Source organism: Pseudomonas fluorescens, from assembly GCF_001307155.1.
GTDB lineage: Bacteria > Pseudomonadota > Gammaproteobacteria > Pseudomonadales > Pseudomonadaceae > Aquipseudomonas > Aquipseudomonas helvetica.
In genome coordinates this window covers 2,379,156-2,427,500 of the sequence record NZ_CP012830.1, presented here as the reverse complement: position 1 = coordinate 2,427,500, position 48,345 = coordinate 2,379,156, and the positions used below count along the sequence as shown (strand labels likewise).

Annotated in this window: 45 protein-coding genes (2 of these 45 running past the window's edge); 30 read left to right on the top strand and 15 right to left on the bottom strand. The window is 59.3% G+C overall.

All coding sequences use genetic code 11. The features are described from left to right. Both AO353_RS11105 and AO353_RS11100 read right to left on the bottom strand, forming a co-directional pair. Positions 1 to 1,210 carry the 5' portion of a CaiB/BaiF CoA transferase family protein gene (locus AO353_RS11105; RefSeq protein WP_054594979.1) on the bottom strand. It extends 11 nt beyond the left edge of the window, so the window shows 1,210 of its 1,221 coding nt (coding positions 1–1,210); its start codon is at positions 1,208 to 1,210; the stop codon falls past the left edge of the window. Positions 1,211 to 1,223: 13 nt separating this feature from the next. Next, positions 1,224 to 2,405, bottom strand: a complete 1,182-nt coding sequence (locus AO353_RS11100) for an acyl-CoA dehydrogenase (RefSeq protein WP_054594978.1) — start codon at positions 2,403 to 2,405, stop codon at positions 1,224 to 1,226. 157 nt (positions 2,406 to 2,562) lie between these two features. On the opposite strand from AO353_RS11100, the gene AO353_RS11095 reads away from it, so the two are divergent. The 20 genes from AO353_RS11095 to AO353_RS11000 all read left to right on the top strand — a co-directional run bounded on the left by AO353_RS11095 (position 2,563) and on the right by AO353_RS11000 (position 23,430). Further along, on the top strand, positions 2,563 to 3,483 hold the full coding sequence (locus AO353_RS11095) for a LysR family transcriptional regulator (protein WP_054594977.1): 921 nt from the start codon (positions 2,563 to 2,565) through the stop codon (positions 3,481 to 3,483). Between the two features lie 430 nt (positions 3,484 to 3,913). After that, the gene (locus AO353_RS11090; protein ID WP_054594976.1) at positions 3,914 to 5,035 is read left to right on the top strand and encodes a Re/Si-specific NAD(P)(+) transhydrogenase subunit alpha; all 1,122 of its coding nucleotides are present in this window, start codon (positions 3,914 to 3,916) and stop codon (positions 5,033 to 5,035) included. 15 nt (positions 5,036 to 5,050) lie between these two features. Beyond that, a complete protein-coding gene (locus AO353_RS11085; protein ID WP_003187010.1) occupies positions 5,051 to 5,374 on the top strand; it encodes an NAD(P) transhydrogenase subunit alpha in 324 nt (107 codons plus the stop codon). Beyond that, entirely contained in the window at positions 5,374 to 6,810 is a 1,437-nt protein-coding gene (locus tag AO353_RS11080) for an NAD(P)(+) transhydrogenase (Re/Si-specific) subunit beta (protein WP_054594975.1), read from the top strand. The genes AO353_RS11085 and AO353_RS11080 overlap by 1 nt, the downstream gene beginning before the upstream one ends. Before the next feature lie 180 nt (positions 6,811 to 6,990). Next, positions 6,991 to 8,484 (top strand): acetyl-CoA hydrolase/transferase family protein, encoded by a 1,494-nt coding sequence (locus AO353_RS11075; RefSeq protein WP_054594974.1) that lies wholly within the window; start codon positions 6,991 to 6,993, stop codon positions 8,482 to 8,484. Positions 8,485 to 8,803: 319 nt separating this feature from the next. Then, a complete protein-coding gene (locus tag AO353_RS11070) occupies positions 8,804 to 9,019 on the top strand; it encodes a DUF1127 domain-containing protein (RefSeq protein WP_054594973.1) in 216 nt (71 codons plus the stop codon). Between the two features lie 270 nt (positions 9,020 to 9,289). Then, complete coding sequence (locus AO353_RS11065) at positions 9,290 to 9,499, top strand: DUF1127 domain-containing protein (protein WP_054594972.1); 210 nt, start codon at positions 9,290 to 9,292, stop codon at positions 9,497 to 9,499. A 180-nt stretch (positions 9,500 to 9,679) separates the two neighbouring features. Beyond that, positions 9,680 to 9,997: a DUF2388 domain-containing protein gene (locus AO353_RS11060; protein WP_019694507.1), complete on the top strand. Its 318-nt coding sequence runs from the start codon at positions 9,680 to 9,682 to the stop codon at positions 9,995 to 9,997. Between the two features lie 106 nt (positions 9,998 to 10,103). Beyond that, a complete protein-coding gene (locus AO353_RS11055; protein ID WP_054594971.1) occupies positions 10,104 to 10,412 on the top strand; it encodes a DUF2388 domain-containing protein in 309 nt (102 codons plus the stop codon). 26 nt (positions 10,413 to 10,438) lie between these two features. Further along, complete coding sequence (locus AO353_RS11050) at positions 10,439 to 10,759, top strand: DUF2388 domain-containing protein (RefSeq protein WP_054594970.1); 321 nt, start codon at positions 10,439 to 10,441, stop codon at positions 10,757 to 10,759. After that, positions 10,756 to 12,717, top strand: a complete 1,962-nt coding sequence (locus AO353_RS11045; RefSeq protein WP_054594969.1) for a DUF4105 domain-containing protein — start codon at positions 10,756 to 10,758, stop codon at positions 12,715 to 12,717. Before AO353_RS11050 ends, AO353_RS11045 begins: the two co-directional genes overlap by 4 nt. 407 nt (positions 12,718 to 13,124) lie before the next feature. Continuing rightward, entirely contained in the window at positions 13,125 to 14,432 is a 1,308-nt protein-coding gene (locus AO353_RS11040; protein WP_054594968.1) for a CitMHS family transporter, read from the top strand. A gap of 70 nt (positions 14,433 to 14,502) precedes the next feature. Beyond that, positions 14,503 to 15,270, top strand: coding sequence for a TerC family protein (locus AO353_RS11035; RefSeq protein ID WP_054594967.1), 768 nt, complete (start codon positions 14,503 to 14,505; stop codon positions 15,268 to 15,270). Between the two features lie 212 nt (positions 15,271 to 15,482). After that, positions 15,483 to 17,141, top strand: a complete 1,659-nt coding sequence (locus tag AO353_RS11030; RefSeq protein ID WP_054594966.1) for a Na/Pi cotransporter family protein — start codon at positions 15,483 to 15,485, stop codon at positions 17,139 to 17,141. A 59-nt stretch (positions 17,142 to 17,200) separates the two neighbouring features. Then, entirely contained in the window at positions 17,201 to 18,577 is a 1,377-nt protein-coding gene (locus AO353_RS11025) for a M16 family metallopeptidase (RefSeq protein WP_054594965.1), read from the top strand. A gap of 231 nt (positions 18,578 to 18,808) precedes the next feature. Beyond that, positions 18,809 to 19,852 (top strand): DUF5924 family protein, encoded by a 1,044-nt coding sequence (locus AO353_RS11020; protein WP_054594964.1) that lies wholly within the window; start codon positions 18,809 to 18,811, stop codon positions 19,850 to 19,852. A gap of 54 nt (positions 19,853 to 19,906) precedes the next feature. Then, on the top strand, positions 19,907 to 21,052 hold the full coding sequence (locus tag AO353_RS11015; protein WP_054594963.1) for an ABC transporter permease: 1,146 nt from the start codon (positions 19,907 to 19,909) through the stop codon (positions 21,050 to 21,052). Beyond that, entirely contained in the window at positions 21,049 to 21,852 is an 804-nt protein-coding gene (locus AO353_RS11010; RefSeq protein WP_054594962.1) for an ABC transporter ATP-binding protein, read from the top strand. Before AO353_RS11015 ends, AO353_RS11010 begins: the two co-directional genes overlap by 4 nt. A gap of 1 nt (position 21,853) precedes the next feature. After that, positions 21,854 to 22,792, top strand: coding sequence for an MlaD family protein (locus AO353_RS11005; protein ID WP_054594961.1), 939 nt, complete (start codon positions 21,854 to 21,856; stop codon positions 22,790 to 22,792). Continuing rightward, the gene (locus AO353_RS11000) at positions 22,789 to 23,430 is read left to right on the top strand and encodes an ABC-type transport auxiliary lipoprotein family protein (RefSeq protein WP_054594960.1); all 642 of its coding nucleotides are present in this window, start codon (positions 22,789 to 22,791) and stop codon (positions 23,428 to 23,430) included. Before AO353_RS11005 ends, AO353_RS11000 begins: the two co-directional genes overlap by 4 nt. Before the next feature lie 135 nt (positions 23,431 to 23,565). Here AO353_RS11000 and AO353_RS10995 read toward each other — a convergent pair whose 3' ends face one another. The 4 genes from AO353_RS10995 to AO353_RS10985 all read right to left on the bottom strand — a co-directional run bounded on the left by AO353_RS10995 (position 23,566) and on the right by AO353_RS10985 (position 27,542). Continuing rightward, positions 23,566 to 24,795, bottom strand: a complete 1,230-nt coding sequence (locus AO353_RS10995; protein WP_054594959.1) for a nucleoside recognition domain-containing protein — start codon at positions 24,793 to 24,795, stop codon at positions 23,566 to 23,568. A 126-nt stretch (positions 24,796 to 24,921) separates the two neighbouring features. Then, positions 24,922 to 26,253, bottom strand: a complete 1,332-nt coding sequence (gene gltP, locus AO353_RS10990) for a glutamate/aspartate:proton symporter GltP (protein WP_054594958.1) — start codon at positions 26,251 to 26,253, stop codon at positions 24,922 to 24,924. Positions 26,254 to 27,016: 763 nt separating this feature from the next. Continuing rightward, the gene (locus AO353_RS29700) at positions 27,017 to 27,181 is read right to left on the bottom strand and encodes a DUF1328 domain-containing protein (RefSeq protein WP_019694493.1); all 165 of its coding nucleotides are present in this window, start codon (positions 27,179 to 27,181) and stop codon (positions 27,017 to 27,019) included. Positions 27,182 to 27,254: 73 nt separating this feature from the next. Further along, positions 27,255 to 27,542 (bottom strand): hypothetical protein, encoded by a 288-nt coding sequence (locus AO353_RS10985; RefSeq protein WP_054594957.1) that lies wholly within the window; start codon positions 27,540 to 27,542, stop codon positions 27,255 to 27,257. A gap of 443 nt (positions 27,543 to 27,985) precedes the next feature. Between AO353_RS10985 and algB the strand changes: the two genes are divergently transcribed. Together algB and AO353_RS10975 are read left to right on the top strand one after the other, a co-directional pair. Next, entirely contained in the window at positions 27,986 to 29,332 is a 1,347-nt protein-coding gene (gene algB / locus AO353_RS10980; protein WP_054594956.1) for a sigma-54-dependent response regulator transcription factor AlgB, read from the top strand. A 10-nt stretch (positions 29,333 to 29,342) separates the two neighbouring features. Next, the gene (locus AO353_RS10975) at positions 29,343 to 31,133 is read left to right on the top strand and encodes an ATP-binding protein (RefSeq protein WP_054594955.1); all 1,791 of its coding nucleotides are present in this window, start codon (positions 29,343 to 29,345) and stop codon (positions 31,131 to 31,133) included. 7 nt (positions 31,134 to 31,140) lie between these two features. On the opposite strand, the gene AO353_RS10970 is transcribed toward AO353_RS10975, so the two are convergent. The 7 genes from AO353_RS10970 to AO353_RS10940 form a co-directional block, all read right to left on the bottom strand. Further along, positions 31,141 to 32,754, bottom strand: a complete 1,614-nt coding sequence (locus tag AO353_RS10970) for an EAL domain-containing protein (RefSeq protein ID WP_054598211.1) — start codon at positions 32,752 to 32,754, stop codon at positions 31,141 to 31,143. Between the two features lie 76 nt (positions 32,755 to 32,830). Continuing rightward, positions 32,831 to 33,610 carry an N-acetylmuramoyl-L-alanine amidase gene (locus AO353_RS10965; protein WP_054594954.1) on the bottom strand — a complete coding sequence of 260 codons (780 nt, stop codon included), beginning with the start codon at positions 33,608 to 33,610 and terminating at the stop codon, positions 32,831 to 32,833. A 99-nt stretch (positions 33,611 to 33,709) separates the two neighbouring features. Beyond that, the gene (locus AO353_RS10960; protein WP_054594953.1) at positions 33,710 to 35,857 is read right to left on the bottom strand and encodes a diguanylate cyclase; all 2,148 of its coding nucleotides are present in this window, start codon (positions 35,855 to 35,857) and stop codon (positions 33,710 to 33,712) included. Beyond that, on the bottom strand, positions 35,854 to 36,732 hold the full coding sequence (locus AO353_RS10955) for an endonuclease/exonuclease/phosphatase family protein (protein ID WP_054594952.1): 879 nt from the start codon (positions 36,730 to 36,732) through the stop codon (positions 35,854 to 35,856). Before AO353_RS10955 ends, AO353_RS10960 begins: the two co-directional genes overlap by 4 nt. 12 nt (positions 36,733 to 36,744) lie before the next feature. Further along, positions 36,745 to 37,374: a thiol:disulfide interchange protein DsbA/DsbL gene (locus tag AO353_RS10950; RefSeq protein WP_054594951.1), complete on the bottom strand. Its 630-nt coding sequence runs from the start codon at positions 37,372 to 37,374 to the stop codon at positions 36,745 to 36,747. Positions 37,375 to 37,574: 200 nt separating this feature from the next. Next, positions 37,575 to 38,180, bottom strand: coding sequence for a c-type cytochrome (locus tag AO353_RS10945; protein WP_054594950.1), 606 nt, complete (start codon positions 38,178 to 38,180; stop codon positions 37,575 to 37,577). Between the two features lie 46 nt (positions 38,181 to 38,226). Beyond that, a complete protein-coding gene (locus tag AO353_RS10940; RefSeq protein WP_054594949.1) occupies positions 38,227 to 38,517 on the bottom strand; it encodes a c-type cytochrome in 291 nt (96 codons plus the stop codon). Positions 38,518 to 38,708: 191 nt separating this feature from the next. Here AO353_RS10940 and yihA point away from each other — a divergent pair, with 191 nt between their 5' ends. Further along, positions 38,709 to 39,353: a ribosome biogenesis GTP-binding protein YihA/YsxC gene (gene yihA / locus AO353_RS10935; protein WP_054594948.1), complete on the top strand. Its 645-nt coding sequence runs from the start codon at positions 38,709 to 38,711 to the stop codon at positions 39,351 to 39,353. Positions 39,354 to 39,791: 438 nt separating this feature from the next. Here the strand turns inward: yihA and polA are convergent, their stop codons facing one another. Continuing rightward, a complete protein-coding gene (polA, locus tag AO353_RS10930; protein WP_054594947.1) occupies positions 39,792 to 42,563 on the bottom strand; it encodes a DNA polymerase I in 2,772 nt (923 codons plus the stop codon). A gap of 74 nt (positions 42,564 to 42,637) precedes the next feature. Between polA and AO353_RS10925 the strand changes: the two genes are divergently transcribed. Together AO353_RS10925 and AO353_RS10920 are read left to right on the top strand one after the other, a co-directional pair. After that, positions 42,638 to 42,928 carry a DUF2782 domain-containing protein gene (locus tag AO353_RS10925; RefSeq protein WP_054594946.1) on the top strand — a complete coding sequence of 97 codons (291 nt, stop codon included), beginning with the start codon at positions 42,638 to 42,640 and terminating at the stop codon, positions 42,926 to 42,928. 60 nt (positions 42,929 to 42,988) lie between these two features. Beyond that, entirely contained in the window at positions 42,989 to 43,939 is a 951-nt protein-coding gene (locus AO353_RS10920; protein WP_054594945.1) for a homoserine kinase, read from the top strand. Between the two features lie 49 nt (positions 43,940 to 43,988). Here the strand turns inward: AO353_RS10920 and AO353_RS10915 are convergent, their stop codons facing one another. Then, complete coding sequence (locus AO353_RS10915; RefSeq protein ID WP_081013722.1) at positions 43,989 to 44,918, bottom strand: zinc ABC transporter substrate-binding protein; 930 nt, start codon at positions 44,916 to 44,918, stop codon at positions 43,989 to 43,991. A 57-nt stretch (positions 44,919 to 44,975) separates the two neighbouring features. Here AO353_RS10915 and AO353_RS10910 point away from each other — a divergent pair, with 57 nt between their 5' ends. The 5 genes from AO353_RS10910 to AO353_RS10890 form a co-directional block, all read left to right on the top strand. Next, on the top strand, positions 44,976 to 45,458 hold the full coding sequence (locus AO353_RS10910) for a Fur family transcriptional regulator (RefSeq protein ID WP_054594943.1): 483 nt from the start codon (positions 44,976 to 44,978) through the stop codon (positions 45,456 to 45,458). Next, on the top strand, positions 45,458 to 46,243 hold the full coding sequence (gene znuC / locus AO353_RS10905) for a zinc ABC transporter ATP-binding protein ZnuC (protein WP_054594942.1): 786 nt from the start codon (positions 45,458 to 45,460) through the stop codon (positions 46,241 to 46,243). The genes AO353_RS10910 and znuC overlap by 1 nt, the downstream gene beginning before the upstream one ends. Then, positions 46,236 to 47,024, top strand: coding sequence for a zinc ABC transporter permease subunit ZnuB (znuB, locus tag AO353_RS10900; RefSeq protein WP_054594941.1), 789 nt, complete (start codon positions 46,236 to 46,238; stop codon positions 47,022 to 47,024). The genes znuC and znuB overlap by 8 nt, the downstream gene beginning before the upstream one ends. Positions 47,025 to 47,061: 37 nt before the next feature. Then, the gene (locus AO353_RS10895; RefSeq protein WP_054594940.1) at positions 47,062 to 47,775 is read left to right on the top strand and encodes a PA5502 family lipoprotein; all 714 of its coding nucleotides are present in this window, start codon (positions 47,062 to 47,064) and stop codon (positions 47,773 to 47,775) included. A 208-nt stretch (positions 47,776 to 47,983) separates the two neighbouring features. After that, positions 47,984 to 48,345: the 5' portion of a methionine ABC transporter ATP-binding protein gene (locus AO353_RS10890; RefSeq protein WP_054594939.1), read on the top strand. The gene runs 646 nt beyond the window's last position; only the first 362 of its 1,008 coding nucleotides appear in the window; the start codon lies at positions 47,984 to 47,986; its stop codon lies beyond the right edge, outside the window.

Sequence of the window (48,345 nt, the reverse complement as noted above, 5' to 3'; positions counted from 1 at the left end):
CAGCTTCTTTAAAAGCAGCAACGGCGGCAGCCTCAAGACCCAGCACTCGCTGCAAAACCTCAAGCGTGTGCTCGCCTAATAGAGGAGGGGCGCTACGGTACTCCACCGGCGTCTCGGACAAGCGAATGGGACTGGCAACCTGCGGCACCAACCCAGCCAGCGCATGAGGAAGCTCGATCGCCAAACCGCGCGCCTTAACCTGCGGATCGGCAAATACCTGCGACAGATCGTTGATCGGCCCGCACGGCACACCCGCCTGCTCCAGCTGCGCCACCCACTCGGCAGTGGTCTTGAAGACCGTAGCCTGACGAATCAGCGGAATCAGCACCGCACGATTCGCAACACGGAGCTTGTTCGTCGCGAACCGTGGATCATCCGCCCACTGCGGCTGACCAGCCACTTCGGCGAACTTGCGGAACTGCCCATCATTCCCCACCGTCAGGATGAAATCACCATCCGCGGTCGGGAAGTCCTGATAGGGAACGATGTTCGGGTGAGCATTACCCAAGCGCTTGGGAGCTATGCCGGTAGTCAGGTAATTCATCGCCTGGTTAGCAAGGCACGCCACCTGAACGTCCAACAACGCCATGTCGATGTGTTGACCACCACCCTCATGCTCCCGATGCGCCAATGCCGCCAGGATCGCCACTGTCGAGTAGAGCCCTGTCAAAATGTCTGTCAGCGCTACACCGACCTTCACCGGCCCGGCACCCTCATCACCTTCAGGGCGCCCGGTCAGGCTCATCAAGCCGCCGAGCCCCTGGATCATGAAATCGTAGCCCGCACGCTTGGCATAAGGTCCGGTCTGGCCAAAGCCGGTGATCGAGCAATAGATCAGATCAGGATTGATCGCCTTGAGGGTTTCGTAGTCCAGCCCATAAGCGGCCAGACCACCGACCTTGAAATTCTCGATCAGGATGTCGGACTGTGCTGCCAGCTCACGAACCAGACGCTGACCTTCGGCCTGAGTAAAGTCGATAGTCACTGACTGCTTGTTGCGATTAGCCGACAAGTAATAAGCGGCCTCGCTGGTGTTCTCGCCGTAAGCATCCTTAAGGAACGGCGGCCCCCAAGCGCGAGTGTCATCGCCATTGCCCGGGCGCTCGACCTTTATAACCTCGGCGCCGAGATCCGCGAGGATCTGGCCGGCCCAAGGTCCGGCCAGTACTCGTGATAAATCCAGTACCCGCAAATGCGATAACGCACCCATGGCCGCTCTCCTATTAATAGAACGCCTGGAGACCGGTCTGCGCACGACCCAGGATCAGCGCGTGAACGTCGTGAGTCCCTTCATAGGTGTTCACTACCTCAAGGTTGACCAAATGACGCGCAACACCAAATTCGTCGGAGATACCGTTTCCGCCCAACATATCGCGAGCCATTCGGGCGATGTCCAACGACTTGCCGCAAGAGTTGCGCTTCATCATCGAAGTGATTTCGACGGCAGCCGTGCCTTCATCCTTCATACGCCCCAGACGCAGGCAACCTTGCAGAGCCATGGTAATTTCAGTCTGCATGTCCGCCAGCTTCTTCTGGATCAACTGGGTAGCAGCCAAAGGCCGGCCAAACTGCTGACGATCCAGGGTGTACTGGCGAGCGGTGTGCCAGCAGAATTCGGCTGCGCCCAAAGCGCCCCAGGCGATGCCATAACGGGCAGAGTTCAGGCAAGTAAAAGGGCCTTTCAAACCGCGGACATCCGGGAAGATGTTCTCTTCTGGAACGAATACGTTGTCCATCACGATCTCACCGGTAATGGAGGCACGCAGACCGACCTTGCCGTGGATCGCCGGAGCGCTCAGGCCTTTCCAGCCTTTCTCCAGGACGAAGCCACGGATATCGCCGGCGTCATCCTTGCCCCACACCACAAATACGTCAGCGATCGGGCTGTTGGTGATCCACATCTTGCTGCCGGTCAGGCTATAGCCGCCTTCCACTTTGCGTGCACGAGTGATCATCGAGCCCGGATCGGAACCATGGTTCGGCTCTGTCAGACCAAAGCAACCAATCCACTCACCGGTAGCCAGTTTCGGCAGGTATTTCTGTTTCTGCGCTTCAGTACCAAACTCGTTGATCGGCACCATGACCAACGAAGATTGCACGCTCATCATTGAGCGATAGCCAGAGTCGATGCGCTCGACTTCACGAGCGATCAGCCCATAGCTGACATAGTTCAGGCCGCTGCCGCCGTACTGCTCAGGAATAGTCGCCCCCAGCAGACCGATCTCGCCCATTTCGCGGAAGATCGCCGGATCGGTTTTCTCATGACGGAATGCTTCAAGAATGCGTGGAGCCAGCTTGTCCTGAGCAAACTGAGCAGCGCTGTCGCGCACCATGCGCTCTTCTTCGGTGAGCTGTTGATCCAGCAGTAGGGGATCGATCCAGTTGAAGCTAGCTTTACCAGCCATGAGAGAGTCCTCGCGAAGTAGGTCAAATATCGTGGACTGATCCTAGGCGCCGCTGGCGCATTGGGCAAACGAGGATTTTGCATACTGTTGTGCTATTTCCTCACTCCGTAATAGCCTTAGACGCCACCCATGCCAACTATTAGTGAGGTTGCCGTACATGCGCAGGAAGATACCCAGCACAGCCGCACTGATCAGCTTCGAAGCGGCAGCCCGTCATGAGAGCTTTACCAAGGCCGCTCAAGAGTTATCGCTGACTCAAGGAGCGATATGCCGACAGATCGCCAGCCTGGAGGAGTTCCTCAGCGTCGAACTGTTCCGACGCTCACGACGCGGCGTTAAGCTGACCGAAGCAGGGCTTTCCTACAGCCGGCGCGTAGCAACGCAATTGGATGCTGTTGAACGGGATACGCTGTCAGTGATGGGCCAGCAGGGCGCCAACGTCATCGAACTGGCGGTCGTGCCGACCTTTGGTACTCAATGGCTGCTGCCGCGACTCAAGGACTTTCAGCAGCAACATCCGGAAGTCACGGTCAATCTGACCAACCGCACACGACCCTTTCTGTTTGCCGACACCGATTTTGACGCCGCGATCTACTTTGGCGACGCCGATTGGTCCGGGACCGAATCCCACAGGCTGATGGGCGAGAATCCGATGCCGGTGTGCAGCCCGAGATTACTTGGCGATCACACACACCTGAGTGCCGAAATGATTGCCGACCTGCCGCTACTGCAGCAGACCACACGCCCTTACGCCTGGCGCCAGTGGTTCGACTCACAGCACCTGAATGTCCCCCGCGACATGACAGGTCCGCGTTACGAGCTATTCTCCATGCTGGCTCAGGCGGCAATGCATGACATGGGTATAGCGCTGATCCCACCGTTCCTGATTCAGCGTGAGCTGGCGGAGAAACGACTGGTGATTGCCAACCCTCAGGCCCTGTCGAGCATCAAGGCCTATTACCTGATGATTCCTGACCGCAAGGTCGAATCAGCCTCTTTACGCGCATTTCGCGATTGGCTGGTTAACCAGGCACATAGCTACAACCTAGAAGGGCAGGGCTTATTCGCCACTAGTTGACCTCGTAGTCAGCAAAACTGAAGCACTACAGATATAAGTATTTGTCGCATTTAAGCAGACTGTACTTTCAGGAGGCACAATCGTCCCACAAGCGCCTAACGGCGCGGCTTTGCGGCCCTGATTCAAAGCAATGCCGCGTCATTCACAGCACCGATATGTAATTTCCTGGATTTCGACAGAAATCCTTACAAGGCACGGCCTACAAGGGATTTAGGCGGACACTTGCGACATTCGGTCACAGGGTGACTTGTAGTTAATTTTCCGTCACCCGTCATAATCCCTTGAAGGGCGCAAAGTTCGCCTGCAAAATGCCGCGCCCCGCCCGAAATACGGCGGGGGCGTGCTGATCGGCCGCCCCAGCCGCACCCTCCGCAGTGCGCTGGCCTTCCAAGAATGATCGAAAGCAATAAGATCAAGCAGGAGATTTGACGTGCACATTGGTGTTCCTCTCGAAACCCAGACCGGTGAAACGCGGGTTGCTGCAACCCCGGAAACCATCAAGAAGCTGATCGGCCAGGGTCATAAGGTCACTGTGCAAAGCGGCGCCGGCATTAATGCCAGCGTTGTCGACAGTGCTTATGAAGCGGCAGGCGCAATGATTGGCAGTGCCAACGAGGCATTTGGCGCAGAGCTGATTCTCAAGGTCGTCGCCCCCAGCGACAGCGAACTGGCCCTGATCAAACGCGGCACCGTGCTGGTGGGCATGCTCAACCCGTTCAGCAATGAAACCATTGCCAAGCTGGCCGAGTGCGGGATTACCGCGTTCTCCCTGGAAGCCGCGCCGCGCACTTCCCGAGCGCAAAGTCTCGATGTGCTGTCCTCGCAAGCCAACATTGCCGGCTATAAAGCCGTATTGCTGGCCGCCCATTACTATCCGCGCTTCATGCCGATGTTGATGACCGCCGCTGGCACCGTGAAGGCCGCTCGCGTGCTGATCCTTGGCGCCGGCGTGGCGGGACTGCAGGCGATCGCCACCGCCAAGCGTCTGGGTGCGGTGATCGAAGCGTCCGATGTGCGCCCGGCGGTGAAGGAACAGATCGAATCCCTTGGCGCCAAGTTCGTCGACGTCCCGTACGAGACCGATGAAGAACGTGAGTGTGCCGTCGGTGTCGGCGGTTACGCACGCCCTATGCCGGCCAGCTGGATGCAGCGTCAGGCCCTGGCCGTGCACGAACGCGCCAAGCAGGCCGATATCGTCATCACCACCGCACTGATTCCCGGCCGCAAGGCACCTGTGCTGCTGAGCGCTGAAACCGTGGCGCAGATGAAACCCGGTTCGGTGGTCATCGACCTGGCCGCGGCACAAGGCGGCAACTGCCCGCTGACCGTGGCCGACCAGGTGGTGGTCGCGCACGGCGTGACCATTGCCGGCCCGACCAACCTGGCCGCGCAGGTCGGTGCAGACGCCTCGGCGCTGTACGCGCGCAATCTGCTGGACTTCCTGAAGCTGGTCTTCACACCCGAAGGCCAATTCCAGATCAACCTAGAAGACGACATCGTCGCCGCGTGCCTGATGTGCCGCGACGGCCAAGTCATCCGCAAAAACGCCTAAGCAGGGATTCAGACGATGGAAGAGCTTATCTCCCCCGGTATCTACAACCTGATCATCTTCGTGCTGGCGATTTATGTCGGTTATCACGTGGTCTGGAACGTTACACCCGCACTGCACACGCCGTTGATGGCAGTGACCAACGCCATTTCGGCAATCGTGATCGTCGGCGCCATGCTGGCGGCGGCGCTGACCGTGACGCCGCTGGGCAAAACCATGGGCACCCTCGCTGTGGCGCTGGCTGCGGTCAATGTGTTCGGTGGTTTCCTGGTGACCCGCAGAATGCTTGAGATGTTTAAGAAAAAAGCCCCGAAAGCCGTAAAAGAAGAGGCGCCCAAGTAATGAGCATGAACCTTGTCACGACGCTCTACTTGATCGCGTCGATCTGCTTCATCCAGGCCCTGAAGGGCTTGTCGCACCCGACCTCGTCGCGACGCGGCAATGTGTACGGGATGCTCGGCATGGCCTTGGCCATCGTCACCACCGTCGGGCTGGTGTTCAAGCTGGGCTCCGAGCTGGCCACCGCCGGTATCGGTTACGTGATCGTCGGCCTGCTGATCGGCGGTACTGCCGGTTCGATCATGGCCAAACGCGTTGAAATGACCAAGATGCCAGAGCTGGTCGCGTTCATGCACAGCATGATCGGTATGGCAGCGGTGTTTATCGCCATCGCCGCCGTGGTCGAGCCGCAGTCGCTGGGCATCGTCAAACAACTGGGCGATTCGATCCCCGCCGGCAACCGTCTGGAGTTGTTCCTCGGCGCCGCCATCGGTGCAATCACCTTCTCCGGTTCGGTGATCGCGTTCGGCAAGCTGTCGGGCAAGTACAAGTTCCGCCTGTTCCAGGGCGCACCAGTACAGTTTGGCGGTCAGCATAAAATCAACCTGCTGTTGGGCCTGGCAACGCTGGGCCTGGGCGTCACCTTCATGATGACCGGCAACCTCGGCGCCTTCGCCCTGATGCTGGCCCTGGCCTTCGTGCTGGGCGTAATGATCATTATCCCGATCGGCGGTGCCGACATGCCCGTCGTAGTGTCGATGCTCAACAGCTATTCCGGCTGGGCAGCGGCAGGTATCGGCTTCTCGCTGAACAACTCGATGCTGATCATTGCCGGCTCCCTGGTCGGTTCGTCCGGTGCGATCCTCTCGTACATCATGTGCAAGGCGATGAACCGTTCGTTCTTCAACGTATTGCTCGGTGGTTTCGGCAACAGCGCAGACGCGGCCGGCCCAGCCGGTTCGAAAGAAGCCCGCCCGGTGAAATCCGGTTCGGCAGACGACGCCACCTTCCTGCTGACCAACGCCGACACCGTGATCATCGTTCCAGGCTACGGCCTGGCGGTAGCACGGGCGCAGCACGCGCTTAAAGAGCTGACCGAGAAGCTGACCCACCGTGGGGTGACCGTGAAGTATGCGATCCACCCGGTGGCCGGTCGGATGCCCGGCCACATGAACGTGCTGCTGGCCGAGGCCGAAGTGCCTTACGACCAGGTGTTCGAGATGGAAGACATCAACTCCGAGTTCGGCCAGGCCGACGTGGTGCTGGTGCTCGGCGCCAACGACGTGGTCAACCCGGCGGCGAAGAACGACCCGAAATCGCCGATTGCCGGCATGCCGATTCTCGAAGCGTTCAAAGCCAAGACCATCATCGTCAACAAACGCTCGATGGCCAGCGGCTATGCCGGTCTGGATAACGAGTTGTTTTACCTGGACAAAACCATGATGGTTTTCGGCGACGCCAAGAAGGTCATCGAAGACATGGTCAAAGCCGTCGAGTAAAGACTGCTCCAGCGCAATATCGAAAACCCCGGCCTTTAGTAGGCTGGGGTTTTTTATTGCCTGAAGAAAACCGACCAAAGGCTCTAAATCAGGGGCCAGCATTCGACCATGGTCGCGGGGCGAATTTTTTCGAAATCACTAGACTGCGCATCTTGCTTCCGTTGCCCGAGATAACCATCCATGTACCGTGATCGTATCCGCTTGCCTTCGTTGTTGGATAAGGTAATGAGCGCCGCCGACGCTGCCGCTCTGATTCAGGACGGCATGACCGTCGGCATGAGCGGGTTTACCCGCGCCGGCGAAGCCAAAGCCGTACCCCATGCACTGGCCGAACGTGCCAAGGTCACGCCGCTGAAAATCAGCCTGATGACCGGCGCCAGCCTGGGCAACGACCTCGACAAACAGCTGACCGAAGCCGGTGTGCTGGCCCGTCGTATGCCGTTTCAGGTCGACAGCACCCTGCGCAAGGCGATCAACGCCGGCGAGGTGATGTTCATTGACCAGCATCTATCCGAAACCGTGGAACAACTGCGCAACCAGCAACTCAAGCTGCCGGACATCGCAGTGATTGAAGCCGTGGCAATCACTGAACAGGGCCACATCGTGCCAACCACCTCGGTCGGTAACTCGGCCAGCTTCGCTATATTCGCCAAGCACGTGATCGTCGAGATCAATCTGGCGCACAACCCGAATCTGGAAGGTCTGCACGACATCTATATCCCGACCTACCGTCCGACCCGCACGCCTATTCCGCTGGTCAAGGTCGACGACCGTATCGGCAGCACCGCGATCCCGATACCGCCGGAAAAGATCGTCGCGATCGTCATCACCAACCAGTCCGACTCGCCGTCCACGGTGCTGCCGCCGGACAACGACACCCAGGCCATTGCCGACCACCTGATCGACTTCTTCAAGCAGGAAGTGGCTGCCGGGCGCATGACCAACAAGCTCGGCCCGCTGCAGGCCGGTATCGGCAGCATCGCCAACTCGGTGATGTGCGGCCTGATCGACTCGCCGTTCGAAGACCTGACCATGTACTCCGAAGTCCTGCAGGACTCGACCTTCGACCTGATCGACGCCGGAAAACTGAGCTTCGCCTCGGGCAGCTCGATCACCCTGTCGAGCCGGCGCAATGCGGATGTGTTTGGCAATCTTGCACGCTACAAGGACAAACTGGTGCTGCGTCCACAGGAGATCTCCAACCACCCTGAAGTGGTTCGTCGCCTGGGCATCATCGGCATCAATACGGCGCTGGAGTTCGATCTGTATGGCAACGTCAACTCCACCCACGTCTGCGGCACGCGGATGATGAACGGCATTGGTGGCTCCGGCGACTTTGCCCGTAACGCGCACCTGGCGATCTTTGTCACCAAGTCGATTGCCAAGGGTGGGGCGATTTCCAGTGTGGTGCCGATGGTCAGTCACGTTGACCACACCGAGCATGACGTCGACATCCTCGTGACCGAGATCGGCCTTGCCGATTTACGTGGCCTGGCGCCACGGGAGCGGGCGCGGGTGGTGATCGACAACTGCGTGCACCCGGACTACCGCGAAGCGCTGAATGCTTACTTCGAGGCGGCCTGCGCCATCGGCGGACACACCCCGCACATCCTGCGCGATGCCCTCAGCTGGCACATCAACCTGGAAGAAACCGGCAGAATGCTCGCCGTGTGATTGATACAGATGGCAGCTGACGCAAACACAATTTCGTCAGCTCGCCATCGTCAACCCAACATCCTTCAAAAACTGTACTGCTGTACCGGTCATTTCCTACCGTAATTGCCCACACTTCCGAGCCAAACACCCAAAAATGCACCACTAAAGTGCAGACAGGTACAGCTGCCTCGTTTTCGAGCAGTACAGCGCCTATTAACAGTTAACTGGTCCCTCACAATACAGGTGAACTGTATCTAGAGGGACTGGCCAAACGAGAGGATCATTGGCATCAGTTAAACCACTACCTAATCCCGCCATAAGCGGAAGGATGTCAACCATGGAACGTACACTCAGTTCCGAAATGTTCTTCGAAGACAACGCTGTAAAAACCCAGGCTTCCATGCCTCTTCGCGTTATCGCCAACCTGATGCTGTGGCAGCGCCGCATCTCCAGCCGCCACCAACTGGCTCGCCTGGATTCGCGTCTGCTGGCTGACGCAGGGATTAGCGAAGCACAACGCTACGAAGAGCTGAGCAAGCCGTTCTGGCGCTAAGTTAGCGTCGCTGGCCCTGACCCACCGGGTCCACCGCCAGCACCCCGAATTGCACACACAAAACCCGTCGTGGGAAACCACGACGGGTTTTGTCGTTTCAGGGCTGAAAAACGGCGGGTACAGAAGGGCGGTAGCATGACAGGTACAGTTTCAACAACACACAAACTGAACCAGTACAATTTAGCATTGGTGTAGCTGCTCCAGCGACGGCGAAACGCCCAACATGGTCTTCCAAGGCTGCCCAATCAGCCTGTTCGCGAGGAACACACCATGAATCGGTTACTTGAAGTTCCGCTCCCGCCTACTCGCAAGCCTTCCTTACTCAAGCGTATGGCCCGGCTGATTGCCGCTATCGGTCAAAGCATGGAAAAAGCGCGCACCCGCCGCCTGCTCGCGCAACTTAATGAACAGCAGCTGTCTGACATAGGTATCAGCCATTCAGATCGACTGGTCGAACTGGACAAACCTTTTTGGCGCTAACCGTGTCTAGATGGGGTGACAGGGCTATTCGAACGGTTGAACAACGGCCTAATATCCAAAGACAACGTGGCGAGCCCTGCGCAGGGTATGTCTGATCTCTCAGACATTACGCATCACGCCGTGGCTGCCTGACGTTATTCTTGGCGTCACTATTTATGGTTTATTCACAGGAGTTACCCCATGTCCCGTCTTCGTCTGCTCAGCGTTGCAGCACTGCTGGCTGTGGCTGCCAATTCGCACGCCTCCAGCTTCATTATCACCACAGACACTGTCGTCGGCGCACTCAAGGACAGCTCCGACGCCACAACAAACCTCTCCTCTTCGCTGCGGGACAAGAAGATCGTTCGCGCTGCCCGTGATGACGCTGCCAGCTTCGTAGCCAGCGAAGGCGCCATCCGTGGCGTGCGCCTGGAAAGTGCTCTCGACTACATCCACACACAGGCTCCACAGTTGAAAGCCACTGACGCACAGCTGGCTCAAGCCATTCTGGCGATCTGATCGACTTCGGAAAACGGGGCTCTCAGATTGGGCCCCGTTTCCTCGGCGCTGGCTCTGGTCCGGGCATTGCGCTAGCCTTGGGACTCGTTTCCAACCGTCGAGCCTCATGCATTTTCTGTCAAAACCATTTATCACATCCCTGTTTATCACTGCCTGCTGGAGCAGTCCGGCCCATGCCCTGGACCTGACTACGCAGAATCTCGTCGTCACCACTTATGTGACAAGCAAGGTGACCTCCGCGCCCTTCGACCATAAACTGCTACTCGCTGCCCACGATGATGCGGCGGCGTACATTGCCAGTGACGGTCAACTGCGAGGAGCGCAACTGGAGTCCGCCCTGGTTTACCTGCGTCAGACCCAGCCAAAACTTCATGCCAGCGACCTTGAACTGGCACAGGCAATTCTCGTCCAATAGTTATCCTGTTTTTCCGGAGTCGTTCCATGCGTAGCCCGCTGATTGCTGCCACCCTTGGCCTGTTACTGTTGGCCGACGTGGCCCAGGCACACACCCTCGAAGCCACCAGTAACATGATCATCCGTGCCTCCCAGCGCACGCTCGACTTCACCTCCGACACCACCACCTCGATTCGTGACCTGAAAGTCGTCCGTGAAGCCCACGACGACGCGGCCAGTTTCGTCGCCAGCAATGGCGATATCCGTGGTGCACACCTGGAAGCTGCCTTCGACACCTTGCGCACCCGCGTGCCGGAAGCCCGCGACGCCAGTGATCAAGTCCTCGCCGAAGCCATCCTCGCACTGTGAAGACACTAGCCGCCTGGCTGATGGCCGGGGCCGTATTGCTGCTTTGCAGCGCGGCTCAGGCCAGCCTGCAACTACACCTCAAGACCGACGGTCTGAGCCCGGCAGAACAGCAGGCCAGCCAGGCACTGCTGGATGAAGCGATGCAGGCATTGCCGCCGCGCTTCATCGAGCAACTGGACCGCCGGATTGATGTTGGCTGGACCGACGCAATGCCCGGTAACGCCTATGGAGAGGCGTCTCTGGTGTCAGAGGTGGACCTCAATCGCAACCTGCTGACCAGCCTCACCGACGGCAGCGCCGCGACGAAAAAAACCAACCGCCCCCACGGCACCGTTCGCCGCGAAATGCTCGCCACGGTGCTGCATGAACTCACGCACATTTATGACCGTGCTCGCTTGTGGACAAGTGTCGAGCGTTTGCAGATCCAACGCTGTACGCGACAGAGCAACAGTTCAGGCCTGGTCGGCCTTCCCGATCAATGCCGCGGGCAGACTGACCGTCGTTTCACCTTGAGCGACGATCCGCGCCTGCTGGACCTCGCCGGCTGGCCGCAATACGTCGGCCGACGCGGTGAACGCGAACAGCACAACCGGCAAATAGTCCGCAGCCCGGACCTCTACGAGACCAGCAGCCCCAAGGAATTTGTCGCGGTCAACATGGAGTACTTCCTCCTCGACCCGAGCTACGCCTGCCGCCGCCCGGCGCTATACCGTTATTACCAGGAACACTTCGGCTGGGCGCCACCGGCCAAGGACAGCTGCGCCCAATCCTTCGCCTTCCTGAACGCGGGCAATGACTTCGCCAAACAACCGCTGGGCCAGGTCGATCCGGAAAGGGTCTACTCGGTCGACTACCTGCTGGCCGAAGCCAATCAGAATCTGGTCAGCCGCTGGGGCCACAGCATGTTGCGGCTGGTGATTTGTGCGCCCGGTCGCCCGCGCGGACCGGATTGCCGACTGGACCTGGAATACTCCCTGGTGCTGTCCTACCGTGCCTTTGTCGGCGACGTACAGCTGTCGAGCTGGGATGGTCTGGTCGGCAAGTATCCGTCGCGACTCTTCGTGTTGCCGCTGTCGCAAGTCATCGACGAATACACCAAGACCGAACTGCGCAGCCTGGCCTCGGTGCCACTCAATCTGTCGCGCAGTGAAATTGGAGAGTTGGTCGAACACGCCGCCGAAATGCATTGGAGCTACGACGGCAACTATTACTTCCTGTCCAACAACTGCGCGGTCGAGAGCCTGAAGCTGTTGCGCAGTGGCAGTAACAATCCACAACTGGTCGGCATGGACAGCATCATGCCCAACGGCTTGCTGGAAATACTCAAGGCCCGCGGACTGGCGGATACCAGCGTGCTCGACAATCCGCGCGAGGCCTTGCGCCTGGGCTATCGCTTCGACTCGTTCCGCGATCGCTATCAAGCGATGTTCGAGGTGCTGAAAAAGCACCTGCCGATCAAACAGGACAAGGTTGAAGACTGGATGGCGCTGACGGCAGCAGAACGTCGCCCGTGGTTTCAGCAGGCCGATCTGCGCACCAGCGCTGCGCTGCTGTTGCTGGAGCAGGCGAGTTTCCGCCAGCAATTGTTGCTTGCCCAGAATGAGGTGAAACAACGCTACCTGGATGCCCGCGAGTTGAAAAACGGCGGTATGGACCAGGCCAATCAGACCTTGAAGCAGATTCTCGTCAACAGTGGTTTCCTCAGCCGTCCGGCAGAACTGCTCGACAGGGGCGGTTACGGCCTGCCACAGCCCAATGAATGGAAACGCCTGGAGTCGGAGAGCAGTACGCGACAGAAGAAATTACAGGTGTTGACCGGCGATCTGGACAAAGAGGTCAGGGCGCTGCTTGAGCCAGCCCGAGCCGCCGAGATCGCCGCGAATGAGGCCAACATCAAACAGCTGGGCGAGCACCTGCGAGCGTTGCATAAGGCGGCCGGTGGGCTGGAGTTGCCTTAAGTCGACCCGTTAAATTGATACCGCAGTTATCCACAATGGCATCCGTCTGAGTGCAGCCCGCTCATTGCGATGCCTCCTTCTTCATATTTAACGCCGTCAAACCGCGGTATTGGCCACTACTTCAGGCCGCGCCAGCCCACTTCGAACATCTCGTCAGGTGTTTGCCCAGCGAAAGCTGGCTGAAAGGTTTGCCCATTAGGATCGCCCGCACTGCCGGCAACAGACCGGTTGGCCAAACGAGTGTCGCAACGTTCGCACGGCCCAATTAACAACAACAATGGTGATTCTGATGTCCGCTCGTACCCGCCTGTTTGCCCCGACTCCCCCCGTACGCCTCGTGCTTTCCGTTCTGCGCTGACCCCACCCGGTTCGCCATTCCCTAGCCGCGCTACGCCTGGAGTATTCCCATGCTGACTTTCCTTGGCTTCGCCATGGTCATCACGTTCATGTACCTGATCATGACCAAGCGCCTGTCGGCGCTGATCGCCCTGATCATCGTTCCGATCCTGTTCGCCCTGTTCGGTGGTTTTGCCCCGAAGATCGGCCCGATGATGCTCGAAGGCATCACCAAGCTGGCCCCGACCGGGGTGATGCTGATGTTCGCCATCCTCTATTTCGCCCTGATGATCGACTCCGGCCTGTTTGATCCGGCCGTGCGCAAGATCCTCAAACTGGTCAAGGGCGACCCGCTGAAGGTTTCCGTAGGCACCGCTGTGCTGGCCCTGGTGGTGTCCATGGACGGTGACGGCGCCACGACTTACATGATCTGCGTGGCCGCCATGCTGCCGCTGTACAGCCGCATCGGCATGAGCCCGCGGATCATGGCCGGCCTGATCATCCTCGCCGGTGGCGTAATGAACATGACCCCGTGGGGCGGCCCGACCGCACGTGCCGCCAGTGCATTGCATGTCGACCCCTCGGACATCTTCGTGCCGATGATCCCCGCCATGCTCGCTGGCGTGGTGGCGATCCTGGCGATTGCCTACCTGTACGGTAAACGTGAACGTGCGCGCCTGGGTGAATTGCACCTGATCGGCGACGAAATCGACCACAGCGAAATCAGCGTTTCGCAGTTCCCGGATGCTCGTCGTCCGAAGCTGATCTGGTTCAACGGCGCCCTGACCCTGGCCCTGATGTGTGCCCTGATCGCTGGCCTGCTGCCACTGCCGGTGTTGTTCATGGTCGCGTTCAGTATTGCGATGATCGTCAACTACCCCTGCCTGCAACAGCAGAAAGATCGCGTTGCGGCCCACGCCGGCAGCGTGCTGGCAGTGGTCGGGCTGATTTTCGCCGCCGGTATCTTCACCGGCATCCTGTCCGGCACCGGCATGGTCGATGCCATGTCGAAAAGCCTGCTGGCCGTGATCCCGGATTTCCTCGGTCCGTACCTGGCCGTGATCACCGCACTGGCGAGCATGCCGTTCACCTTCTTCATGTCCAACGATGCGTTTTACTACGGCGTACTGCCGGTTCTGGCCGAAGCCGCGAGCCACTACGGCATCACCGCGGTGGAGATGGCACGTGCCTCGATCGTCGGTCAACCCGTCCACTTGCTGAGTCCGCTGGTACCCTCCACCTACTTGCTGGTGGCATTGGCCGGGATCGAATTCGGTGACCACCAACGCTTTACCCTGAAGTGGGCAGTACTGGTTTGCATGTGCATACTCGTCGCTGCATTGCTGATGGGGATTTTCCCGCTGTTCAGCACCTTGTAACGGCATCAACTCACCGTGCCGCCAGCTAAATGCTGGCGTCGTGGTTTAACACTCGCTCAAAGGAATACACATGGAATGGCTGACCAACCCTGAAATCTGGGTTGCCTTCTTCACGCTGACCGCCCTGGAAATCGTTCTGGGCATCGACAACATCATCATGATCTCGATCCTCGTCAGCCGCATGCCCAAGCACATGCAGGCGCGCACCCGGATCTTCGGCCTGGCGCTGGCCATGGTCACGCGAATCCTGTTGTTGCTGTCGATCACCTGGGTCATGCGCCTGACCGCCGACTTGTTCGTGGTCTTCGGTCAGGGTATTTCCGGGCGAGACCTGATCCTGTTCTTCGGTGGCCTGTTCCTGCTGTGGAAAAGCTCCCAGGAGATGTTTCACGCACTGGAAGGTGAAGACGAAACCGCCGACGAGCCAGGTGGCAAGGGCGGAAACTTCCTCTACACCATCATCCAGATCGCGATCATCGACATCGTGTTCTCTCTGGACTCGGTGATCACCGCGGTCGGCATGGTGTCCCATGTTCCGGTCATGGTTGCCGCGATCATCGTTGCGGTACTGGTGATGATGATGGCCTCGGGCATGATCAGCGCGTTCATCGACAAGCATCCGTCGCTGAAAATGCTCGCGCTGTCGTTCCTGCTGGTGGTGGGTACCGTGCTGATCGCCGAAGCCTTCGGTGTGCATGTACCAAAAGGCTACGTCTACTTCGCCATGGCGTTCTCGCTGGCCGTGGAGGCGATCAACATCAAGATGCGCACCGCGATCGCGAAAAAGAAGAAACAGCAGGAGCCGGTGAAACTGCGCAAGGACATCCCGGGTCAATAACCTGAATGCACAGTAGAAGAGGGGGCTTTCGAGCCCCTTTTTCACGCCCGCTTGAAGCTGTTTTCATGACAGTTTTGTTTCAATCGACTCTTTAGCTATGCGATGCTGGCGCCCGGACCGTTAGCCAACTACAGCTTAAATACAGAACGTAGAACGTCGCGCGGCATCGTCAACTTGCTCCATTGGGGCGCTGTCCATTCAGGGGGCCCAGTATGCTGACCCTGCTCAATCTACTGTCCGCCGTCGCCCTGCTTATTTGGGGCACGCACATCGTCCGAACCGGCATCCTGCGGGTCTACGGCTCGAACCTGCGCCATGTCATTGGCCAGAACATGTCCAAGCGCTGGCTGGCCTTTATCGCCGGGATTCTCGTCACCGCGATGGTCCAGAGCAGCAACGCCACAGCGATGCTGGTGACCTCGTTTGTCGGCCAGGGCCTGATGGCGCTGACCCCCGCCCTGGCGACCATGCTCGGTGCCGACGTCGGTACCGCACTGATGGCGCGGGTCCTGACGCTGGATTTGTCATGGCTGTCGCCGCTGCTGATTTTCCTCGGGGTGATTTTCTTTCTCTCACGCAAGCAGACGCGTGCGGGCCAGCTCGGCCGGGTCGGCATCGGCCTGGGGCTGATTATTCTCGCGCTGCAATTGATCGTCGAAGCGGCCGATCCAATCACCCACGCTCACGGCGTCAAAGTACTGTTTGCCTCGCTGACGGGCGATATCCTGCTCGATGCCCTCGTCGGGGCGCTGTTCGCGATGATTTCCTACTCCAGCCTGGCCGCCGTCCTGCTCACCGCAACTCTGGCCGGTGCCGGGGTAATCAGCCTGCCTGTGGCCATCGGCCTGGTGATCGGCGCCAACATCGGCAGCGGTGTCCTGGCATTTCTCAACACCAGCATGCAGAACACTGCCGGACGTCAGGTGGCGTTGGGCAGCCTGCTCTACAAGATGATTGGCCTGCTGCTGATCATTCCGGTGCTCGGCCCGCTGGTGCACTGGATGGACAGCCTCAATTTCCGCCCGCAAGGCCTGGTGATCGGCTTTCATCTGCTCTACAACACGGTACGTTGCCTGGTGCTGCTACCCAGCGTCGGTCCGATGGCCAGGCTCTGTGCCTGGCTGTTGCCAGAGCGCCCGGAAATCAACGGACAGGCCAAGCCTCGCCACCTGGACCCGACAGCCCTCACCACACCAAGCCTGGCCTTGGCCAACGCCGCCCGGGAAACCCTGCGCATCGGCGACCTGATCGACAACATGCTCGAAGCCATGCTCGATGTACTGCGTGGCAAGCAAACCGCCGTCACTCAGGAAGTGCGCCGCCTGAGCGATGACGTCGAAGTCCTCTGCAGCGCGATCAAACTCTATCTGGCGCAGATGCCCCGCGAAGACCTCAGCGACCAGGACAGTCGGCGCTGGGCAGAAATCATCGAGCTGGCGATCAATCTGAAACTCGCCTCTGACCTGATCGAACGCATGTTGCGCAAGGTCCAGCAGCAGAAGACCTCGCAACGCCGCTCCTTTTCCGACGTCGGCCTGGAAGAGCTGGCGGGGTTGCACCATCAGTTGATCGCCAACCTGCGTCTGGGGCTGTCGGTGTTTCTGAGTGCCGACAAGGAAAGCGCCCGGCAACTGCTGCGTGAGAAACGTCGCTTCCGCGCGCAGGAAAGACGCTTGGCTCACGCCCATGTCAGCCGCTTGCACCGTAAGGTCGTGCAAAGCCTCGAAACCAGCTCGCTGCACCTGGAGCTGATCGCCGACATGAGACGCTTGAACTCGCTGTTCTGTGGCAGCGCCTATGTGGTCCTCGAAACCACCGAAACCGGTACATTGGCTGCCGACGATACGGCTGACATCACCCATTCACCCTGAACGTCTAGCGTTGACAGCAGTCACTTAGAAGATCGCTTTTACCCGCCAGGAAGGTTGCTATGCGCTGTCTGTTGTTTGCGTGCCTGCTATTGAGTTCCACCTGCTCATTTGCCCTGGATCGCTTTCAGGTCGAAGGTTATTCGCTGCCCAACGGCTTGCAGTTAGTGCTCAAGCCCGGCAGCGAACGCGGGCATGTGGCAATTCGCCTGGTGGTAGGCGTTGGCCTCGACGACTTCGCCTGCGCCGACAAAGAGCTGCCGCACCTGCTTGAGCATTTGCTGTTCAGTGGCGTCGACGCGAGCGGCGAAGGCGGGCTCGAGGAGCGCATGCAGGCACTGGGGGGTGAATGGAACGCCTACACCAGTAACGCCGACACCACGTTCGTCATCGAAGCCCCGGCAAAGAATCAACGCAAAGTCCTCGACCTGTTGCTGGCACTACTGACCCAGACCCGACTCGACGACAACGCAATCAGTGCGGCCAAACAGGTGGTCGAACGCGAAGATGGCGGCCATTACTCCCACTTGCAGCGCTGGCTCGACCGCCAGGACCTGGGCCACACGGCGAGCAATCAGCTGGCGGTGGAGCTGGGCCTGAAGTGCTCGGAGCGTGCCCAGGTAGAGCACCTGACCCGCGAACAATTGGAGAAGGTCCGCAAAGAGTGGTACGCACCGAACAACATGACACTGATTATTGTCGGTGAGCTCGATCGCCTGCTGCCGGCCTACCTGGAGCGCACCTATGGCGAGCTCAAAGCCATTGATCCCACCGAGCACTTGCCGCTGCCGGAGATCCAGCACCCGGCGCTCGACGAACGCAATCTGATCCAGGGCTGGGTGGGGGGTGGCGCCAAACTGCACTGGTTGTTCCCGGAACCGGCGCTTGAGGACCAATATGACGAAACGTACGACCTGCTCAAGGACTACCTCGACTGGGCGCTTTATCGTCAATTGCGTCTGGCTCACGGATTGTCCTACGGCCCCTGGGCCGAACGCGAAGTGTTCGGCAGTGTCGGCTTCCTTAGCCTGAACGCCGATCTGGAGCGCGATGATCTGCCACAAGCGCAGCAGGTACTCGAGGATCTGAAAGCCGATCTGCTCAAGAACGGCCTCGACCCCGCAGGCTTTGAACGCCTGAAACAGGTCGCCATCGCCCGACAGGCCTGGGCGGTGCAAGGCAACAGCGGACTGGCCGACTACTACTGGAGTGCCATTGGCGACTATGAGGACGGACATTTCGACGACCCGGCCAAACGCCTGCAAACAGTCACTCTGGACCAGGCCAACCAAGCCCTGCGCAAATTGCTCGAACAGCAGGGTTACATTCGCATCGAGAAGCCGCTGCTCAGTTATGACGAGGTGCTGTGGTTGCTCGGCGGGGTGTTGGGGTTGATGGCGCTGGGCGTTCCAAGTTGGCGCTTGTATCGCAAAAAATGATGACTGTGGCGAGGGAGCTTGCTCCCGCTCGGGTGCGCAGCAGCCGCAAACGGTCGCTGGAGTTCAACGTTCGCAATCGCGCTGGCAGTTTTTAGGGCCGCTTCGCGACCCAGCGGGAGCAAGCTCCCTCGCCACAGTTGCTGTACCCGGTCACACAGTGGCTCCTCGCAACATCACTGTGCCAGCGTTATCCTGTCGGGGTTTTTTCCCACGACAATTGCGAACTACCGAATGCCTATCCTGACCCATTACGTAACGCGCATCCTCGAACTGATGAAGCGCTACCCCGGGGTCATTGCGCTCGGTGGCTTCATCTCAGGGGTCTGCAGTTTCATTCTGGTCGACCGCCAACAAAGCCTGGCAACCTGGATTGCAACCATCATGCTGGTCAGCTGGCTCTGGCTGATGCTGGAAAACAGCCTGACGGAGCTGTTCACCAAAGTCTTCAAGCGTGAGATCCCGCAGCCGTTGTTGCGCTATGCGACGCAGATGATTCATCAGGAAAGTCTGTTCTTTGTCTTGCCGTTCTTTTTCATCACTACCACCTGGAACAGTGGGCAACTGGTGTTCACCGGGCTGCTCGGAGCGGCGGCGCTGGTTTCGATCACCGACCCGCTGTATTACAAATGGCTGGCGCCGCGCCGCTGGCTGTTCCTGGCGATGCACACCCTGACGCTATTTGCCGCGCTGCTGACCGCATTGCCGATCATCCTGAACCTGACCACCGCTCAGAGTTTCAAACTGGCTCTTGGCACCGCGATGCTGCTGTCCTTTCCAAGCCTGGCGTCGATCTTTCCGATTCGCACGATCCGCGGTGCCCTGAGCGTGCTGAGCATCACCCTGGCCATCGGCTGCGCCGGCTGGTTGCTGCGTTCCTGGGTGCCGCCGGCCACGTTGTGGATGACGCAAGTGGCAATCAGCACACAACTACAAGACCGTACACCCGGCGACAGCCACAATGAAGTCAGCGTCGCCCAACTGCGCCCTGATGGTCTGTACGCCTACACCGCGATCAATGCACCGCGCGGGCTCGACGAGCGGATTTATCACGTCTGGCAGTTCAACGGCCAAGAGGTCGACCGCATCGCACTGGATATCCACGGCGGGCGCAAGGAAGGATACCGGGCCTGGAGCCATAAACAGAACTTCCCCGGCAACCCGGCAGGCGACTGGCAAGTAAGGGTACTGACTGAAGACGGTCAGGTGATCGGCGTACTGCGCTTTGAGGTGACCGACGCCAGCCAAAACGGCACGACGCCGAGCGAGGCAAAATAGCCGGGATCATGCTATTACGTAGCACTGCGTATCAGTCGAACAAGCACGGAGATTATGAGCAGCACAATTGCCGGCAGTGCCCAACTCGATACTTCGAACACCCCTGCGCGGTTGCGGGTCACGGGTGACTGGACGCTTGTCCATTACGCCGACCTCAAACGCCTGAGCAACACTCTCAAAGGTCAGTACGACGACCGAACCCCCATCGACCTCAACGGCCTCGGCGCGCTCGACACCGCCGGTGCCTCGCTGCTGGTCGAGCTGCTCGGTGCCGAACGCCTCGGCAAGTCCGCCGAGCACCCCGACTGCAGCCTGTCCGCAGCCGACCGCGCGCTGCTGCAAACCGTCTATTGCTCGCTGACTGACTTCTGCATCCCCATCAAAGAGCCCGAAATCAGTGTCGGCATTCAACTGCTGACCCGCATCGGGCGCGCGGTCGATGCGGTCTGGCAGGACACGCTGCAACTGTTGGGGTTTGTCGGGCTGATCCTGGAAACCATCGCTCGCAGCCTGTTTCGCCCCAAACGCTGGCGGATCACGCCGATGGTCGCGCACATCGAACAAACCGGCCTCGACGCCGCGCCCATCGTCGCCTTGCTGACCTTCATGGTGGGCGCGGTAGTGGCCTTCCTCGGTGCCACGGTACTCGCCAGTTTTGGTGCGAGCATTTTTACCGTGGACCTGGTGGCATTCTCGTTCCTGCGTGAGTTTGGTGTGCTGCTGACCGCCATCCTGATGGCCGGGCGCACTGCCAGTGCCTTCACCGCGCAAATCGGCTCGATGAAGGCCAACGAAGAAATCGACGCGATCCGCACCTTGGGCCTCGATCCGATGGAGCTGCTGGTGGTGCCGCGGGTGTTGGCGTTGCTGGTAGCGCTGCCGATGCTGACCTTTCTGGCAATGCTCTCGGGGATAGTCGGTGGCGGGGTGGTCTGTGCGATATCGCTGGGTATCTCGCCGGCGATGTTCCTGTCTTTGCTGCAATCGGACATCGGCGTTCAACATTTTCTGGTCGGCATGGTCAAAGCACCGATCTTCGCTTTTCTGATCGCCTCCATCGGTTGTCTGGAAGGCTTCAAGGTCAGTGGCAGCGCTGAATCCGTTGGCGCCCACACCACGTCCAGTGTGGTGCAGTCGATTTTCGTGGTGATCGTGCTCGATGCGGTCGCCGCGTTGTTCTTTATGGAGATGGGCTGGTGAGTCGTTTACCCCGTACGCCCTCAGAGGCGGTGATCGAAGTCCGTGGGCTGTGCAATCGCTTCGGCCGCCAAAGCGTGCATGAAAACCTCGACCTGGATTTGTACAAGGGCGAGATTCTCGCCGTGGTCGGCGGCTCAGGCAGCGGCAAATCGGTGTTGCTGCGCAGCATCGTTGGCCTGCGCCAGCCCAGCGAAGGCATGGTGAAGGTGTTTGGCAAAAACCTGCCGAGCCTGACGGAGCATGAACGCTCACTGGTCGAGCGGCGCTTCGGCGTGTTGTTTCAGAAGGGTGCGTTGTTCTCTTCGCTGACCGTGACCGAAAACGTCGCCTTGCCCTTGATCGAACACGCCGGCCTGAGTCGCGACGACGCCGAACATCTGGCGGCGGTTAAACTGGCCTTGGCTGGCCTGCCGCTGTCGGCTGCCGACAAGTACCCGGCCTCGCTGTCCGGCGGCATGATCAAACGCGCCGCGCTGGCCCGCGCCTTGGCGCTGGACCCGGACATCCTGTTCCTCGATGAGCCGACCGCCGGCCTCGATCCGATCGGCGCCGCGGCGTTCGATCAGTTGATCCTGACGTTGCGTGATGCGTTGGGGCTGAGTGTTTTCCTGGTCACCCACGACCTCGATACGCTGTACACCATCACCGACCGGGTCGCGGTGCTGGCGCAGAAAAAAGTACTGGTGGCCGACGCCATCGACACCGTGTCGGAAACCGACGACGCGTGGATTCACGAATACTTCCACGGCCCACGCGGCCGCGCGGCGCTTTCAGCCGCTTCACAGCTTAACGAGGTATGACATGGAAACCCGAGCCCACCATGTATTGATCGGCCTGTTCACCGTATTGGTGGTGGCCGGTGCATTGCTGTTCGGCCTGTGGCTGGCCAAGTCCAGCGTCGACAGCGAGTTCAAGGATTATGAGGTCGTCTTCAACGAGGCGGTCAGCGGTCTGTCCAAAGGCAGTGCAGTGCAGTACAGCGGGATCAAGGTCGGCGATGTAGTGAGTTTGCGCCTCGACCCCAAAGACCCACGCCGGGTATTGGCGCGGATTCGCCTGGGTGGCGAAACCCCGATCAAGGAAGACACCCAGGCGAAACTGGCGCTGACCGGGATTACCGGCACCTCGATCATCCAGCTCAGCGGGGGTACGCCACAAAGCCCCGAGCTACGCGGCAAGGACGGTAATTTGCCGGAGATTGTTGCCTCTCCTTCGCCCATCTCACGATTGCTGAACAACAGTGATGACCTGATCAGCAGCGTCAACCTGTTGCTGCATAGCGCCAACCAGATGATGTCGCCGGAAAACGTCGACCGCCTGGGCAAAACCCTTGAGAACCTGGAGCAAACCACCGGAAGCATTGCCGAGCAGCGCGGGGATCTTAGCCAGGCCATGCAACAACTGGCGTCGGTAGGCAAACAGGCCAGCGCCACTCTGGAACAGACGTCTGCGCTGATGCGCAACGCCAACGGTATGCTCAACGATCAAGGCAAACAGATGGTCGGCAGTGCCGAGCAAGCCATGAAGTCGCTGGAGCAGAGCAGCGCGACCATCAACAGCTTGCTGACCGACAATCAGGATGCGCTGAATAACGGCATGCAGGGGCTCAACAGTCTGGCCCCGGCCATACGTGAGTTGCGCGACACCCTGAGTTCGTTACGTGCCATCTCTCGTCGCCTGGACTCCAACCCCAGTGGTTACTTGCTGGGCGGCGACAAGGATAAGGAGTTCACGCCATGAAACCTGTCTACCGCGGCTTTGCGCACTGCGCGCTGTTGGCGAGTTTCGCGCTGACCAGTGCCTGCTCGATTTTACCCAAGGCTGACCCGCTGGATGTTTACCGCTTGCCTGTCGCGCCAAGCGCCGCGTCATCGATGCACGCCAACTCGGTGCAGTGGTCGCTACGTCTGTCTAAACCTCAGGCGAGCGACGTGCTCAACAGTGCAAAAATCGCCGTGATCCCTCAAGGCGATCTGATCAGCAGCTACAAGGCTTCGCGCTGGAGCGATCCTACGCCGATCCTGCTGCGCAATCGGCTACTCGCCGGGTTTGCCCAGGATGGCCGCGTACAGCGGCTCAGTACCGACGACAGCAACTTGCAGACGGATCTGGAACTGGGCGGGAACCTGCAAGCGTTCCAGACGGAATATCAAGGCAACACCGCGCAAGTGGTCATTAGCCTGGATGCGCTACTGGTGCGTGGCAATGACCAGCGGATCCTCGCCAGCCGCCGCTTCGAAGTGCGCCAGCCATTGAGCGATGTGAAGGTGCCCGCGGTGGTGACCGGGTTTGGTCAGGCCAGTGACACGCTCACGGCGCAGGTGATTGCGTGGACGGTAGAGCAGGGGCAGAAAAATACGCTGGTGCTAAGACCCTGAAGGTCCTTCGGACCTTATCGCGGGCAAGCCTTGCTCCTACAGGAACAGGTCGCTCACAGAATACTGGCTGATCCCCGACCTGTAGGAGCAAGGCTTGCCCGCGATCGAGCGCGAAGCGCTCGCAAAATAACCGGCTCAACCAAAGAACCAGTAGCAAACCCCGATCGCCCCCAGCACCCCGGCGAGCTCTGCCAGCAATGCGCAACCCACGGCATGTCGCGCACGCTGAATGCTCACCGCTCCGAAATACACCGCCAGCACATAGAACGTGGTTTCGGTACTGCCCTGAATAGTCGCGGCCACCAGCGCCGGGAAGCTGTCGACGCCTTGAGTCTTCATGGTTTCGATCAGCATTGCCCGTGCAGCGCTGCCGGAGAACGGCTTGACCATCGCGGTCGGCAGGGCATCGACGAAACGCGTGTCCCATCCGGCCCACTGCACCAGATGGCGAATCCCGTCCAGACCGAAGTCCAGCGCCCCGGACGCGCGCAATACGCCCACCGCACAGAGCATCGCTACCAGATACGGCAGCAGGTTCTTGGCAACATCGAAGCCTTCTTTGGCACCTTCGACGAACGCTTCGTAGACCTTGACCTTGCGCAGCGCGCCAATCACCAGAAACAGCATGATCATCCCGAACATCGTCAGGTTGCCGAGGATCGATGACAGGCTCGCCAGGGCAGTGGCTGAGAGCGCCGTCAACAGCGCCATGAAGCCACCCAGCAGCAGCGCACCCGGAATCAGATAGGCCAGCACCACCGGGTCCCACAGTCGCAGACGCTGCATGAACGATACCGACAGCAGACCGACGATGGTTGAACAACTGGTCGCCAGCAAGATCGGCAGGAACACCAGCGTCGGGTCGGCCGCACCTTGCTGGGCGCGGTACATGAAGATAGTCACGGGCAGCAGGGTCAGGGACGAGGCGTTAAGCACCAGGAACAGGATTTGTGCATTGCTTGCGACCGTGGTGCTGGGATTGAGCTCCTGCAACGCACGCATCGCCTTGAGACCAATCGGCGTAGCGGCATTGTCGAGCCCCAGGGTGTTGGCAGCAAAGTTGAGGGTGATCAGGCCGATGGCCGGATGACCCGCCGGCACTTCGGGCATCAGGCGCAGGAACAGTGGGCCCAGCGCCTTGGCCAGCCAGTCGACGATCCCGGCTTTTTCAGCGATCCGCAGAAAGCCCAGCCAGAGGGTCAGGGTGCCGAACAGCAACACCATGACGTCGACCGACAGCTTGGCCATGGCGAAGATGCTTTCCACCATCGTCGCGAAGATCCCGGCATTGCCGCCAATCAGCCACTGCGCGAGTGCCGAAACGGCCGCCACGATGAAAAAGCCAAGCCACAGGCCATTGAGCATCAGTCAAATCCCCCCAGAAGATGCCGCGAATGATAGCGGGGTGGGCAGAAACGACAAACCCCGGATTTCTCCGGGGTTTGTTTGGCTCTACTTGTAGGAGCGGGGGGGCGCCTACAGAGGGCACTGTCAGTTGCGGGAAGCCTCGCCAGCCGGCAGCTTCTCTTTGCTGCGCCAGTGCGGCAGGGAGTTCCAGTAGCGCTGGCCCTTGGCGTCGTCGTACATACCTTCCCAACGGGAGACAACCAGCACGGCCAAGGCGTTGCCGATCACGTTCAGTGCGGTACGGGCCATGTCCATGATGCGGTCGACACCGGCGATGAACGCCAGGCCTTCCAATGGAATACCGACACTGCCCAGCGTTGCCAGCAGAACCACGAACGACACGCCCGGCACGCCGGCGATACCTTTGGAGGTGACCATCAGCGTCAGTACCAGCAGCAACTGCTGGCTGATCGACAGGTCGATACCGTACAGCTGGGCAATGAAGATCGCCGCGATGCTCTGGTACAGGGTCGAACCGTCGAGGTTGAACGAGTAACCGGTTGGCACCACGAAGCTGCAAATAGCTTTCGGTGCGCCGTAGGCTTCCATCTTCTCGATCACGCGCGGCAGCACGGTTTCGGAGCTCGCGGTGGAGTAGGCCAGCACCAGCTCATCCTTGAAGATGCGCATCAGCTTGATCACCGAGAAACCGAACAGGCGAGCAATCAGGCCCAGCACTACGAAGGCGAAGAAGGCGATGGCGACGTAAACCAGGATCACCAGTTTGGCCAGCGGCAGCAGGGACGCGAAACCGAAGTTGGCAACGGTCACTGCGATCAGTGCGAACACGCCGATCGGGGCGTAGTTCATGATCATGTGAGTGACCTTGAACATGCTTTCCGAGACGCCCTGGAACATCTTCACCAGCGGCTCGCGCAGGTCCGATTGCAGGCTCGACAGACCAAGACCGAACAACACCGAGAAGAAGATGATCGGCAGCATCTCGCCACGCGCCATGGCGGCAAAGATGTTCGATGGAATCAGGTTGAGGATGGTTTCGATGAACGCGTGTTCATGCTGAACCTCGGCCGCGGTCGCCTGGTACTTGGAAATATCCACAGTGCCCAGGGTGCTCATGTCGATGCCGGAACCCGGGTGGAACACGTTGGCCAGCACCAGGCCGACCAGAATGGCGATGGTAGTGACGATTTCGAAGTAAATGATGGTCTTGAGACCAATGCGCCCCAGCTTCTTCGCATCACCCACACCGGCAATGCCGACGACCAGCGAGGAGATCACGATAGGGATCACGATCATCTTGATCAGACGGATAAAGATATCGCCCGCCGGTTGCAGGACGTTACTGATCCACCAGGCTTTTTCCGCACTGAAGTGGTTGAGCAACGCACCGATTGCAATGCCCAGTACCAGACCGATGAGGATCTGCCAAGCGAGGCTCAGCTTTGCCTTCTTCATATCATTACCCTTTTCTTATAAATGGACTCGGGAAGATGCACAAACTGGAACGCCCAATGGCGGAAAAGTCTGTGCATCTGCCCCCGGATAAGGTCGCCCGGAGCGCGTAATTACGGCTCTCTGGCAGATAAAAAAGGCGCAACTATTCCGATGCACAGGAGCGACGTCTAATGCCGTAAACGCCTACCCTATGCCGAATCGGCATGAGCTTTTTCAAAGCAAACCGCCGTCCCAACCGGTTCGAATACGACATTTCGGCAGGCATAAGTGCCGTGAACCGGCCATCGCAGAGGGGATTGATCGTTTTTTGAGCAACGGAATATGGACAAAAACCAAGGAAAAATCCTACGCGCCGTAGTGAATAGTGAGCAGCAATCAGCGCCAAATTTGTCGATATACGGTCACCCGGAAACACTGCGAAATGTTTTGTGAAGAACACCGATGGTTTTTTTGCCGGCCGGGGTAGCGATAAAAATGGTTTGGCAGCTCTAGGTCAATGCTTTGCACATATAAGCACGCCGCAGATTTGTCACGTCATGAATGACGGTCAAATATGCGGCGCTGCTTGTCCTGACCCGGCCCTTGCGCGGGTACTCCCTGTACCCGTAGGTCACTCCAATTCTGAAGCAATCAGAACGTCCCGGCCCCTTGGCCATGCGCGCACCCTCCTCGGGTGGGCGCAGAGGAAAGAGGTATTGCTGACCTCCTTCTGTTTTTCAAACCCGCTACCCGTTCGGGTCTGTCTTCAAGCAAATGCCCACGATCAGCCTCGACCACGACGGCCAAAGATGAACGAAGCAACAAACATCACCAGGAACACGACAAAGAGAATCTTGGCGATACCCGTGGCGGTGCCCGCGATACCACCGAAGCCCAGTACGGCAGCGACAATGGCAATAATCAAAAATGTAATCGCCCAGCTCAACATGGTGATTCTCCTTACGCTTCTATTTAGAGGTGTTGCTATTCCCGGCACATGAACATCGCGCCGAGCCAGTTACCTAGAACACCCAACGGTCCTGACGCAGCGCCACGGCACCAGGTTCTGCCTGGTCCACACTCATCATTCGCATTGAGGCTGCACCAGCAGGCCGACTGCCTACTGCGCTGAAATGGGTTTGGGTCAAGTGATGAGTCGGCGCAATCGCTGCCTCTGGCTGCTGGCTTTGTTCCCAGCGCAAGAACTGCTGGCCGCCGATCAAGGTGATCAACAAGGCAAACACGGCAAACATCCCTTGCTGGATAGACAGTGGCGAGATACGCAATTGGGCGGCACGTTGGCGATTCATCCGAAACTCCTCCCACACTGGTGGTTATTGGTCAGGGGGGGCTTCTTCTTAAAATGCCCCCGACTTAACCAGACCATTGCAGCCTGCATGCCAGCTTCAGGACAGAAATAAACACAACAAAATCAAATAGATATCTTGATTAGCAAAGTGCATTCGGACGCATCCTGCACGATGCCCCGCAGAAGATCGTGCGTAATGCACGATCGATTTGCAGGAAATCGAAAATTTTTGGAATGTATGAAGGGATACGGATGTCAGAAAAAGAGGCGGGAAAACGTCGAGGCCGTCAGATAAAGAATAAAAACTATTAAAATCATATAGTTATTATAAATCCCGACAGACAACTACCCCATTCTGATGAGAAGCGCCCAGAATAAACCATGCAACTTGCCCGATTTTTCCGAGACTAAATTAAGAGCATTCATTTAAGGAGCGTAGGAAAAATGGAATCCGCCACCGAGCATCAAGGCCGCATTTTGCTGGTAGATGATGAATCCGCCATCCTGCGCACCTTCCGCTACTGCCTGGAAGACGAAGGCTATAGCGTTGCCACCGCCAACAGCGCGGCCCAGGCCGACGCCTTGTTGCAACGGCAGGTCTTCGACTTGTGCTTCCTTGACCTGCGTCTGGGCGAAGACAACGGTCTCGACGTCCTGGCGCAAATGCGTGTGCAGGCGCCCTGGATGCGCGTAGTGATCGTCACCGCACACTCGGCCGTGGACACCGCCGTCGATGCTATCCAGGCCGGCGCCGCCGACTATCTGGTCAAACCTTGCAGCCCTGACCAATTGCGCCTGGCCACCGCCAAACAACTGGAAATGCGCCAGCTCTCGGCACGCCTTGAAGCCCTCGAAGGTGAAGTCCGCAAACCCAACGATGGCCTGGATTCCCACAGCCCGGCGATGAAAGTCGTACTGGAAACCGCCCGCCAGGTCGCCAGCACCGATGCCAATATTCTGATACTCGGCGAATCCGGTACCGGTAAAGGCGAACTGGCCCGGGCCATTCACGGCTGGAGCAAACGCGCGAAGAAATCCTTCATCACCATCAACTGCCCATCATTGACAACCGAGCTGATGGAAAGCGAGCTCTTCGGCCACAGCCGCGGGGCATTTACCGGTGCCAGCGAAAGTACCCTCGGCCGGGTCAATCAGGCCGACGGAGGTACATTGTTTCTTGATGAGATCGGCGATTTCCCGCTGGCCCTGCAGCCCAAACTGCTGCGCTTCATTCAGGACAAGGAATACGAAAGGGTCGGCGACCCGGTGACCCGTCGCGCCGATGTGCGAATCCTCGCCGCCACCAACCTCAATCTTGAAGACATGACTCGCGACGGTCGTTTCCGCGAAGACCTGCTCTACCGGCTGAACGTCATCACCTTGCACCTGCCACCACTGCGCGAACGAACCGAGGACATTCTGGCCCTGGCCGAGCGCTTCCTGGCACGCTTCGTCAAGGAATACGCGCGGCCGGCTCGTGTCTTCAGCGACGAAGCACGCGAGGCGCTGCTCGGCTATCGCTGGCCAGGCAACATCCGCGAACTGCGTAACGTGGTCGAACGAGCAAGCATCATTTGCCCACAGGAGCGAGTCGAGATCAGCCATTTGGGCATGGCCGAGCAAACCACCAGCAACGCTCCCAGAATCGGAGCGGCGCTAAGCCTGGATGAATTGGAGAAAGCCCACATCGGCGCGGTACTGGCCAGCGCCGGCACCCTCGATCAAGCAGCCAAGACCCTGGGTATCGACGCCTCGACGCTGTACCGCAAACGCAAGCAGTACAACCTGTGAGCAACACCTTATGAAGCTGGCGATGAAGTTGCGCACACGGCTGTTTCTGAGTATCTCGGCACTGATCACCGTGGCGTTGCTCGGCCTGGTACTCGGGCTGGTCAGCGTGATGCAGATAGCCAGTAACCAGGAAGCGCTGATCCGCGACAACTTCATCACCCTCGACCTGGAACTCAAGCTGCGCCAGACCCTGGACGATCAGTTGATCAACATGCTCAGCATAAAGCCCGACCTTGAGGCACTGGAATCCTCTGAACGGCGCTACTTCGAGCTGCTGGATCAAGGCATCGAGCATGAAAACAGTTTCAATGGCGAGCATCACGGCTTCGAGCAGGCCCGCACGGACTACCTGTCCTTTCTCAAGGCCTTCAGCCTCACGCAGGAACCGTCCGGCAAGCTCGCCGGCAATCGGGACCTCACCGAAAAGTTCAACGTGCTGCGCAACGGCCTTATTGCCGAACACAAACAGGCCCTGGACAACATCGACGAGACCCAGCGCAATGCCCGCGAACATGCACTGCTGATTGCCGGTTTGCTCGGATTGGTCGGGTTGGCAGTACTGGCCATCGGCTTCATCACCGCTCACGGCATCGCCCGGCGCTTCGGTGAGCCGATCGAGGCACTCGCCAAGGCCGCGGATAACATCGGCCAGGGTAACTTCGATGTCACCCTGCCAATTTCCCCGGCGGTGGAACTGACCCAGCTCACCCGGCGCTTCGGGATCATGGCCGAAGCCTTGCGCGAGCATCAGGCAACCAATGTCGATGAACTGCTCGCCGGTCAGCAACGCTTGCAAGCCGTGCTCGACAGCATCGATGACGGTTTGCTGATGATTGATCGTCAGGGCCAACTGGAGCACCTTAATCCGGTTGCACAGCGTCAATTGGGCTGGGACGAAGGCCGCCTCGGCCAAGGCCTGGGCACCGCACTCCAGCGGCCAGAGCTCGATGAACAACTACAAACGGTACTGCGCGGCGGAACGCTGGAGCGTGCGCCTGAAGACCTGAGCATCGAAGTCGATGGCGAGTCGCGTCTGTTGACCTACAGCCTGACGCCGGTCATTCATCCCCAGGGGCATATCCTCGGCGCCGTCATGGTGCTGCACGATGTCACCGAGCAACGGGCCTTTGAACGGGTGCGCAGCGAGTTCGTACTGCGTGCCTCCCATGAGCTGCGTACGCCGGTCACCGGCATGCACATGGCCTTCGGCCTGTTCCGCGAGCGCGCGCACTTTACCGAGGACTCTCGCGAAGCCGACCTGTTGAACACGGTGAATGAGGAAATGCAGCGTTTGATGCAGTTGATCAACGACCTGCTGAACTTCTCGCGTTATCAGAATGGTCTACAAAAACTCACCCTGGCGCCGTGCAACATCGATGACCTGCTGGAGCAGGCACAGGAGCGTTTCGCCGAGCGGGCTAATGAGCAAAGCATCGAGTTGTTGGTGGAAGTGCACACACCACTCCCGCGCCTGCAGGCCGATCAGGCGCAACTCGACCGGGTGCTGGACAACCTGATCGACAACGCGCTGCGCCATACCAGCCACCATGGGCAGATACGCTTGCAGGCTCGCCGGCACGGCGAAAGGGTGATCGTCAGCGTCGAGGACAATGGCGAAGGTATCGCTTACGGCCAGCAGGGGCGGATTTTCGAACCCTTCGTTCAAGTCGGGCGCAAGAAGGGCGGCGCCGGGCTCGGTTTGGCACTGTGCAAGGAGATCGTGCAGCTGCACGGCGGTCGCATGGGCGTATATTCCCGGCCGGGACAGGGCACCCAGTTCTATATGGCACTGCCACTCTAACGAGCGATCACGCCTCGTCATCCAACCGCCGTGACGCCAACCGACGGCCTCGGGTGATCAGTTCAATGAACTGCGTCGCGGTCAAGGCATGGGCGAACAACCAGCCTTGGCCGTAATTCACTCCCTCACTGCTCAGCAACGTGGCCTGAGCTTCATGTTCGATACCTTCGGCAATCACCTTGAGCTGCAAGGCATGCGCCATGCGAATGATGTGCGGCGCCACGCCGCTGCTGGCGGCGTCGTGGCCCAGCGCATCAATGAAAGCCTTATCGATTTTAAGGTAGTCCACTGGCAGGGTTTGCAGGTAAGCCAGGCTGCAATAACCGGTGCCAAAGTCGTCGATCAACACTTGATGCCCGGCATCGCGCAACGCTTGCAGGTTCTCCCGTGCGACCACCACATCGATCAACCCGCGCTCGGTCACCTCAAATGCGATCTGCCGCGCAGCGACCCGGTGCGTGGCCAGCAAGCCTGCCATGACCTGGCCAACCCGCGGCACCATGACGTCGCAGGCCGCCAGGTTGACCGAAATATACAACTGCGGGTTGGCGCGCAGTAACTTACCGAGCTGTTCAAGCAATCGCTGCAACACGAAGTCAGTGATCTGACGGATCTGCCCGGAGTCTTCCGCCATGGGAATAAACAGGTCCGGGCTGGTGAGCGTGCCGTCCGGCCGGCGCCAGCGCAATAAGGCTTCGGCACCGACACAGTGACGGCTCTTGAGATCGAAGATCGGCTGATACAGGACCTGTAACTCCCCCCGCTTGAGGGCTCCCTGCAACTCACCGCCCAACGATTGCCGCTGGCGGGCCATCAAAAACACCAAACCGCCAATGCTCAAGCCCAGCACCAGGCTTGCCGGCACCAGCCACCACCACAGCGTGGGCAGGTGCGATGCGGTTCGAGGGCTGATCAACACCAACTGGTACTCGGGATTGTTGGTCGGCATGCGATAGATCAGCCGGGTTTTCGTGACCTGCAACGGTTCACTGCTGAAGGACGACCAAGGGTCGCTGAGTGGCCAGGCTTGTGGTGTGCCGAGTACCGGGATCGCCCGAGCGCCATGATCGACCACCACCAACAGGCTGCTGCCGGGCGTGAGATCAACCATGTCGGTCAAATGCCCTCGGGAGGTAGCGACGCGAAAATTACCGCGTCCCAACATCAGCGCTGCACGGTCTTCATCGGGCTCGGTCGAGGTGTTGAGCCAATAACTGTAGGTCGGCCCTTTGATGTCCGGCGGTCGGATTGCCGAAAGCCCATCCTGCCGCGGTCGGCTCGAACAAAATTGCGTGCTATCGATATAGGCCGCTTCATAGACGAAGCGGTAATTGAAACTGACCTGCTGCAAGGTCGCGATCATGTCTGCATCACAGTTACGCAACGGCTGCGCTTCCAGGTCATCCAGGCCTTCGCGCAGTTGACCGAACAGTTGCTCCAGACGCTCCAGAAAGCGTTCGCCCTGAGCATTCATCTGTTCGCTTTCACGTTGCTGGACCTGCCGCTGCGCCACCCCGAGGCTGCCAGCCAACAGCAAGGCCGCACTCAGCGCAGCCGCTAGTATCGCCAAAGACCAAGGGCGATAGAACCAACTGCGCAGGGTTTCGCCAGCGACTGCCATCATTGAATATCCGAAGGATTACCAATGAGTTATAGCTACTGATCAGAAAATAGCCCTGACCGTCGGGCGGGCGTCATTATTTTGTCTGGTTGAGCACCTGCAGAATCGCGGCGCTTTGCGCATCTGGCGTACCGTCAAACCGTGAAGGTCGATAGTGCATCTGGAAAGCTGTCAGCACATGCCGGGTGGCCACATCCAGTTCACCGGTCTGCGGCGTTGTATAGCCCAGACGCGCGAGCTCTTCCTGAAACCAGGTGATGCTCGGAAGTTGTGCTTCGAATAACGCCTGCTGACGCGCTACGGCCTGGGCATCGGGCCAGACCACCAGCCCTTCGTCGGCCAGACGCTTCCACGGGAACAACGGCCCCGGATCAAGCTTGCGTAGCGGCGCGATGTCACTGTGGCCAATGATGTTTCGCGGGCTGATGTTGTTGCGCTTGCTGATGTCCTTGATCAGGAAAATCAAAGACTGAACCTGCGCCTCGCTGTAGGGATACCAGACGCGCCCGGCAGGCGTATCGTGAAATCCCGGATTGACGATTTCGATGCCAATCGAGCTTGAGTTCAGCCAGGTCCGGCCCTGCCACTCGCTTTCCCCGGCATGCCAGGCCCGACGGCTTTCATCCACCAACTTGAAAATAGTGGCGCTCTTGTCATCGCCCACCAGGTAATGGCTGCTGACCTCGCCATGGGTCAACAGCGCCAACGAACGCTCCTGCGAGGCGGTGGTGTAATGCACCACGATAAACTGCACACGATTGTCGAAGTTCACCGACGGATGGTTGGTGTCGATTCGCGGGCCGCTGGCGCAACCCGCCAGGACCAGAAGTACCAAAAGCAGAGGAATCGATTTCATGATCTGGACAATACGCTGAGAGAGTAATGCAACAGTGTAACGTACCGCCTTCTTCTGGACCGGCAAAGCCTGGCATTTAACCCGATGGATCACTTATCGTCAGCCCAGCTCCACTCGGTTTCGGCCGGCATTTTTTGCCCGGTAAAGCGCCTGATCGGCTCTTTTCAGCACAAGATCGCTGTGTTCTCCCGCTTTGAACGCCGTCATTCCCATGGAAACCGTGATCGTCACGCGCTCACCTTTGAAATGAAACGGGCAGGCTTCGATAGCCGCGCGCAGGGTTTCTGCCAACTTGGCGCCGACAGCCAAAGGGGTATTGGGCACCAGCAAGACAAACTCCTCACCACCGAAACGGGCAATGAAGTCCGTACCGCGCAGGCGCTTGCGCAGCACGTTGGCAATGATCTTCAGCACTTTGTCGCCGGCCAGGTGACCGTAGTTATCGTTGATGCGCTTGAAGTGGTCGAGATCGAGCATCGCCAGCAACAGCGAGTTTCCGTGTTGCTGCCACTGGGCAATCTCGTGCTCCAGACGCTCGCTCCAGGCCGCCCGGTTCGGTAAACCGGTCAGCGGATCGACCAGGGCTTTCTGACGTTGCTCTTCCAGGTGCTCGCGGTAACCCTGAGCCTCCTGCTCCATGCTCGCAACTCGCTCGGCCAAGCCTTGTAGACGTGCCGCAACCTCCTGCTCACGCTCGTCGCGCTGTTTCTGGTGCTGATCCATGGTGCCGAGCAACCCTTCCAGATGGTTCTCCAGCACATGCTTGAGGCCCTCCAGATCGGCGGCGTCCTGCATGCTGCTCTGCAAGCCATCGACCTGCTCACGGATCTGCGTGTCCATCTCCCGCGCAGCAGAGCGGTTGTCGGCATGACCCTCACTGGCGGCTTGCAGGTTGCTTTGGAAGGACTCCAATCGCTCATTGAGTTGCTTGAGGTAAACCTCGAACTCATGCTGACCGCTGTCAGTAATCGCAAGCATCAAAACCGCAAGATCATCGAGGATCGGCAGCAGTTCGTACCAATTCAAGCCATTTTGCAGCCGATCGCGCATCGCCTCGGCCTGCGGACGGTGACGCTCGGGCAGCGACAAATCGTCCAGCAGCCCCAGCAGCGTGCTCTCGATGTGTTTGGCCACCGAGCTGTAGGACGGCTCCGGCGAGTCGGGCAGTGCGTAAAGAACATCCTGCTCAGGATGCTCCGGGTCCAGAGTAGCCAAGGCTACTGCCATCGCCGGCAGGGGAGGAAGGCTATCAATTAACGGCGAAGCTTCATCCGCCGTCCGAGGGACCTCGGATGTCAGCTCGTCGGGATTGATCGCCATTGAATCAGCAGCCGTCATCGGGTCGGGTGTCGGGGATATCTTCGGTTCTTCCGGCGTATCCACATCCGGCAGATTCTGTTCCGCTACCTGCGCTTTGCCACGCGCAGCTTCGACGGCCAGCACTGGAGGAACAAAAGCCACCACATCAGGTGCTGGCTGTGCTTCTTCCAGCGACTGAGCTGCCAACGGCTCCGACTCTGCAATCACAGCGTGCGGCACCTGCGCGGTGGGTGCCGGGATTTCGTGTACAGCGGGGGTAATAACCTGGATCTGCAACGGCACTGGTGATTCATGCACCGGCTCGGCTGTCGCCTCTGTTACAGGTGCCGACACTTGCTCAACAGGGCTCGGAGCAGGCGCTTCGTGTTGTAGCGCACCGGCTTCTGAAGCCTGAGCATCCGCCTCTCTACCGCCAAACAAACGCTGCAGCAAACCTGGGCGGCTTGGCTCGGCAGGGTTTTCCAACAGGCTCAGCGCCTGACCTTGCAGACCACTGAGCTCTCCGAGCAGCAGGGGAATTTCACGTGCCTGGCCAACCCGTCCGTCGAGCTGCTTGGCAAAGGTCTTGAGCGGGCGGCTGATCTCGCGCGGCAACGGCAACGCCTGGAGCTGACTGACCAGGGCGGTCAACGCAGCGCTGACTTGATTGACCCGGGTCTCGCGCCGCTGCTCGGAGTCGAGTACCGCTTTCTCCAGGCGTGGCAGCAATGCCGCCAATCCGGCATCCATATCGTTGGTGCGGATGACTTCGCGCATTTCCTTCATGCACTGGTCAACCGCACGGTCGGTGCCCTCGGCCGCCAGCGTGCTGCGAACCAGTCCGCGACGCAGCAAGTCGAGGCGGGCATCCCAACGACGCTCGAGCTTTTCCTGTTGTTCGATACTTTTGAGGTATTTCTCTTTCCAGCGCTGTGCTTCGTCGCTCATTCAGGGGTTCCGCGAAGGGCAGGACTCAGCGCGGGCAATGCATCGACCGTGAGCGAACCCGGCAGACGAATCTCTACCGCGACGGGCAGGTGATCAGAAATCGGTTGCGCCAGCACTTCGACCCGTTCAAGGACCAGCGTAGGGCTGAGCAGAATATGGTCAAGACAGCGTTGCGGGCGCCAGCTGGGGAACGTCGCTTCGACTTGCGGCGCAAGCAGACCCAGATCTCGCAGAGGGGAAGTTTGCAGCAGGTCACTGGCGTGGGTGTTCATGTCGCCCATCAGCACCTGATGCTTGTAGTCACCGATCAGCTCGCGAATGTAGGCCAACTGCATCGTCCGCACGCGCGCCCCCAGCGCGAGGTGCATCATCACGACCACCAGCGCATCCGGTCCTTCGCCAAACCGCACAAGAATCGCACCACGGCCCTTTGGCCCCGGCAGCGGATGATCTTCAATCGCCCATGGGCGCAATCGACTGAGCACGCCATTGCTGTGCTGGGCGAGGCGGCCCAGGTTGCGATTGAGTTGTTGATACCAGTAGGGGAAGGCACCGAGCTGGGCCAGGTGTTCGACTTGATTGACGTAGCCTGACCGCAGGCTGCCACCATCGGCTTCCTGCAAAGCGACCAGATCGTAGTCGCCCAGCAGATTGCCGATTTTCTGCAGGTTATCCGCTCGCCCGGTGTGCGGCAGCAAATGCTGCCAGCTACGGGTCAGGTAATGCCGATAACGCTCGGTACTGATACCGACCTGAATGTTGAAACTGAGCAAACGCAGACGGCTGTCTGCAGGCAAGCCCGAGGACTCCAGATGATGCTCGTTGACCTGCGGATCATGCAGACCAACGAGACGTTCAGTACCCCAGCGGCGCATGGCGGGCGCCGCTTACTTAGCGGCGCGCTCCTTGGCGATTAGCTGATCGGCCACGCTCAAGGTGCCTTCAGGACCACCGGCAGTGCCCAGATCGAAGCGGTATTTGCCGTTCACGACCATGGTTGGTACGCCAGAGATCTGATAGGCCTGAGCCTTTTTCTTGGCATCTTCAACTTTGCCTTTGACGGCGAACGAGTTGTAGGTGCTCAGGAACTTCTCTTTGTCGACACCTTCGCCGGCCAGGAACTCAGCCATTTCTTCCGGGGTAGCGAGCTTCTTGCCACTGTGGATCGCTTCGAAGACGGCTTTATGGACCTTGTGCTCCACGCCCATCGCTTCCAGGGTGATGTACAGCTGGCCGTGAACGTTCCAGATACCACCGAACATGGCCGGAATACGCACGAAGTTCACGTCTGCAGGCAGTTTTTCAACCCAGGGATTGATGGTCGGCTCGAATGCATAGCAGTGCGGGCAGCCATACCAGAACAGCTCCACGACCTCGATCTTTCCAGGCACAGCCACCGGAACGGCGCTGCCCAATTCGACATATTGTTTACCGGCTTCAAGCGGTTCGGCAGCTTGGGCGGTCATACCAAACAGGCTGACAGTGACGAGTGCGGCGCTGAGAATCAGATTACGCATGCTTTACTCCTGAACAAATTGGGTCGCCTCGCGCGACCTGTTTTCTGGCAGATCATGGCGGGCATTAGTGCTCTAGTGTAACGGCAGCAGCCACAAAAAAGGGCAGCCTAAGCCACCCTTTTTATGTTTGCATCGAAGGATTAATCGAGCGTTAACATTGCGCGAGATCAACACCCTGCGCAACGCCCGCTCAACCGACCTTAGTGCAGGCCCTGAATGTAGCTGGACACCGCTTCGATGTCCTTGTTGCTCAATTTTGCAGCAATGCTCTGCATGATTTTCGTGTCGCCGTCGTTGGTACGGTTACCTTCGCGGAAATCAGTCAGCTGCTTGGCGATGTATTGAGCGTGCTGGCCGCCCAGATGCGGGAAGGCAGCAGCGGCGTTGCCCGCGCCATTAGGCGAGTGGCAACCGGTGCAAGACGGCATGCCCTGGTCCAGTTTGCCACCACGGAACAACTCTTCACCGTGAGCCACGACTTTAGGATCTGCTGCGCCGACGCTGCCTTTCTGGCTGGAGAAGTAGGCAGCAAGGTCAGCCAGGTCCTGATCGCTCAGGTTGGTCAGCAGGCCGGTCATCTCCAGAACGGTGCGCTTGCCCGACTTGATGTCGTGCAGTTGCTTGTTCAGGTAACGCTCACCCTGACCCGCCAGCTTTGGAAAGTTTGGCGCCATGCTATTGCCGTCCGGGCCATGACAGGCGCCACATACTGCGGCTTTCGCCTGACCAGCAGTCGCATCGCCTGCAGCATGGGCTATGCCGGAGATCCCCAGGGTCAACAGCAGACTCACGATCAATTTGTTCATCAGCTAATCCAACTACGGCTAAGGGTTAAAGAGTTATGGACCGGGATCACTCGTTCATCCACTGGATGATTGCTCGGTAATCCTCGGCACTGCAGTCCATGCACAAACCACGCGGCGGCATCGCCTTGAAACCCTGGGTCACGTGTTGCACCAGCGTCTCCATACCTTGCGCCAGTCTTGGCGCCCAAGCTTCCTGATCGCCCTTTTGAGGCGCCGTTGGGAGTTGGCCGGAATGACAGGCTCCACAAACACGGTTGTACACAGCTTCCGGATCCTGTGTAGCCTGAGCGCTGTAAAGCGGCATCAAGACACCGGCAGCTAGCAGCCATTTCGTCATAAAACGACCTTTTCAGGGTTGAGAGCGTGCTGCGTTCTAGTGCGCAATCAAGGTTAATCGCTCTCGTGAACTTCATCCTACGCCGGGACAAAGCGCACACAAAATCTGCGGCATTATATACTGGCGTCACTGAAACGGAAACGACGCTGCTCTTTGCGACCAATCTCGGCACCGCCCACATCGGAAATCCCATGCAACTCAAGAACCCCATCCTCGGCCTGTGCCAACAGTCCACCTTCATGCTCAGCGCCGCCAAAGTCGACCAATGTCCTGACGATGAAGGCTTTGAAGTGGCCTTCGCCGGGCGTTCCAACGCCGGCAAATCCAGCGCCCTGAACACCCTGACTCACGCCAGCCTGGCGCGCACCTCGAAAACACCAGGCCGCACGCAACTCTTGAACTTCTTCAAGCTAGACGATGAACGCCGTCTGGTCGACCTGCCGGGTTACGGTTATGCGAAAGTACCCATCCCGCTGAAGCAACACTGGCAGCGCCACCTGGAAGCGTATCTGGGTAGCCGCGAGAGTCTGAAAGGCCTGATTCTGATGATGGACATCCGTCATCCAATGACCGACTTCGACCTGCTGATGCTCGACTGGGCCGTGGCCAGCGGCATGCCGATGCACATTCTGCTGACCAAGGCCGACAAACTGACCTATGGCGCAGCGAAGAACACCTTGCTCAAAGTTCAGGCAGAAATCCGTAAAGGCTGGGGCGAAACCGTGACCATCCAGCTGTTCTCGGCACCAAAACGCCTGGGCCTAGAAGACGCCTACACCGTATTGGCAAACTGGATGGAACTGGCCGACAAAGGCACCGAGACAGAAGCCCAATAAGCTTTTGGGATATCCGATATACGGAAAACTGTCTGTGGGACGGTCAGGCAAGGCAAAAACACGGCTCGAAAGCGGAGTTTAGGGACCTAAATGAGCATTTCGAGCCGTGTTTTTAACGCAGCATGGCCGTTCCACAGGCAGTTTTTGGGCAAAAAAAACCCCGAATTACGTATGGGGAGAGAGTAATTCGGGGTCTAAGTTTCCGGACCGCTAGGGCGGGGTCCAGATATCTGCCAACACTTAACACAACATAGGAGCATCGAAGGGCTTCACCACCCATTCAGTAACTCTGAGTGGCGCTTCACAGATTTAGTTCCGGTTAATTTCAAAACCTATTGGGAATAACCCCAAGAATTTTCCGAACTAAGAGCCCTTCGCTGGCGACTTGCCGCGACACTACGCCGCGGCGCTATCCCCGAAAAAGCGCCTCACACCGGCTTAGTGCGCTTCATCCCAGTTATTTCCAACGCCGACTTCCACCAAAAGTGGTACATCCAGGGTCGCTGCACTGCTCATGTGAACGCGAATTTCCTCACGAACCTGGTCAATCAGGTCTTCGCGAACCTCAAGTACCAATTCATCGTGCACCTGCAGAATCACTTTGGCGTCCAGACCTGAGGTCAGCAGCCAGTTATCCACCGCCACCATGGCCTTCTTGATGATGTCCGCCGCAGTGCCTTGCATCGGCGCGTTGATTGCCGTGCGCTCGGCGCCTTTGCGCAGGGCCGGATTTTTCGCGTTGATGTCCGGCAGGTACAGGCGACGACCGAATATGGTTTCGACGAAACCTTGCTCGGCCGCCTGGGCGCGGGTGCGCTCCATGTACTCGAGCACGCCTGGATAGCGGGCGAAATAACGGTCGATATAGGCTTGGGACTGTTTACGGTCGACGCCGATCTGCTTGGCCAGGCCAAATGCGCTCATGCCGTAGATCAGGCCGAAGTTGATCGCCTTGGCGCTGCGCCGCTGATCGGTGGTGACGTCCGCCAGCTCAACCCCAAACACCTCGGCAGCGGTGGCTTTGTGCACGTCCAGATCATTGCGGAAGGCGTGCAACAGCCCTTCGTCCTTGGCCAGGTGGGCCATGATCCGCAGCTCGATCTGCGAATAGTCCGCCGCCAGCAGCTTATAGCCTTTGGGGGCAATGAATGCCTGACGAATCCGTCGACCTTCGGCAGTACGAATCGGAATGTTCTGCAGGTTTGGATCGCTGGAAGACAAGCGACCGGTCGCTGCCACCGCTTGATGGTAGGACGTATGAATCCGCCCGGTGCGCGGGTTGATCTGCTCGGGCAGACGGTCGGTGTAGGTGCTTTTCAGCTTGCTCAGGGAACGGTACTGCATCAGTACCTTGGGCAGCGGGTAATCCTGCTCGGCCAGTTCCGCCAGTACCGCTTCGGCAGTCGAAGCCTGGCCCTTGGCGGTTTTGCTGAGAATCGGCAGCCCGAGTTTTTCGTAGAGGATCACGCCCAATTGCTTCGGCGAACCGAGGTTGAACTCCTCACCGGCAATGGCGAACGCCTCACGCTCCAGCGCGACCAGCTTATCGCCCAGTTCAACGCTCTGGATGCCCAGCAGGTTGGCGTCGACCAACGCGCCCTGGCGCTCGATACGCGCCAATACTGGCACCAGCGGCATCTCGATTTCGCTGAGGACTTTGCTCAGGCTCGGAATGGCGTCGAGTTTTTCATGCAGGGTCTGATGCAGACGCAGCGTCACGTCGGCATCTTCAGCGGCGTATGGCCCGGCCAGCTCCAGCGAGATCTGGTCGAAGGTCAGTTGCTTGACGCCCTTGCCCGCGATGTCCTGGAAGCTGGTGGTGGTGTAGCCCAAATACTTGAGCGCCAGACTGTCCATGTCGTGACGGGTCGCAGTCGAATCCAGCACGTAGGACTCGAGCATGGTGTCGAAGGCGATGCCTTGCACCATGATGCCGCAGCTCTGATCTCCACCGATGGCGCAGTTGGCCAGGATGTTCATGTCGAACTTGGCGTGCTGGCCGACCTTGAGTTTGCTCGGGTCTTCCAGAATCGGCTTCAGTGCGCGCAACACCGTGTCGCGATCCAGTTGATCCGGCACGCCCATGTAGGAATGGGTCAACGGAATGTAGGCTGCTTCGTTGGCCTGCACAGCGAACGACAGCCCGACAAGTTGCGCTTGCTGCGCATCGATGCCCGTGGTTTCGGTATCGAAGGCGAACAGCGTGGCGTTTTGCAGCTTCTTCAGCCAGACGTCGAAATCTGCCTGGGTGAGGACCGTGGTGTAGTGGGGACCATCGCTATCGGCTACGGCTTCTTCAACCGCCGCGACCACTTCCTGGCCCGCTCGCTTGGCATCACGCTGAACTTCCTCGAACCAGCTCTTGAACTCGAGCAGGGTATAGAGTTCGGCGAGCTTTTCACGGTCCGGCTCACGCAGGTGCAAGTCGTCCAGACCAACGTCCAGCGGCACATCGACCTTGATGGTCGCCAGTTGATAGGAGAGGAACGCCATCTCCTTGTGTTCTTCAAGCTTGGCAGGCAACGTTTTGGCACCACGAATCGGCAGCGTCGGGACGATATCGAGTTGCGCATAGAGCTCGGTCAGGCCGCCGTTCACACCCACCAGCAGGCCGGACGCCGTCTTTGGGCCAATGCCCGGCACGCCTGGAATGTTGTCGGAGGAATCGCCCATCAGTGCCAGGTAATCGATGATCTGCTCGGGAGCGACGCCGAATTTCTCCTTCACGCCAGCCACATCCATCGCGCTACCGGTCATGGTATTGACCAAGGTAATGTGCCCGTCGACCAGCTGCGCCATGTCCTTGTCGCCCGTCGAGATCACCACCGGACGATCGGCGGCCGCGCTGCTGCGGGCCAGCGTGCCGATCACGTCGTCGGCCTCAACACCATCGACGCACAGCAACGGAAAGCCCAAGGCAATCACGCTCGCATGCAATGGCTCGATCTGCACACGCATGTCATCGGGCATGCTGGGACGATTGGCTTTGTACTCGGCGTACAGGTCATCGCGAAATGTTCCGCCCTTGGCGTCGAATACCACGGCGAACGGGCTGTCCGGGTACTGCTTGCGCAGACTCTTGAGCATGTTCAGCACGCCCTTGACTGCGCCGGTCGGCAGGCCTTTGGACGTGGTCAACGGTGGCAGCGCATGAAAGGCGCGGTACAGGTAAGAAGAACCGTCCACCAGGACGAGGGGGGCTTGGCTCATGAGCAGGATCAACCTTTTCGGCGGGTCCGGCGCTAGAATAGCGGGACCGTTGACGACAAAGGGACAAGGTTATCATGCGCTCACTCAATCGCTTGTTACTGGCTGGCTTCTTTGCAATCACTCCCCTGGCCGTCATGGCAGCCAATGATGCACCGACGCCGGAACCGGAAGTCACCATCCACACTGAAGGCGACAAAGTCATTCAGGAGTACCGCCAGAACGGCTTCGTGTACGCGATCAAGGTCACACCGAAGGGTGGAAAACCGTACTTTCTGATACGTGCGGACGGAACGGAGGCAAACTATATCCGCTCGGATCAGCCGAATATGCTGATTCCGGCGTGGGAAATTTTTACGTGGAAGTAGTTTCTTAACTTTAATCGGCGCTGGCTCAACCGCGGCGCCCGAACTGAGCAGTTTTTAACCATGTCTGTGTTCACCCCCCTGGCTCGGCCCGAGCTGGAAACCTTTCTCGCCCCTTATGGGCTCGGCCGCCTGCTTGATTTCCAGGGGATTGCCGCGGGTAGCGAAAACACCAATTTCTTCATCAGCCTGGAGCAGGGGGAGTTTGTCCTGACCCTGGTTGAGCGCGGCCCTGTGCAGGAGATGCCGTTCTTTATCGAGCTGCTCGACGTGCTGCACGACGCCAACTTGCCGGTGCCCTATGCATTGCGGACCACCGACGGCATCGCCCTGCGCGAATTGGCCGGCAAGCCTGCACTGCTGCAGCCGCGGCTGGCCGGCAAGCACATCAAGGAAGCCAACGCACAACATTGCGCACAAGTCGGCGAATTGCTGGGGCACCTGCACCTGGCGACCAAAGACCACATGATCAAGCGCAAGACTGATCGTGGCCTCGACTGGATGCTCGAAGAAGGCACGCAACTGCTGTCGCACCTGAATGCCGCGCAAAGCAATCTGCTGCAACGCGCCTTGAACGAAATCACTGAGCAGAAGATTAAAATTCTGGCGCTGCCTCGGGCCAACATCCACGCCGACCTGTTCCGCGACAACGCGATGTTCGAAGGCACGCACCTGACCGGGCTGATCGACTTCTACAACGCCTGCTCAGGCCCGATGCTCTACGACGTGGCGATTGCCCTGAATGACTGGTGCTCGGACGAAGACGGCGTGCTTGACGGCCCGCGGGCCAGGGCATTGCTCGGGGCTTATGCCGCGCTGCGCCCGTTCACCGCTGCCGAGGCCGAATTGTGGCCGACCATGTTGCGGGTGGCCTGCGTGAGGTTCTGGCTGTCGCGCTTGATCGCCGCCGAATCCTTTGCCGGGCAGGACGTGCTGATTCACGACCCGATGGAGTTCCAGCAACGGTTGGCCCAGCGTCAGCACGTCAGCACGCCGTTGCCGTTCGCCCTCTAAACCGTGGCGAGGGGGCTTGCCCCCTCACCACAGGGTCTGCGCTCGGGGGTTAAAGCGACTCCAGGCAACCCGCCAAATCATTCCCCAATTTCTCCAACACCTGCTCATAGCCGCGAGCCGTCGCCGGTGTGTAGCCGCCCAACGCATCCAGCTCCGCCAGTTTCACCGGCAAACCGGCCACCAGCGTCTCGGCCAGGCGTGGGCGCAGCGGTGGTTCGCTGAACACGCAGGTCTTGCCGACTTCCTGCAAGCGCGAGCGCATCGCTGCAACATGCTGTGCACCTGGCTGTACTTCAGCGGCCACGCTGAACACGCCGGTGTGCTTGAGGCCGTAGGCGTCTTCGAAGTAATCGAACGCTTCATGAAACACGAAGTAAGGCTTGCCCGCGATACCGGCCAAGCGCGCTTTCAAACGCAGATCCAGCGCGTCCAGGCGCTCATCGAACGCCTTGAGGTTGCTCTGATAGCGCGGCGCATTGGCCGGATCGGCAGCACTCAAGTCGGTGGCGATTTTTGCCGCGATCACTCGCGCATTGACCGGCGACAACCAGAGATGAGCATCGAGACTACCGGGGCGGTGGTCGTGATCGTGCTCGTCTGCCTCTTCCGCATGGGAGTGGCTGTCTTCGGCAAAGCGCCGCAGTTTCAAACCTGGCAGGTCCTGCACCGCAACTGACGGCAGGCTACGGCCTTTGAGCACACGAGGAAGGAAACCTTCCATGTCCGGGCCGATCCAGTAGAGCAGCTCCACCGACTGCACCTTCCGTACGTCGGATGGACGCAAGGCATAGTTATGCGGCGATGCACCCGGCGGCAGCAAGACCTCGGGAACCCCGACGCCATCCTGCACCGCAGCAGCAATCAGCTGCAGGGGCTTGATGCTGGTCAGTACGTTCACTTCGGCATGAGCGGCGCCGATCGCAAAAAAACCGGCAGCAAATGTGACAAAAATGGCAAAAAGTCTGGGCACGATGACCACTCAAGTAGGCGAGAACGGGTAACATAATAACGTCTCTCACAAAACTCGTCGCCGCTCATGCCTAAAACACCGCTAGCCAGCCGTCCCCACGACCACTCTCACTGCGTGCACAGCGCATTGTCCGAGGCCGATGTCATTTGCGCACGTCAGGGCTTGCGCCTGACCGCGCTGCGTCGGCGGGTGCTGGAACTGGTCTGGCAAAGCCACAAGCCGCTGGGCGCCTACGACATTCTGGCGGTACTCAGCGAGCAGGATGGCCGCCGTGCCGCGCCGCCGACGGTGTATCGCGCGCTGGATTTCCTGCTGGATAACGGCCTGGTCCACCGCATTTCCTCGCTCAACGCCTTCGTTGGCTGCAATCATCCGGGGCACGCCCACCAGGGCCAGTTCCTGATTTGCCGTGAATGCCACGCGGCCATCGAACTCGAGCAAAAATCCATCAGCGACACCATCATCCACAGCGCCGGCGAAGTCGGGTTTGTGGTCGAAGGCCAGACCGTCGAAGTGGTCGGTCTTTGCTCGGGTTGCCAGGGGGCTTGATGAGCACTGCGTTAATTCGCCTCAATCAGGTTGCGGTGACCTTTGCCGGACAAAGCGTACTGGACAACATCGAGCTGAGCGTCGAGCCGAGGCAGATCGTTACCCTGATCGGCCCCAACGGCGCCGGCAAGACCACGCTGGTCCGCGCCGTGCTTGGCCTGCTCAAGCCCGACAGCGGCAGCGTCTGGCGCAAGCCGAAACTGCGGGTCGGCTATATGCCGCAGAAGCTGCATGTTGACCCGACCTTGCCGCTCTCGGTACTGCGCTTCTTGCGCCTGGTGCCGGGCGTAGATCGTGCGCGCGCCTTGGCAGCGCTCAAGGAAGTCGGCGCCGAACAGGTGATCGACAGCCCGGTGCAAAGCGTTTCCGGCGGCGAAATGCAGCGCGTATTACTGGCCCGCGCCCTGTTGCGCGAGCCAGAACTGCTGGTGCTTGACGAGCCGGTGCAAGGCGTCGACGTGGCCGGACAAGCCGAACTCTATAGCCTGATCACTCGCCTGCGCGACCGCCACGGTTGTGGGGTGTTGATGGTTTCCCACGATCTGCACCTGGTGATGAGCACCACCGACCAGGTGGTCTGCCTCAATCGCCACGTCTGCTGCTCCGGGCATCCCGAGCAGGTCAGCGGCGACCCGGCGTTCGTCGAACTGTTCGGCAAGAACGCGCAGAGCCTGGCGGTCTATCACCACCATCACGACCACGCCCACGACTTGCATGGCTCGGTCGTCAGCGCGGCACCGACCGTTCACACCCACGTTCATGGAGATGGCTGCAAGCATGGCTGATTTTCTGTTGTACGCCCTGCTCGCAGGCCTGGCCCTGGCCGCCGTCGCAGGTCCGCTGGGATCGTTCGTGGTCTGGCGGCGCATGGCCTATTTCGGCGACACCCTGTCCCATGCAGCGCTGCTCGGCGTGGCGCTGGGTTTTCTGCTGGATGTCAGCCCGACCATCGCGGTGACCGTCGGCTGCCTGTTGCTGGCCGTGCTGCTGGTGACCTTGCAACAGCGCCAGCCGCTGGCCTCCGATACCTTGTTGGGGATTCTTGCGCCGAGCACGCTCTCTCTCGGCCTGGTGGTACTAAGCTTCATGCATGAAGTGCGGATCGACCTGATGGCCTATCTGTTCGGCGACCTGCTGGCGATCAGCCCGACCGATCTGGCGTGGATCCTCGGCGGCAGTGCGGCGGTGATGCTGCTGTTGGTGGCGCTCTGGCGGCCGTTGCTGGCGATTACCGTGCACGAAGAATTGGCCACGGTTGAAGGCCTGCCGGTAGCAGCATTGCGCATGACCTTGATGCTGTTGATTGCGGTGGTGATCGCGGTGGCGATGAAAATTGTCGGCGTGCTGCTGATTACTTCCTTGCTGATCATCCCGGCGGCTGCGGCACAACGTCACGCACGTTCTCCAGAGCAGATGGCCTTGGGCGCGAGTTTGCTCGGTATACTCGCGGTCTGCGGTGGCCTGGCGCTGTCGTGGTTCAAGGACACGCCGGCCGGCCCATCGATTGTGGTGGCTGCCGCCGCGCTGTTTCTGCTGAGTTTTGTCCTGCCCCGTCGAGGGGTGTAGACTTGCTCGTTTTTTGCGCAATCAGAGAGTCGCAGGAATGAAGCCGTTCGCCTCCCGTTATCTGCTCCTTGTTGCATTTTCGCTGCTACTTGGCGCCTGCCAAAGCACGCCGCCGGCCCCCGAGGTCCCGGACGCACGGGCTACGGCGATCGCGCAGCTGGAGCAAAGCCTGGCCAGCAGTGAACTGGCCACCGCCGAGGATCAATTGGCCGCCTTGCAGGCCGAATCACCCAACGATCAGTCGCTGGAGCAATATCAACGGCAACTCGCCGAAGCCTACTTGCAACGCAGCCAGATCGTTCTGCAAAAAGGCGACGTGAATGCCGCCGCCACGGCCCTGAGCCGGGCCCGTGCGTTGATGCCCAAAGCTCCGGCGCTGACCGGTGGTGTCAACAACGCCATCAGCCACGCGCGCAAGGCCGAACTGGATCAGGCCGAGGCAGCCCTCAAAGCCGCCGAAGCCAAGCGTGTCGCCAAGGTCATCGACCCAACGGCCGAGAGCACCACCGTTGCGCTGAACATCGCCGATAGCAAGCAATTGCGTCGGCAACTCGATGCGATTGCCAGCGATGTGGTGAGTTATGAGTGCGACGTCAGCATTCAGGCGCCGCGCACCGAAGATTATCCGTGGCTGGCCACGCTGCTGACCAAACGGGTGAAGAAGCTGGATGCCGACTTCGACCTGAAGATCGAGCGGCAGATTCTGCGCAATGTCCCGGCACAGATGGTTCTGACGCCGCGCAAGCCTTAAAAGAAGAAGATCGCAGCCTCCGGCAGTGCCTACATCGGTCCGTAGGAGCTGCCGGAGGCTCCGATATTTTGCATTTCCGGTTATCGCGTTATTTCCAAATGACTGGATGAATGCGAAATAAATGCTAAGAGCCTCTATACGGACAGGCTAAAATGCCCGCCCGGCTAACCGCTGATCCTTTTCTAACGCGCCCCACAAGGTTCGCTACGTGATCGAGTTTCAAAACGTCCATAAAACTTACCGCGTTGCCGGTAAGGATATTCCCGCGCTGCACCCTACCAATCTGTCGATTGAGAACGGTCAGGTATACGGCCTGATCGGTCATTCCGGTGCGGGAAAAAGTACCCTGTTGCGCCTGATCAACCGCCTGGAAGACTCCAGCGGCGGCAAGATCATCGTCGATGGTGAAGAAGTCACCGCGCTGGACGCCAATGCGCTGCGCCGTTTCCGTCAGCAAGTCGGGATGATCTTCCAGCACTTCAACCTGCTGGCCTCCAAGACAGTTGCCGACAACGTCGCACTGCCACTGACCCTGGCCGGTGAACTGTCGCGCAGCGAGATCGATCAACG

Coding starts and splice junctions, on each gene's coding strand:
- AO353_RS11100 (WP_054594978.1), bottom strand. CDS start 2,405: ATGGCTGGTAAAGCTAGCTTCAACTGGATCGATCCCCTACTGCTGGAT.
- AO353_RS11095 (WP_054594977.1), top strand. CDS start 2,563: ATGCGCAGGAAGATACCCAGCACAGCCGCACTGATCAGCTTCGAAGCG.
- AO353_RS11085 (WP_003187010.1), top strand. CDS start 5,051: ATGGAAGAGCTTATCTCCCCCGGTATCTACAACCTGATCATCTTCGTG.
- AO353_RS11080 (WP_054594975.1), top strand. CDS start 5,374: ATGAGCATGAACCTTGTCACGACGCTCTACTTGATCGCGTCGATCTGC.
- AO353_RS11075 (WP_054594974.1), top strand. CDS start 6,991: ATGTACCGTGATCGTATCCGCTTGCCTTCGTTGTTGGATAAGGTAATG.
- AO353_RS11070 (WP_054594973.1), top strand. CDS start 8,804: ATGGAACGTACACTCAGTTCCGAAATGTTCTTCGAAGACAACGCTGTA.
- AO353_RS11065 (WP_054594972.1), top strand. CDS start 9,290: ATGAATCGGTTACTTGAAGTTCCGCTCCCGCCTACTCGCAAGCCTTCC.
- AO353_RS11060 (WP_019694507.1), top strand. CDS start 9,680: ATGTCCCGTCTTCGTCTGCTCAGCGTTGCAGCACTGCTGGCTGTGGCT.
- AO353_RS11055 (WP_054594971.1), top strand. CDS start 10,104: ATGCATTTTCTGTCAAAACCATTTATCACATCCCTGTTTATCACTGCC.
- AO353_RS11050 (WP_054594970.1), top strand. CDS start 10,439: ATGCGTAGCCCGCTGATTGCTGCCACCCTTGGCCTGTTACTGTTGGCC.
- AO353_RS11040 (WP_054594968.1), top strand. CDS start 13,125: ATGCTGACTTTCCTTGGCTTCGCCATGGTCATCACGTTCATGTACCTG.
- AO353_RS11035 (WP_054594967.1), top strand. CDS start 14,503: ATGGAATGGCTGACCAACCCTGAAATCTGGGTTGCCTTCTTCACGCTG.
- AO353_RS11030 (WP_054594966.1), top strand. CDS start 15,483: ATGCTGACCCTGCTCAATCTACTGTCCGCCGTCGCCCTGCTTATTTGG.
- AO353_RS11025 (WP_054594965.1), top strand. CDS start 17,201: ATGCGCTGTCTGTTGTTTGCGTGCCTGCTATTGAGTTCCACCTGCTCA.
- AO353_RS11020 (WP_054594964.1), top strand. CDS start 18,809: ATGCCTATCCTGACCCATTACGTAACGCGCATCCTCGAACTGATGAAG.
- AO353_RS11015 (WP_054594963.1), top strand. CDS start 19,907: ATGAGCAGCACAATTGCCGGCAGTGCCCAACTCGATACTTCGAACACC.
- AO353_RS11005 (WP_054594961.1), top strand. CDS start 21,854: ATGGAAACCCGAGCCCACCATGTATTGATCGGCCTGTTCACCGTATTG.
- AO353_RS11000 (WP_054594960.1), top strand. CDS start 22,789: ATGAAACCTGTCTACCGCGGCTTTGCGCACTGCGCGCTGTTGGCGAGT.
- AO353_RS10995 (WP_054594959.1), bottom strand. CDS start 24,795: ATGCTCAATGGCCTGTGGCTTGGCTTTTTCATCGTGGCGGCCGTTTCG.
- gltP (WP_054594958.1), bottom strand. CDS start 26,253: ATGAAGAAGGCAAAGCTGAGCCTCGCTTGGCAGATCCTCATCGGTCTG.
- AO353_RS29700 (WP_019694493.1), bottom strand. CDS start 27,181: ATGTTGAGCTGGGCGATTACATTTTTGATTATTGCCATTGTCGCTGCC.
- AO353_RS10985 (WP_054594957.1), bottom strand. CDS start 27,542: ATGAATCGCCAACGTGCCGCCCAATTGCGTATCTCGCCACTGTCTATC.
- algB (WP_054594956.1), top strand. CDS start 27,986: ATGGAATCCGCCACCGAGCATCAAGGCCGCATTTTGCTGGTAGATGAT.
- AO353_RS10975 (WP_054594955.1), top strand. CDS start 29,343: ATGAAGCTGGCGATGAAGTTGCGCACACGGCTGTTTCTGAGTATCTCG.
- AO353_RS10970 (WP_054598211.1), bottom strand. CDS start 32,754: ATGGCAGTCGCTGGCGAAACCCTGCGCAGTTGGTTCTATCGCCCTTGG.
- AO353_RS10965 (WP_054594954.1), bottom strand. CDS start 33,610: ATGAAATCGATTCCTCTGCTTTTGGTACTTCTGGTCCTGGCGGGTTGC.
- AO353_RS10960 (WP_054594953.1), bottom strand. CDS start 35,857: ATGAGCGACGAAGCACAGCGCTGGAAAGAGAAATACCTCAAAAGTATC.
- AO353_RS10955 (WP_054594952.1), bottom strand. CDS start 36,732: ATGCGCCGCTGGGGTACTGAACGTCTCGTTGGTCTGCATGATCCGCAG.
- AO353_RS10950 (WP_054594951.1), bottom strand. CDS start 37,374: ATGCGTAATCTGATTCTCAGCGCCGCACTCGTCACTGTCAGCCTGTTT.
- AO353_RS10945 (WP_054594950.1), bottom strand. CDS start 38,180: ATGAACAAATTGATCGTGAGTCTGCTGTTGACCCTGGGGATCTCCGGC.
- AO353_RS10940 (WP_054594949.1), bottom strand. CDS start 38,517: ATGACGAAATGGCTGCTAGCTGCCGGTGTCTTGATGCCGCTTTACAGC.
- yihA (WP_054594948.1), top strand. CDS start 38,709: ATGCAACTCAAGAACCCCATCCTCGGCCTGTGCCAACAGTCCACCTTC.
- polA (WP_054594947.1), bottom strand. CDS start 42,563: ATGAGCCAAGCCCCCCTCGTCCTGGTGGACGGTTCTTCTTACCTGTAC.
- AO353_RS10925 (WP_054594946.1), top strand. CDS start 42,638: ATGCGCTCACTCAATCGCTTGTTACTGGCTGGCTTCTTTGCAATCACT.
- AO353_RS10920 (WP_054594945.1), top strand. CDS start 42,989: ATGTCTGTGTTCACCCCCCTGGCTCGGCCCGAGCTGGAAACCTTTCTC.
- AO353_RS10910 (WP_054594943.1), top strand. CDS start 44,976: ATGCCTAAAACACCGCTAGCCAGCCGTCCCCACGACCACTCTCACTGC.
- znuC (WP_054594942.1), top strand. CDS start 45,458: ATGAGCACTGCGTTAATTCGCCTCAATCAGGTTGCGGTGACCTTTGCC.
- znuB (WP_054594941.1), top strand. CDS start 46,236: ATGGCTGATTTTCTGTTGTACGCCCTGCTCGCAGGCCTGGCCCTGGCC.
- AO353_RS10895 (WP_054594940.1), top strand. CDS start 47,062: ATGAAGCCGTTCGCCTCCCGTTATCTGCTCCTTGTTGCATTTTCGCTG.